Genomic DNA, 48,221 nt, shown 5'->3' with positions numbered 1-48,221 from the left:
TTGGTTTCCAACGACATGACCGTTTACGATTACGTATATTATTGCACCATCAATTTAAAGATTTAGAATTTCAAGTAGGTTAAGGGATAGGAGCACGATCTCCTACCCCAACAATTGACGTAGAACCTTTTATTTCAAACAGTAGGCTTTCTCCTATCATGCTCATAAACTGATAAAGAAGACTTAGTACTGCACGAAGAATAAGGAGGAAGATCCATGAAGATGTTTTTTATCCTGTTTTTCATAGCGTTGTTAGGACTAGGAAGCTATTCAATCAATGAAGATGTTGTTCGGGAGCCTGATCAGACAGATGGCTCGACTGACGGATCCGACGAAGATGGTTCAGAGGATCCAATCGAAAATGAGGTTTTTAAAATCGCCTCACCTCTTCCGAATCAGACGGTAAATGAAGAGTTCGTGTTCAAAGGCAAAGCGAGGGTTTTCGAGGCGAATTTCCAATATGAATTGAGGGATGGTGAAACGGTCCTCGAGAGTGATTTCATCACAGCATCTGAAGGGGCACCTGGATGGGGCGACTTCGAGCGAGTCATCGCCGTTCCTGAAACCGTCGATTCGAAATTGATTTTAAAAGTCTTTGTTTCGAGTGCAAAGGACGGTTCAGAAATCAATATTTTAGAAATCCCTTTGAAAACCGAATGATATTACCGAAGCTTTGACTGGCAATGAGGACAATGCTTTGGTGAACGACTAAGTTTAAATCCAGACGGTCTCGAACCTTTTCCACATACCTGACAATTCGAGCGACCTTGATAAGCACGCCCCATCCGGATCCGAAAAAAGAACAATAGCCCAAGAATCAAAAAGAAAATTATCCATACAAACGTAACCAACCTGAACCCCTCCACTTTCGTTTTTTATCTTGACTCGTACCCATGTATACTTCAAGGATACCAGAAATAGGAATAAAACGAAGAAATAAATAACGAGGTGAGGACTTGGAACGCTTTGAAACACGAATCACTGTCGACGAGATGGAAACATGCGAACTGCCATTTTGTGCACAAACAACCAATGAGGCACCCCTTTTCACCGCTGAAGCATACAGTAATACGGAGAAAAAAATGACCGAGGTTTCACTTGAAAAATATAAAGGTAAATGGGTGATTCTCTTTTTCTATGGAAGTGACTTCACGTTTGTTTGACCGACAGAGCTGGCGGCGGTCGCTGCCATTTTACCTAAGTTCCGTTCATTGAATGCTGAGGTTTTGGCAATCAGCACGGACAGTGTTTACGCTCATAAGGTATTTACAGAAACATCACCTTCAGCTGCCAAAGTCAATTTCCCGCTTGTCAGTGATCGGACGCAGGTGATCACCCGCGCTTACCGTGTGCTGAATGAAAAAACAGGTGCTGCGCTTCGGGCAACAGTGATCATTGATCCGGACGGGGTGATCGTTTCAAGGCTCGTCAATCCGCTGGAAGTGGGACGTAATGTCTATGAAATTTTAAGATTATTGCAAGGGATCCAATACGGTAGAAGTACTGGAGAAGGCGTCCCAGCCAACTGGCTGCCCGGCCAGCCTGGTTTAAAACGGAATCCAACCATGATCGGGAAAATATGACAGCTTGTTTAGGATGGGGCTGGGGCCAATAAGCCCTGTTTCGGGACAGCTTCTCGTGTTTTTTACCTATTCCTGGCCCATATCGCCTTGATTCGGGACAGCTTCTCGTGTTTTTCACCTACTCCTGTCCCGTATCGCTTTGTTTCAGGACAGCTTCTCGTGTTTTTCACTTGTTCCTGTCCCGTATCGCTTTGTTTCGGGACAGCTTCTCGCGTTTTTCACCTGCTCCTGTCCCGTATCGCTTTGTTTCAGGACAGCTTCTCGTGTTTTTCACTTGTTCCTGTCCCGTACCGCTTTGGTTCGGGACAGCTTCTCGTGTTTTTCCCCTGCTCCTGTTCCGTATCGCTTTGGTTCGGGACAGCTGCTCGTGTTTTCCACCTGTTCCTGTCCCGATCATCGTGGTTTCGGGACACTCTCCCGCCTTTTCCCATTGCTCCTGTCCGAATAGGATGTTCATGATACGACAAGCTGTATACGGTTTCCTGATGGATCTTCTGTATGAACAAGATGCTCCTCTTTGTCAGCCTTGTAACCTAAAGCGTGTAATCGTGTGGCCGTCTCCATTAATTGACGTTCACTTGAAAAAACGATCGTATACCATTTCATTCCGGCTTCAGTTTCTTGCGGCCGTGGTGCACCTGTTCCATTCCATGTGTTAAGGCCGACATGATGATGATAACCGCCTGAAGCAACAAATAAAGCTTGGTGGCGGAATGGCACCGTGATATCGAAACCGAGACCCTCTACATAAAATCGCTTCGCTTGTTCGAGATCGTTGACATGAAGGTGGATATGTCCGATAACAGTGTCAGCAGGCAATCCGTCCCACGTTTTCCCCGACTTCAACAAATCTTCCATATCTAGAGGATCACTGACGAATGGCAGTTCCCCTTCATTCCATGTCCATTGCTCTGCAGGACGATCTGTGTAGATTTCAATTCCATTTCCATCTGGATCAGCTAAATAAAGGGCTTCACTGAACAAGTGATCGGAACCACCGTGTAATGGATACCGTTTGTCTGCGAGTCTTTTTAAGGATGCACCGAGATCTTCTCTTGTTGGCAACAGGATTGCAAAATGATAAAGCCCTGTCGTCCTTCTCAGCTTCGGTTCGGCGTCCTTTTTTTCTTCAAGTGTAACGAGCGGAATTTTTCCATCAGTACTCAATGAGACAAATCCGTCTTTTTGTTCTAATACTGAAAACCCTAAGAGATCCGTATAAAAGTCGATTGAACGCTTTAGATCAACCACAACTAAATGGACTAGTCCGACGTAAATGTTTGAATGACGATGAAATTGCATACTAGATTCCTCCTTATGTCTTTATCACTTACTTTTTGTAAGTAGTTAACTATACTATATCATTACTTTTTAACACTTACAATAAGTAAGTTGAATTTGATTGCAAAAAAACACCGCCCCACAAATGAGACAGTGTTTTTATGTAGTACGTATTCTTACCTATTCTGCTGTTGTGATGTATCTTTCTAATGCATTCAGTGCTTCTTCTTCATCTCTTCCGTCTGTAACGATCGTCACCTTTGAACCCGATCCGACAGCTAGACTCATGATGCCCATGATGCTTTTCGCATTCACCTTTTTGCCGTCTTTTTCTAAAAATACATCTGAGGTAAAACGATTTGCTTCTTGGACGAACAATGCGGCAGGACGGGCCTGCAATCCGGTTTTCAATTCAACCGTCAATTCTTTTTCTAACAATGGATCATTCCTCCTTGTACATTCCCTATATAGATTTATATATCGACGCTCAAGAATAAATGTAAGAAATTTTTTGAAAGCGTTCTCTTAGACTCTAAAAGAAAAACGCCGGACTTACAATTGTCCCTGGCGTATTTTATTGGCCATTTCATCCAGCTTCCGTAACCGGTGATTGATTCCCGACTTACTGATTGGTCCGGAAGTGACGAGGTCTCCAAGTTCTTGTAACGTCACATCCTGATATTTCACCCGAAGCTCAGCGATTTCGCGAAGTTTGTCCGGCAGTTTCTCCAACCCGATTTCCCGCTCGATCAATCGGATATTCTCCACTTGACGCATCGATGCCCCGACGGTTTTATTCAGATTCGCTGTTTCGCAGTTCACGAGACGATTGACTGAATTCCGCATATCTTTCATGATCCGGACATCTTCAAAGTACAACAATGCATTATGAGCCCCGATCAAGGTGAGGAATTCGGAAATCTTTTCTCCCTCTTTCAAGTAGATGATGAATCCTTTTTTCCGTTCTAACATTTTAGCATTCAAATCGAAAGAATTCATCAATTCCAGTAGAGATTGTGTATGTTCTTCATACATAGAGAAGATTTCTAAATGATAGGAGGTCTCTGGATGGTTCAAGGATCCGCCAGCGAGGAAAGCACCTCTTAAATAAGACCGCTTGCAGCAGCTTTTCTTCGTGATATCCTTCGAAACGTCCCGTTTGAAGGAAAACCCTTCTCCCATTATATCCAGTTCATTCAATAACGCTCTTGAATCTTGTTTGATCCGAACGATATAGACGTTATTTTTCTTCAATCTCATTTTTTTACGGACAAGCAACTCGGCTGGATAGCCATATAACTGTTTAATCAAAGTATAAATCCTACGTGCTATCGCTGCATTCTCAGTCGGTATATCCAAAATGATTTCCTTGTTCGCTAACGAGAGCGATCCATTCATCCGGATCAATGCTGAGAGCTCAGCTTTTGAACAACACTTTTTCAGTTCTAACTTCGTCAACTCTTTCTTTGTATCTGACGCAAAGGACACCATGTACACCCCCTCTGGTTTTCCTGTTCTGGGGTTCTATTTTGAAACGACATCTAAAATGATTTCTGAAACACGTTTGGCATCATGCCTGATCAGCGAATCATTGTATTGCACTATTTTATCACTGATCACATCAAAGCCAAAGGATTTCAACCTGTCCTCATCATATTCGACAGGCTCTCCACCTTCTGCTTCATATTTCGTCAAAACATCAGCTGGCACTTTATCATTATTGACAATTATCGTATCAATTATCTGTTGACCGATGTGAGCAACGAGAATGTTCACATGATCGGAGGCGGTGAAGTGATCTGTCTCACCAGGCTGTGTCATCACATTGCATATATAGACGCTTTTCGCTTTCGATTTCTTGATCTCTTCAGTTATCCCTGGTACGAGCAAGCTCGGCAGAATGCTGGTGTAAAGGCTTCCCGGCCCTATAAGGATAAGGTCTGCATCACGGATCGCTCGTAAACTTTCATCCAGTGGTTTCACTGTATCCGGGGTCAAAAAGACACGCACAATCTTTTTCCCTGTATGTGGTATTTTTGATTCACCCGATACAATCGTTCCATCGTTCATTTCTGCATTCAAAATGACACGATGATCGGATGCCGGCAGTACCTTTCCACGTACGTTCAAAACTTTGGATAACTCCCGGATCCCTGTTACGAAGTTTCCGGTGATATCTGACATTGCAGCCAACAAAAGATTACCTAACGAGTGTCCAGACAAGCCATTTCCGTTTGTGAACCGGTGTTGGAACAATTGCTCGACAAGAGGCTCCACTTCCGAAAGTGCGGCTAGCACGTTCCGGATATCCCCTGGAGGTATGATATCAAGCTCTTCCCTTAATCTCCCTGAACTCCCGCCATCATCAGCAACCGTTACGATCGCTGTAATATCGACGGGGAATTTCTTTAACCCTCTCAACAGGACTGACAATCCCGTCCCCCCGCCGAAAACGACTATTTTAGGCCTTTGATTCAACTTCAGGTACCTTTTTATCTTTCTTGATATCACGATGGCTGCTATGGACGTGATATTCTTTTCTCAAATAATCCTTCAAGTGTTCAGCAAGGGTGACTGAACGATGCTTTCCGCCAGTACATCCGACTGCGATCACAAGCTGGCTTTTTCCTTCTCGTTTGTAATGCGGAATGATGAAGTCCAGTAATCCTGTCAGCTTTTCGATGAATTTCTGAGTTTCGGACCATTTAAGCACATAGGAGGATACCTCTTCTTCCAATCCTGTTTTTGGTCGCATATGCTCGATATAATGAGGGTTCGGTAAAAAACGCACATCGAACACAAGGTCCGCATCGATCGGCATTCCGTATTTGAAACCGAACGACAAAACATTGATCGTGAACGGATGCGATTCATTCGTTTTGTACCGTTCAATGATATTTTCACGAAGCTGCTTCGGCTTCATATCAGTCGTATCTAAAATTTTCTGTGCTCTGCCTTTAAGCTCTTCCAGCAATTCTCTTTCATTTTTGATTCCATCGAGCGGCAATCCGTCCGGCGCAAGCGGATGAGAGCGTCTTGTCTCTTTGTATCGCTGGACAAGTGTCGCATCTGCTGCATCCAAAAACAGGATATGCGGCTTTATGACTGAGGAATCGGACATTTCATCGATCGTCTCAAATAATTGATCGAAAAATTCCCGTCCTCGTAAATCCATGACGAGCGCTACTTTCGTCAGCTTTCCTGTGGAATCTTCCATCAGCTCGACGAATTTTGGCAGCAGCGCAGGAGGCAGGTTATCGACACAGAAATAGCCAAGGTCCTCGAAGCTTTGCATCGCTACAGTTTTTCCAGCACCAGACATTCCTGTGATGATGACCATTTTGAATTCTTGTTGTTCCATCTATACCCCGCCTTTCCTTTAAAATCTGTCCAAGAGTTTAATCCAGCCCTGTGTGCTGATCAAAGCCCTATATATCGTGGACAACCTTCAAGATGGATCCAATCGATAACTGAGCAGTTTGAAATCTGGTGTATACGTAAACGTTCCGATGATCATCCCGTTGCCTGTCATCATGTAATCATGAATATGATGATCGCCAGGAGCCATCGGTAAGTCTGATATCTCTTCTTTCGGTTTCCAGGCTAATTTCCCTTCCTCCGATTCGGAGAGCACTTCACCTTCATAATCAGTCGCATAGAAAGTGAACATCATCCACTCTTCTATAATCTGCTCATCTTCTTTAATGATAAAATTGAAAACACCTTTTAGTTTTGGGCTCAGTAAGTAAAGTCCGGTTTCTTCACGGTACTCTCGGATAACCGCATCCTTGATGGTCTCTTCAGACTCCATTTTTCCACCGGGGGCTACCCACCACCCACGCCGAGGTTTTTGCAGAACTAAAATTTGATTATCTTTTTCGAGTACACAATTCGTCACTCGTTGCACATGATTCACCTCTTTCCTCAATTATACTACGTTTTCAAGCACGCCAACAATTCTAATCCTAGTTTATGTAGCCAGTTAGGATTTTTAACAAACAATTGATGAATGTACAGTCCAGTATCTTTTATTTTCGATAGCACAGGCTTAATTCCTTTGAGATTCTAATATGTTTGATAGCAGGAATGGAAACCTTGACACTTCAGCTGAAAAAGCATCCGGTATTGCCGTTCGACTGTTTATATGAAGCGTTCATAGAGCAACTAACGCTGCTTTTTTGTGTTCGATTTTCCGTATGAAGCGTTTATGGAGCAACTCCCTCCGCTTTTTTGGGCGCGATTGTCCGCATGAGAATCAGAGGTACACTCCGAGAACTTGTTTTTATGTCTCTAGATAAAGCTGCTTTGCTTTTGGAAAAGCATGATAATGCGATATAAAAAACAAAAAAAGAGCACGGAACCAAAAGTCCCGTGCACAAAAATAAGAAATTTATTAAAAGGGGGTCAATTTCTTAAGTGTATAATAACCCACCAATATTTCACGGTTGTTACAAAATGGTTAAAACCGAATTACTTTTTCTGGATAAAGAAAAATTCAGCTTGTTTTTTACGAATTTACACTCAATTTTTCCATAAGTTCTTCAACATAATGCTGGGCACTTTGTGCAGCAATACTACCGTCGCCAGTTGCTGTAACGATCTGACGCAATGTTTTTTCACGGATATCTCCAGCAGCAAAAATTCCTGGAATTTTCGTTTCCATTTCTGAATTCGTTTCAACGTAACCATTTTCGTTCGTAATACCAAGGTCTTTGACTGCTTCATTCAATGGGATCATTCCGATATAGATGAAGACGCCATCCGTTTTGAATTCGCGCTCTTCACCGTCTTCAGTGCTTACTAGTGTGACACTGCCGACCTTGTTATTATCAGCATTTATCTCTTTAATAGTGTGGTTCCAGATGAAATCGATCTTCTCATTATCGAACGCACGGTCTTGTAGAATTTTCTGTGCCCGCAACTTATCACGACGGTGTACGATTGTGACTTTTGATGCAAACCGAGTCAGATAAACTCCCTCTTCAACAGCGGAGTCCCCGCCACCAACGACGACAAGTTCTTTGTTTTTGAAGAATGCACCGTCACAGACAGCGCAGTATGATACCCCGCGTCCGCTCAGTTCCTTCTCACCAGGGATGCCTAATTTTTTGTATTCTGCACCTGTACCGATGATGATCGAGCGGGCTTTGTATTCCTTACCGCCTCCAGCTTTGACCGTCTTGTATTCTTCTCCGTCGATGATTTCCTTTACGTCGCCGTATGCATATTCAGCACCGAATTTTTTAGCGTGCTCGAACATCTTATTCGACAGATCCGGACCAAGGATATGATCGTATCCAGGATAGTTCTCGACATCTTCTGTGTTTGCCATTTGGCCGCCTGGAATTCCGCGTTCAATCATCAATGTGCTCAAATTCGCACGTGAAGTATATACAGCAGCTGTAAGTCCAGCAGGACCTGCACCTGCAATGATTACGTCATAAATTTTTTCCTCAGACATGCTCTCCACTCCTTTTCCGAAAACCCATTTTACAGTTAGTTTGAACGAATAATCGCCTTCTTATTAGTAATCGTATTAAAGCAACGCCTCTACGTCTAATATAATGCTCAGAGAGGAAGACCATTCAGAAGACCGTACCTGGCACAAAAATTGAGCCTCACTCTCCCAAGGAGTTGCAGAGGGTGCCTGGCACCGAAATTGAGCTCTACTCCCCCAAAGGATCGCAGATGGTGCCTGGCACCGAAATTGTGCCTTACTCTCGCAAGGGATTGCTGATGGTGCCTGGCACCGAAATTGAGCTCTACTCTCCCAAGGGATATCAGATGGTGCCTGGCACCGAAATTGAGCTCTACTCCCCCAAGGGGTCTCAGATGGTGCCTGGCACCGCCATCGAGCATTATGGTTTCATGGTTTGGCGGTGGTGGAGGATTTTCAGTGTTTTGACGTACTTTTGAAGGGTTGAGGCTGATATCCCGAATTTCTCAGCTAGACTTTTCTGCGTTGTGGTCTTCTCTTGAAGCTGATCAGCCATATATGTCACAGCTGCTGCCCAGGCTGTCGGATTGGCGATCGACAGGGAGCCATCCCTGGCTTCATTGATCAAGAGATGCCACAGAAATGCCGTATCTGGGTCAAGTTCCTCTCGTATTCCTAAGACATTTTCAAGAATCGCTAAGCCTTTTTCCATATCCTCCGATGGCTGATCGAGTTGCTCGATACCGCTATCCTTATGAATTTGAACAGATTCATATCCACGTTCAAACAAGATTGTCGCAGCAAGCTCCTTCATGATCACCGGCTCATTCACTTCCGCACAGAATGCCTCCAGCGTCGCCGTCGTGTCTTCATCGTCCCACTTACGGATCAACAACAAATGAGACAGCTTGTTTTTATGGATCGTACTTCTAAGCTTCTTAATCCGTTCTGATAACTCATTTGGATCCTGTAGATTATTCAAGGGTATAGTATATTGGTATTCAGCTTCCTCAGAATCGAGAGTGTTATCCCGCAACTTTTCTAAATAATACGTGGCGACCGTACTGTCCGCATCCAGATCAAGAATCTTTTCCCACGCCTTTTCAGCAGATTGGACTCGTCCTGTTTTGAATGAAGCGACAGCAAGCCAATGGAAAAACGTCACATTCCAAGCGTAGCCATGAGAACGCACTGAATTCAGCCATGTGAAAGCAAGCTCGTCCTCTTCTAAAAGCGCGAACGTGCTACCAAGCTTATAGCGATGTTCCGGAATGATCGGATGGATCACCTTCAAACAATCGAGGAACCGATCAAGTTCCTTCTGCTGGTACAGTTGTTTGTAAAAAAGAGCAGCATTACAAAGCGCATGAAGATTCCCGGGATTTTTACCGAGGACATCATCAAGCACCGAGAACGCTTCGTCATATTCACCTAGATAAAAATGAGCGAGGGCCAGGTTGTTATATGCCGCCCAAAATTCCGGATGTGCGTCGACCATCTCTTTCAACAGATTCCGCGCACCAGAAAAATCACCTTTTTCAAGGCTTCGACGTGCTTTTTCATGTTTAACGATCAGCTTTTCTTCGGACGAATGTTTTTCTAAATCTTCCCCAAACTCGGTATGTATCAGATCAAGTAATTCCTCAGAATCCTCGTAGAATTCACCGTTCGGATCATTCTCCATATAGCGTACCGCTTCACTTTCAGCCTCCCGGAACATGCCGAGATGTGCGTAGTTGTTCGCCATGAAGTAGTAGCATTCCGATATGTCTGCGTCGATTTCGCTCACGATATATTCAAGCAAGTCGTTCGATTCGATGAAATCGCCAAGTTCAGCTAATGTTGCTGCAAGCTGGCACAAATAAGTCGGTTCCTTCGGCTCGACCTCGACTGCTTTTTCAAATAGCTGTTTCGCTTTGATCAAGTCTTTCTTCTGATATGCCTTAAGACCACGCTGAAAATAATACTCTCCACTTCTAGCAAAAGGAATGACATTACCCCTCGCCTTTTGTGGAGTGTTCTGGTTTACCTTCATTTAATTCAATCACCCGTTCTCTGAAACTATCCATCGAAAGTATAACACACCCTTACTCTGTCGAACACAGCAAATCAAGAGTTTTCAATAAACGGAAAATTACAGGAATTGCTTGTGTTTTACTTACGATTCCACACTTTCCAGCACTAAACCCCAATATATAGATGAATAGCTTTAACTTCTCGGTAATTCGATCATAAATATTGAAAAACGCCATCAATAAAAATTAGAGGACATCTGTTTCGCTATCTGTGACAAAAAGGGTTGATTTCAAAAATTAGAGGACAACTGTTCCGCTATGCGCGTAAAACACGGCTGATTTTTATAGATGTTAACCCAATAAGGTCTCTGGTGTCTTCTAATTTTATGAAACATAGCCGTTTCAGCAAAATAAGGTCTCTCCTGTCCGCTAAATGTATCGATCTATCAAAACCACGATCAGTAGTGCACAAAAAAACGAAAAGGAACTTATTCCTTTTCGTTCCTCTTCGTATGTCGTTCTTCCAACACGCCTAAAACCTCACGAAGCGGTAAATCCTGCTCACGGAGCAGCACCATCAGATGATAAAGTAAATCCGCTGACTCCCAGGAAAGCTCTTCCTTGTCACGGTTTTTCGCCGCGATGATCACCTCTGACGCTTCCTCCCCGACTTTTTTCAAGATTTTATCGACGCCTTCTTCAAACAGGTACGTCGTGTACGAACCTTCCGGACGAGTGCGCTCCCGTTCAGCGATCAACCGTTCAAGCTCTGAAAGGATTGCGAGCTTGTCAGCACTAACTCCATGCGCGCCACCAGTCGAGGTCCCATCCTCTCCCTCTAACAGCGAGTCGTCAAAGCAACTGAACGTCCCTTTATGACAAGCTGGTCCCTTCGGCCTTACTAACACAACCAGCGCATCCTGATCGCAATCGTAGCGGATATCGGTGATCGTCTGTGTGTTCCCTGACGTCTCACCTTTATGCCATAGCTCCTGCCTTGAACGGCTGTAGAACCAGGTCTCCTTCGTTTCAAGGGATTTTTGCAACGATTCCTCATTCATATAAGCAAGCGTCAGTACTTCCTTGCTCTCGACATCCTGGACGACTGCCGGAATCAAACCTTTTTCATCAAACCGTAATTCACTGACCTTCATCGGACATTCACCCCTTGCTGTCTCAAATGATCTTTTACTGCTGTAATTGATGTTTCTTTATAGTGGAAAATCGAAGCTGCTAAAGCTGCGTCAGCATCGGCTTCAGCAAAAACCTCATGAAAATGGTCGGCAGACCCTGCTCCACCTGAAGCGATCACCGGAATTGTAACCGCATCCCGGACAGCCTTCGTCAACTCGATATGAAAGCCGGATTTTTCACCATCACGATCCATACTTGTGAGCAACAACTCCCCGGCGCCTCGTTTCACAGCTTCCTTCGCCCAGTCGATCACTTCCCAATCCGTTGATCGCTGACCGCCATTCGTATACACACGCCATGAACCGAGCTCCTCATCATAACGAGCGTCGATCGCGACGACAATGCATTGGGAGCCGAAGTATTCCGATCCGAGCGTGATCAGGTCCGGATTTTTGACAGCTGCTGTATTCAAGGAAACCTTGTCAGCTCCGGCCCGAAGCACACTCTTGATATCTTCCAGAGAATTGATGCCGCCTCCCACTGTAAAAGGGATCGCAAGCGTCGCCGCAACCTGTTCGACAAGGTCTATGATCACGTTCCGACGTTCGTTGGAAGCAGAAATATCGAGGAAAACCAGCTCATCCGCCCCTTGCTCATCGTACGCCTTCGCAAGTTCGACAGGGTCCCCCGCATCTATGATATTCACAAACTGTATACCTTTTACGACCCGTCCATCCTTCACGTCCAGACAGGGTACAATCCGTTTCGTTAACATCTATTGACCTACCTTTTCTAGTGCTTCTGAAAGAGTGAAACGCTCCGTATACAGCGCCTTCCCTATAATCGCACCTTCAATTCCATCCTTCTTCCGTCCAGCCAAAACCTGAAGATCTTCCAGTGAGCTGACGCCACCGGAAGCAATCACCTCAGCGTCTGATTCCTTCGCAAGCTCCGTAATCGCTTCGACATTCGGGCCTTCGAGGGTTCCGTCACGTGAAATATCGGTAAAAATGAAGTGCCGAGCTCCAGCCTCAACAAGTTCCTTCGCAAGCTCGACAGCCTTCACTTCGGAGTTGTCAAGCCAGCCTTCTGTCGCCACATAACCATCGCGGGCATCGAGTCCGATCGCGATCCGCTCCCCGTATTTCTGCAGCATCTCCTTCGTGAATGCTGGATTTTTAACGGCAACACTCCCTAAAATGACCCGGTCCACACCATTTTTCAAGTAAAAATCAATATCCTCTTCTGAGCGGATACCGCCGCCGACCTGAACCTTCACATCAAGATCAGAGGCTACCTGAAGGACATGTTTATGGTTCACTTTTTCGGCAGTCTTCGCACCGTCGAGATCGACCATATGGATCCAGCTTGCACCCTGCTCTGCAAAATGCTTCGCCATTTCGAACGGGGAATCGCCATAGACGGTCTCCTGATCATAATCCCCTTGAAAAAGCCGGACGCATTTGCCTCCGCGCATATCGATTGCTGGATACAGTTCAAATCGCTTCATCCTTCTGCCTCCTCTCCACATAATCACCGAAGTTTTTCAGGATTTCCATGCCGGCATCGCTGCTCTTTTCCGGATGGAATTGCGCTCCGAAAATATGACAGCGGCCGACGACAGCCGGAACTTCTTCAAAATAATCAGCCGTCGCAAGCAACACGTCCCTGTCCTCCGTCTGAACAAGATACGAATGCACGAAATAAACGAAGTCCGTGCTGAGATTCTGCAATAAAGGAGATTCCGGCTGTTGGATGATCATCCGATTCCAGCCCATATGCGGCACCTTATATGTAGTCCCATCAGCTGTGATCCCCGGGAACCGTACAACACGACCAGGTAAAAGACTGAGTCCATCCGTCAATCCATTCTCTTCACTTTCCTCGAACAAAAGCTGCATGCCGAGACATATTCCGAAAAGCGGCTTTCCAGCTTCCACCTCATCGACGATGAACTGTGCCATCCCGTCTTTTTTCAACGCATGCATCGCGTCCTTAAAAGCGCCGACGCCCGGCAGCAACAACGCATCCGCTGTAGCCAGCTCTTCTTTTCGCTCTGATATGAAATGATCGATCTCCAGTCGTTTAAGCGCATTTTGTACTGAGTGGAGGTTTCCCATTCCGTAATCGACAATCCCGATCATTTACAGCATTCCTTTCGTTGAGGGTACGCCTTTAACCCTCGGATCGATCTGAGTCGCTTCATCCAGCGCCCGTCCAAGTGCCTTGAAGATCGCTTCGATGATATGGTGCGTGTTCGATCCGTGATGGACGATCACATGTAGGTTCATTCGCGCTTCAATCGCAAGCTTCGATAAAAACTCGTGCACAAGCTCCGTATCGAAGGTACCGAGTTTGGCAGATGGAAGATCCGCTTTCAGCTCAAGGTGCGGCCGGTTGCTCAAGTCGATGACAACTTGCGCTAACGCTTCATCCATCGGGACGATTGCATTCCCGTACCTGCGGATCCCTTTTTTATCACCTAGAGCCTCAATCAGGGCATGTCCTAAACAGATGCCGATGTCCTCTGTCGTATGATGATCGTCAATCTCCGTATCGCCTTCCGCATCGACCTTCAGATCAAATAACCCATGGCGGGTCCACAGATCGAGCATATGATTCAAAAACGGGACTGGAGACTGGATATCAGATTGCCCCTCTCCGTCGATCTGGAGGTTTAGCCTGATGTTCGTTTCATTCGTCTTACGTGAAATTTCCGCTTTTCGTCCTGTCATTTCTCACTCTTCCTCCAATCGGTAATCGATCGCTCGCGCATGGGCTTCCAACCCTTCAATACGAGCTAGTTTACTAATCTTTCGGCCATGCTCGAATAAAGCGTCGGTCCCATATGAAATGATACTTGATTTTTTCGTAAAATCATCAACACTCAACGGGCTGGAAAAACGTGCTGTTCCGCTTGTCGGGAGCACGTGGTTCGGTCCTGCAAAATAGTCCCCGATCGGCTCCGCACTGTTTTTACCAAGAAAAATCGCACCCGCATGCCTGATCTGACCGAGCAGCTCGAACGGCTCGTGCGCGACAATCTCAAGGTGTTCCGGGGCGAGCTCATTGACCGCCACGATCGCTTCTTCCTCCGTATTCGCTACATAAATGACGCCATTGCTGATCACAGACGCTTCTGCAATTGCTTTGCGCGGGAGGCTTTCAAGCTGGCGGATCACTTCCCTCGACGTCTCTTCCGCCACTTCGACCGACGTCGTCACAAGAATCGCAGAGGCCATCTGATCATGTTCCGCCTGGGACAGAAGATCTGCCGCCAGATGGGCCGGGTTCGCCGTATCATCCGCATAGATGAGGATTTCACTCGGTCCAGCAATCATATCGATGCCGACATGTCCGAATACTTCCCGCTTCGCCAAAGCGACATAGATGTTACCCGGTCCGACGATTTTATCGACAGGGACAACCGACTTTGTTCCGAACGCCAAAGCGCCGATTGCCTGGGCGCCTCCTACTTTATAAATCTCGTTGACACCACTCTCATTTGCAGCGACCAATACACTTGCCGGGAGCGTCCCATCCGGGCGCGGAGGTGTCGTCATCGCAATCCTCTCAACTCCTGCTACCTTCGCCGGAATCGCCCCCATAAGGACAGATGAAGGATATTCAGCCGTACCGCCTGGAACATAGACACCGACCGAATCCAGCGGTGTGATCTTCTGTCCAAGAACCGAGCCGTCATCGCTCGTCATCATCCATGATTCACGGATTTGCTTTTTATGATAGACTTTGATGTTCCGCGCAGCCTCCTGGATGATTTCGATGACTTCTTCATCCAGGGATTCATACGCTTTTTCGATTTCGACCTTCGTCACCTTCAACGATTCAAGCTCAGCTCCGTCAAATTTCTTCGTCAATTCGAAGAGAGCCTGATCCCCTTCTGCTTTCACCTGTTCAAGGATTCCAAGTACAGCCTGCCTTTGTTCTTCAGTCCCTTGATTCAGTTGCTTTCGAGGCACAGTCCCCTTCAATTGCTGGATTTTCATCGCGTGATCTCCTCCCCTTCAATGACCTTTTCCAACCGACTTACCATCTCATCGATCGCATCTGCTTTGATCCGGTAACTGACTGGGTTGACGATGAACCGCGATGTTATATCAAGAATCCGTTCCGTTTCAACTAGTCCATTCTCTTTCAATGTCCGGCCGGTCGAGACGATATCGACAATCCGATCTGCCAGACCGATCAGCGGGGCCAATTCAATCGACCCGTTCAGCTTGATGATCTCGACCTGCTTCCCCTGGCTTCTGAAATAATTTGAAGCAACATTCGGATATTTCGTTGCAATTTTCGGGGCGACGGTATCCAGTTCTGTATCTGGAAGTCCTGCAACCGCCAGATAACAACGGGAAATCCCTAGATCCAGCACTTCATAGACGTCCCGCTTTTCTTCAAGCATGACATCCTTCCCTGCGATTCCGACATCTGCGACACCATGCTCCACATAAGTTGGAACATCCATCGGTTTTGCCAATATAAAACGCAAATCCGCCTCTTCGATCTCAAGGATCAGTTTGCGTGAATCCTCGAACTCAGGTGGAAGAGTGTAGTCAGCTTCCCGAAGCAACTGTACAGCTTCCTCGAAAATCCGCCCTTTCGGCATCGCAATCGTCAATGTAGATGGACTCACTGCTCTCCCCCCTCTTCTTTTCCGAGATAATACGTCACATTTGAAAATTGTCCAGTAAACGCATCAAGACTCTCGATACCCTTGATGTCCTGAACCACGACGGTTTCACCCTGATCTCTCAGCTTCTTACCGAACGCATAGGCTTCCTTACGCTGGCCTTCTGAAAACACGACGCAATGCGTGAAAGCTTTCGTTTCTACCGGCCGGATTGCTTCCATCAAGTAATCAAGATGGATACCGAACCCGGTCGCCTTCGCTTCTTTATCGAATTTCGCGAGGAGCGCATCATAACGTCCCCCATTGCTGATCGGAGAACCAAGTTCTGGGGCATACCCTTCAAAAACCACACCTGTGTAGTAGGTCATGTGACTGACCAATGTGAGATCAAGCGTAGCGATGTCATTGACGCCGTAAGCTTTCAAGCAATCTCTCAAAGCATGAAGTTCTTCGATCGCCTCATAACCCCGGGTAGATGTGATCAGCTTTTCCGCATCCTCCAGCTTGTTTTCACCTCTCAGATGGAGAAAGTCGAGAAGACGCTTCTGGTCGATTGAAGACAATGGCAGCTTCTTCACATGCTGTTTGTACCCTACGTAATTCTTTTCATATAAAAAACGTTTCAGCGTTTCGACACGCTGGTCCGTTCCGAGAATCTCCTTGAATAACGCATCCACATAGCCAAGGTGACCGACAGCGACTTGAAAGTTTTCAAGGCCGACATGTTCAAGCGTCTCGATCATCAACGCGATCACTTCTCCATCGGCACTTGTCGAGCCATCTCCGATCAATTCAATACCGAATTGCTCAAACTCCGCAGGACGACCTCCCTCTTGCTGCTGGGCACGGAATACATTCGCCGAATAAGCGATACGCATCGGCTGTGATTCATTTTGCAGCGTTGATGATGCTACCCGTGCGATCGGAGCTGTCATATCCGGTCTCAAAACAAGGGTCTTCCCTTCTTGATCGAGTAATTTGAAAAGCTGCTGTTCCAGGGTCGCTGAAGCTTCCCCTACAGTATCGTAATATTCGACCGTCGGCGTCTGCATGAACCGGTATCCCCATTTCTGGACAGCTTGTTCCATCGCAGCCCGGCTCGCTGATTTGATCTCATACAGGTTTGGTAACGTATCCCGCATACCTAAAGGTTTTTCAAACACTAATGGTTTCGTCACAACACTCACTCTCCGAATCGACCTATTTAATAATGAATTGTTAGTCAGGCTATGTTTTTTTGCAACGCCTTTACGGATGGTCCAGCATTTGTTGTACCAACTCATATTAGTGGACAACAGAGACCTTAATTGCCCCATATCCTCCGTTTTAAAAAAATTAGAGGACACCAGGGACCTTACTCGCCTAAAACCAGAGGAAATCACGATCGATTTCCGCAAATAGCGGAACAGTTGTCCTCTAATTTTTGAAATCAACCCTTTTTGTCACAGATAACGGAACAGATGTCCTCTAATTTTAACAGGTTATGCACGAATGCGTTTTCCCTCGCAAACAAGCTCTTTTTCAATGAGACAGTATAAAGGGGGCAAAGGTGGTTCCACACAAATCCTTTAGTTCGCTAATTAACTAACAAGATAAAGGTATAATAAGTAGTCTAACTTTCTTACAAAAACACGTCAACCGAAAATTTTATCTTCTGACGTTTTATCTTTACCCTATTTATGCCTCTTTAAATAGTCGTAGTCCAAAAACTTGACTCTTGGTTGAGGTCCTTCTTATATTCGGGAGTAACATAAGATAAAATGAATACAATATAGCTTATAAGTTACTTTAGCTATACCCCAACTTCTTGTAAATTACATAAGGTTGATTGTCGCATTCTACATCTTTGGATATAGCCTCGCTTTCAAAGGGAAATCTGCAATATATGAACGAAAATTCGATAACGAAAGAAGGTTTCTTATGTTCAACAAAATCTTTTTCCTTGCAATCGTAATTGGTGTTCCTTTATCTGTGGCTGGTAATCTGCTTCACTGGCCGGAAGCAATCATGTTCATCGTATATTGTCTCACCATCGTTGCTCTTGCAGCATATATGGGACGTGCAACTGAAAGTCTGGCGATCCACTCTGGCCCAAGAATAGGAGGACTTTTAAATGCCACCTTCGGAAATGCTGTCGAGCTCATCATCTCGATTTTTGCCTTGAAAGCAGGATATGTCTCGATCGTGCTTGCATCCTTGACAGGTTCTGTCCTTGGGAACCTCCTGCTTGTCGGAGGACTTTCGTTTTTCGTAGGGGGCTTACGTTTTAAAAGGCAAAGGTTCAATGTCCACGATGCAAGGCATAATTCAGCCCTGCTTATGTTCGGGGTGGTCGTCGCCTTCGTTTTCCCTGAAATTTTCGCGATGAACTTGAATGATGCTGAAGCGTTGACGTTAAGCATTTGGGTTTCATGCATTTTGATCGGCCTATACCTGGCCGCGCTCTTCTTTAAACTGGTGACCCACCGTGGTGTTTATAGCAGTGAAGGCGGAGATGAGGAAGCTCATGAGGAAGAGGCTGAATGGACCGGAAAGAAAGCGTTGATCATCCTGGCGTTAGCTACTGCTGCTGTCGCGTATGTGAGTGAAGCGCTCGTCCACACATTCGAAACGGTAGGAGAACAATTCGGATGGAGCGAAGTTTTCATCGGGGTCATCATCGTTGCGATTGTCGGTAATGCAGCTGAACACGCCTCTGCAATCATCATGGCGTACAAGAACAAAATGGATATAGCGGTCGAAATTGCGGTTGGTTCGACGCTGCAAATCGCGATGTTCGTCGCACCGGTACTCGTGCTGCTCTCGCTGATTTTCCCGACACCGATGGCTCTCGTCTTTACCGTTCCAGAACTCGTCGCCATGGTTCTTGCGGTCCTGTTGACGAATACGATCGCAAACGACGGAGACACGAACTGGTTCGAAGGCGCCACCCTGCTCGCCGCCTACTTCATAATGGGCGTCGGTTTCTACCTTCTTTAGAATAGGACTGTTTTGTAAAATAACGAAACCACTGGTTCACCAGTGGTTTTTCCTTTTGAACAAGACGATAGTACCTTAACGGACACAGGAGACCTTATTTGCATCAAAACCCCCAGTTTTTCGAACCTAACGGACACCAGAGACGCTATTTCGAGAATACCAGCCCGAATCAACGTGTTTCACCTCAAATAACGGCCCTGGTGTCCGCTGAATTTCTGGAACACCCCTTTTCGACACAAATAACGGCTCCCCTGTCCGTTAGCTCCCACTGCTAAAATTTCAGCCCCCATACCAGAACAACACAAAAGGAGCCCCATTCTGAAGGAATCGCTACAAACACCAAGTCGGGTTCGGGATTCTCTCAGAATGAGGCTCGCACAATCCAATTTCAGCTTACTTATAGACGTGGTTCACATAACGATGGACGAAACGGCGTACATCCCGCTCCTGTACATGGAAATGGAACTGGCATCTATGGGCATTCTTGAAATAACTGAAGTCGGTCTGCAGATATTTTTCCAATTGTTTTCGATGAATATGGACCACCAGCTCACTTGACTGGAAAGGCACCGCAATTTTCAACATTGATATATATGGAAGCTCCTTGAACAGATAAACAAGGTTATCAAGAAGCAGTTTACCTATCTTTAATTTCGTGGAAAAATAATGATCATAATCATCCAGATATTCAGGACTGACGTGATCACTGTTTTCAAAACGGATGACTGCTTCGTTCCCATTCCAATAAGCATCGCGGATATAATCGCTGCCTCTTAGTCGGGATACGGCTGACAAAAAGAAGAACCGGTCCTGTTGCTCTGTTTCTTTTTTCGATTTCTTCTGAATCGCCGGACGAACCCAAGCATCGCTTATTTGGAACTCACCATTCATGTAGATCAACGACATTCTCTTCTTTTGTTCCATGTGACACCCACCTTTAATCTATATATCGTCAGTATCCGACATTTGTTTATGTTCGGCCATCTCGTCTTTCGTATAGATGAGCCGCATCGGATTTCCGCCTACGAATGAACCGGGTTCAACATCCCTATGTACCAATGTACCTGCTGAAACGACGGCTCCGTCACCGATCGTCACACCGGGCAGAATCGTACTGTTGGCCCCGATCATCACTTCATCTCCAATATTTACATTACCAAGACGATACTCTTTTATCAAATATTCATGCGTTAAAATTGTCGTATTATATCCGATGATGGTGTTTCGACCGACCGAAATCCGTTCAGGAAACATGATATCGACCATGACCATCAAAGCAAAAGCTGTCTGTCCGCCTACTTCCATACCTAGAAACGTGCGGTACAGCCAGTTCTTCACTGGAATGATCGGGGTATATCTCGCGAGCTGGATGACTACGAAGTTTTTCAGTACCTTGTGGAACGGCACCGTCTTGTAGATCTGCCAGAGCGCATTGCTTCCCTTAACAGGATGACGCTCAGTCTTCCGCATTATACATTCACCTCTAAGACATTTAATAGATCCGGCATTTTCTCTAGCATGTAATCCGGTTCAGATCGTTCGAGGTTTTCTCTTCCCTTGATTGTCCAGGAGACAGCAGCAGTCAGCGTACCGGCATTTTTACCTGCTTCGATATCATATCGGCTGTCCCCGACCATGATAGCAGAGGCTGTGTCGGATTGCAGCTTGTCCAACGCACGGATCACAGGTTGCGGATCAGGCTTCGCACGCTCGACGTCATCCAGTGTGACAATCGTCGTGAAATACTCGCCTAAGCCTGTGATTTCAAGGCCAAGCTCAACCGCATCCCGCATCTTCGTCGTTACGATGCCAAGTTTGAACCCTTTTTCGTGCAAAGTTTTTACCGTATAGGCAACCCCTTCGAAAGCGTGCACGTACTCTTCATGATGGGCAAGATTATGTTCTTTATACGTACGCACCATTTCGGCAACCGACGTTTCATCAACTCTCTTGAAAGAATCGACCAACGGCTCACCGATGAAGGAAATGATGTCATCACGAGAATATTGCTGTGGCTTGAACTGCTCCAAAGTATGTGTAAAAGAAGATATGATCAAATCGTTTGTATTGATCAACGTACCATCCAAATCAAACAGAATCGTATCAATTTTCATAGTTGGCTTCCTTTCGATGTCTGTATACGTTTTTTGCTTCCACCCGGTTCCAGATGAATGCCACCACCATCGTCAAAATGATGGCAACGACAAGCCGGATGATGAGCAATGGCCACACCGGTATACCGAGCGGGATGAAAATCAAGGTATCTTCAATGACAGCATGACAGGATACGAGAAAAATGAATGCTAGATAAAGGTCCTTCTTTTCCACGCCGTCCTCTTTGACCGCCTGCATCATCACACCAGCACCAAATGCAAGGCCGAAAAAGATCCCCGCTGCTAGAGTCGTAGATGTGTTCGGTTTCATTCCTAACGCTTTTGTAATCGGGGCCATCCAACGTGAAAACACCGTCAGCCAATTCAAGTCTTTCATCACCTGGATGAAGATCATGAGCGGGATGACCACCGCCGCCAGCTGGAGAATACCGATGAATCCTTTTTCCAATCCGTGCCATAAAATGTTCCAAAAACCGTTGACCTGTTCTTCTGAGCCTGAAATGAATCCATAAACGGCTTGTTCTGAACCGCCTTTCCACACGATTGAGATGAAGAACGCAGAAATCAACGCAAGCCCGATCCGCACAACCATCACGATCCACATTTTGATTCCGACCTTGGCCGCAACTGACGACTCGATCAGTAGATTGTGTGAAAACGAGAGCATGACAGCGAGGATGAACACTTCCTTCACGGTCAGATCAAGGCTTAGGATCGCGCCGATACCCGCATACAGGTTTAAAAAGTTTCCGATGACGAGCGGCAGAGCGGCCTCACCTGAAAGACCGATCCATTTCATCAATGGCTCTGCAAGCCTGACGAGCCAATCCATCAAAGGGGTTTGTCCAAGAATTGTAACGATCAGAGTGATTGGGAAGATGATTTTACCTAGTGTCCATGTTGTATTCAGGCCAACTTTCAGGCCGTTTTTCAATGTGTTCATCATTCACTGCTTCCCCTTTCTCTAGCTGCTACAATTCGTTATACCGTTTATTCGCTAATCCAGTTTTCCTGCGATAGATGATGATACCGACACTGATGACGATCAGCACAATCGATATCACCTGGGCGATCCGCAATGTGTCTGTCAGCATCAAGCTGTCCGTCCGTAAGCCTTCGACAAAGAACCTGCCGATTGAGTAATAGATGACATAGGTCAAGAACAATTCACCGCGTCGTAGGTTAATACGCCGCAGACCGATCAACAGTGCGAATCCGATGATGTTCCAAATCGATTCATACAGGAACGTCGGATGATAGTACGCCCCTTCTATGTACATCTGATTGATGATCCAATCCGGAAGATATAAGCCTTCTAAAAATTCACGCGTCACTTCGCCGCCATGGGCTTCCTGATTCATGAAGTTGCCCCAGCGGCCGATCGCTTGCCCGAGGATGATGCTCGGAGCTGCAATATCCGTAAGCTTCCAGAAGGATAAATCTTTTACTTTTGAAAACACGTAAGCTGTCAAAAACGAACCGATCAGCGCACCATGGATCGCGATGCCGCCTTCCCAGATCTTGATGATTTCACCTAAGTGGTCCTTGTAATAATGCCACTCGAACGCGACATAATAGATCCGTGCACTAATGATGGCCACCGGAACGGCGATCATGACGAGATCGACGAACGTTTCCGAATTGATGCCTAAGCGTTTTGACTCCCTGACCGCGATATAAAGTCCGAGCAGAGCTCCAAATCCTATAATAATCCCATACCAGTATATGGTCAATGGACCGATTTCAAGTGCGACCCGGTCCAACGGCTGGATGTTTGCAACCATTTCCCCTTACCTCCTAAAAGTCATCGTAATCTGGTGTATCGATGACATTGTTCAGCTTTTCCGAAAACTGTTGTGCTGCATTGACCCCCATCCTCTTCAGACGGAAGTTCATAGCAGCGACCTCGATGATGACAGCAAGGTTTCGCCCAGGACGGACCGGTACAGTCAACCTTGGCAGTTCGACATCGATGATTTTCATCGTTTCTTCATCAAGACCGAGCCTGTCATAGGTTTTTTGCTGATTCCAGGTTTCGAGGTTGATCACCAAAGCGATCTTTTTAAAATTACGGATCGCCCCTGCTCCGAACAATGTCATGACATTAATGATCCCAAGCCCACGGATCTCCAACAGATGCTGGATGAGCTCCGGTGAACTTCCGACTAGCGTCTTTTCGTCTTCCTGACGGATTTCCACCGAATCATCGGCGACCAATCTGTGGCCCCTTTTTACAAGCTCGAGTGCACTTTCACTTTTTCCGACACCACTAGACCCTGTAATGAGGACACCGATTCCGTAAATATCAACGAGCACACCGTGTACCGCTGTCGTTGGTGCCAATTTACTCTCTAAAAAGTTCGTCAGCCGGCTGCTGAGACGTGTCGTCGTCAATTGTGACCGTAAAATCGGGATGCCTTTTTCTTCCGCAGCCTCACCTAATTCCGGGGGCACGTCCCATCCTCTCGAAATGACGATGCCTGGAGTTTCATCTCTACAAAGCTTGCGGAGACGTTCCCTGCGAATCCGGTCATCCAGTCCATTGACAAAGGACAGCTCCGTCTTGCCTAACAGTTGCAGGCGCTCTGCCGGGTAATACGCAAAATAACCCGCCATTTCAAGGCCAGGTCGAGAAATATCACTTGTCGTAATTGTCCGATGGATGCCGCTCTCGCCATGGACAAGCTCCAGCTGGAACTCATCGATCAGATCTTTTATATGTATGTTCGCCATCTTGAAAGTCACTCCCACTTCCTAGCTTTTCTACCACCCTATATTTTAGCATTCTTTTTCAAATCATGCCGACTCTACACCTAGTTTTCCAAAAATAGGTTGTAAATTATGAGTGACTATCGGGAAATCAACGATATATTTGGGTTTTATAACGATAATTTTGAAGTTTGCTCCAATAAATTTGAGAATTGCACCGATATTTTTCAAATTTTCTCCCATAAATTTGAAGTTTGCACCGAAAAGAATTTGATTCTGGTTCTTTAAGCGTAACTCATTCAATTTTACGATATTCCGCCTATAAAAGAATCCATCCAAACGCTCAAAAATTGTGGGGAAACCCTTTACGGATACTGGATTGGAGAAGAGCCTGGTAGGTAATCGCTTACATGCGCGAAGGTAACCAATTCTGCAACAGTTGGATAACGTTCATCCCTACAGTTTATGGTAGTAAAAAAGTACCGAGCGGCCGTATTAAGAGAGGTTTTGGCCGTATTCAGGATCAATTCGGCCGGATTCCTACATAAATCCGCCGGAATAAGTTGCAAAGCCGCCGAATTATCCTATGAACCCGCCGGATTGACTCCCAAATTAGCAGTTGACAGGAAATCCACAAAAAAAACTGACCTGGATTTCATCTTTCTCCAGGTCAGTCCTTCAATTTTTATCGATCTTTAAACGGTTTGACGATCAGGTTATTGATCAACAGGTTCAAAACCGAGATAATGATCGCCGCAACCAGCGCCATGCCGAATCCGGAAATCATGAATGCGTCCCCCATTAAAGCTTGTGTAAGCATCAGGGTGATTGCATTGATTACGAACAAGAACAGTCCAAGGCTCAAAATCGTGACAGGTAAGGTCAAAATCACCAAAATGGGTTTGACGATCACATTCATGATTGCTAACAGAATACTCGCGATGATTGCTGCTCCGATTCCAGACAAATAGAAAGATTCACTGAAAAATCCGGAGACGACCATCAACACAATTGTATTGACAATTAAAGAAACAATCCATCCTCTCAAAACACTACCTCCTTACCGCTTTGCAATTGAAATCGAACCGGTCTTCGCCACCGCCTCAATTTCATAGGTTGTCGGTGCTTCTTCATTCGCGATGAATTCCATCCTCTTCAGCACCACATCTTTTGTCTCTTTCTTAATATCAACTTTATCAAGAAAACAATTCAAACTGCCAATCGTAGCTTTCATGTTTCCATCAACCCGCAAACTGTCAGGCACAAGGATTTCAATTTTACCAGCGACCGTTTTAAAAGAAGCTTTTCCCGGCATGGCATCTTCTAATGTGAAATTGATCGAACCATTCAAGGTTTCTGCTTCGACGTCTTCATACTTGCCGTTCAAACGGATTGCCCCATTCAGCGTCTCAAGGTCAAGTTTTTTCCAATTACTCTGGTCCAATCTGATCTTTCCATTGGAGGTCGAGGCATTCAATGAACCGCCGTCCACACGGTTCAGCGTTACTGCTCCGTTCGTTGTACGCACAATCATCCGGTCCGTCTGCAATTCATCGAGGGTAATCGCACCGTTTGCTGTCCTAAGCTGGATTTGCTCATACATTTTAGTCGGTACGTACATGTGCGCTTGTACTTTCAGGCGGTTTTCATCGACCAGGAATTGGAGCTCTCCTGATTCCGTCGCGAAATGTGCATTTTTCAAAAAGTACGCTTTCGCTTCTTCAGTCGACTGCGTCCGGTATACTGAAACATGACACTCGACGCGGACACTCTGCTCCTCCCATGGATGCAACTGGATCCCTCCATTGGTCACATGGACCTTCAGACGGTTGAAATCAACATCGTTTTCCTGAAATACATGATCGATTTCAACTGCCTGACCGAAGTTGAAATCAAAATCAGTGTCTTTCAATTTCGTCACTACCCGGTCGATCAAACTTGAAAACTTGCTGATCGTCGATTGTTCGGACTTTTTCTCATACGTATGGGTGTTATGGGTTTTTTGCTGCTGATTTGTGCTTCCGGTTTTCTGTTCATTTGTTTGTTCCTTTTGCCCAGAATAATTGACTTTCGCTGTTCTGACAGGCTGCTTTTCTTCACCAATATCGTTTTCTCCGACTGCTTTTAAGAGTTCAACCGCTTCTGCTGATGAAATTTTTCCCTCATCTAGCATTTTCAAAATCATCTTCCGCTCTTCCATTCTAAAAATCCCCCTTCAGATTCTTAAAAATAATTCAAGCTGCGTGATTGTTCCTCATACACTTTTATTCAGGAAACCTATTTTTCCTGTAATACATGTATACCCTTCATGATATTCCATATAGCAGCGGTCACTGCAGCACCCCCGAAAATGATCATGCTGATGACGGTGAAATGGTTTATGATCTGTCCTGATTCGAAAAATAAGATTGATAATATTGCCAGGGCGAGGACAGGAATCAAATGAGAAATGTAGGCAAGACGTGCATGCTGCCTGACATCCCGATCGTCAATGAGTAGAAAGATGACTGCTGGTACGATAAAAGGTGCGAAAAACACACTCATGTAGCTTAATGATTTGATCAACTTACCCGATGAAGACAACCCCGTTCTCCTCCATTCAAACAAAACTATGAAATTTTTCGAGCACTTATTATATGTATGTGACCCGCCCAGGTCTCATGCGGCACTCTATTGATTCGACACAAAAAAGAAAAAGCCTCCTAAGGTGATTCATCTTAGAAGACTTTACGTGTTCTATTTTGCTAAGGTTTCAGTTTTCTTGATTTTCGATTCCATCCGTTTCCGGTCCCGCTTCAAAATCGGCGCCAAGTACTTGCCTGTGTAGGATGCCTCGTTTTCAGCAATTTCCTCAGGCGTCCCCGTTCCCACAATCATACCGCCTTTGTCTCCGCCTTCAGGGCCAAGGTCGATGATATGATCGACCGCCTTGATGACATCAAGGTTATGCTCGATGACAAGAACCGAATCTCCGTTATCGACGAGCCGTTGGAGGACTGTTAACAGGCGTGAGATGTCATGGACGTGAAGCCCTGTCGTCGGCTCATCTAAAATATAAAGCGTCTTCCCGGTTGAACGCTTATGCAGTTGGGATGCCAACTTCACACGCTGCGCTTCCCCTCCGGAAATCGTCGTCGAGGACTGACCGAGCTTGATATATCCAAGACCAACGTCCATCATCGTTTGCACCTTCCGTTTGATCTTAGGGATATTCGCGAAAAATTCCACCGCTTCTTCAACCGTCATGTCCAGGATGTCCGCAATGTTCTTTCCTTTGTATTTCACTTCGAGCGTTTCACGGTTATAACGCTTCCCGTGACACACTTCACACGGTACATACACATCGGGAAGGAAATGCATTTCGATTTTGATGATTCCGTCACCGCGGCATGCTTCACAACGCCCGCCTTTGACGTTGAATGAGAACCTTCCTTTCTTGTACCCTCTCACCTTCGCTTCATTTGTCTGTGCGAATACGTCACGGATATCATCAAAGACCCCGATATACGTTGCTGGGTTCGAACGCGGTGTACGTCCGATCGGTGACTGGTCGATATCGATGACTTTATCGATATGATCAAGCCCGTTAATCTTCTTGTGTTCACCCGGCTTCTCTTTTGCACGATGCAGCTTTTGCGCCAGGGATTTATAAAGGATCTCATTGATCAGCGTACTTTTACCGGATCCAGACACACCTGTCACACCAGTAAATACACCGAGGGGGATATCGACGTTCACCTTTTTCAGGTTGTTTTCGGTCGCTTCTTTGATCGTCAGCTTCCGTCCGTTCGACTTCCTTCTCTTCTTCGGAAGAGGGATGAATTTTTTACCGGACAAATAATTACCCGTCAATGAACACTCATCATCCATGATTTCCTGTGGTGAGCCTTGAGCGGTGATCTTTCCGCCATGCGCCCCTGCCCCAGGTCCGATATCGATGATGTAATCGGCTGCAAGCATCGTATCCTCATCATGTTCGACGACAATCAACGTATTCCCGAGAGCACGCATCTCTTCCAGCGTATTGATCAATCTGTCGTTATCACGTTGATGCAACCCGATCGACGGTTCATCAAGGATATAAAGGACACCCGTCAAACGTGAACCAACCTGGGTTGCCAGACGGATCCGCTGTGCTTCCCCACCTGATAAGGTGCCGGCGGAACGACTCAACGTCAGGTAATCGAGTCCGACATTCACAAGGAACCCTAACCGGTCATTGATTTCGCGTAAGATCAAACGCCCGATCTGTTCTTCTTTTTTCGTCAGTTCAAGTCCACGGAAAAACTTATCCGCATCCTTTACCGACATATCAGTAATATTGCCGATATGGTGATCACGGATCTGGACCGCCCGTGCCTCCGGCTTCAACCGGTGGCCGTCACAGCTTGGACAAGGCTTTTGAGCCATATAGCCTTCCATCTGTTCCCTGATATAATCAGAACTTGTTTCATGATAACGACGTTTGATGTTGTTCACGACACCTTCGAAGAGAATCTTGTTTTCCCTCACCTGGCCGAAATCATTTTCATAGCGGAAATAGATTTTATCCCTGCCGCTGCCGTACAAGACTTTGTCCAGTTGTGTCTTGTTCAGTTTTTTAACCGGTACATCCATATCGATGCCATAATGGTCACATACACTCTTTAAAAGCTGCGGGTAGTATAGGGAGCTTTGGGGTTCCCATGGTGCAATCGCGTTGTCCCGCAACGTCCGATCCCAATCTGGAATGATCAGATCAAGATCGACTTCAAGCTTCGTACCCAGACCATCACATGAGGAACAAGCACCGAAAGGACTGTTGAACGAGAAAAGCCGAGGCTCAAGTTCGCCGATTGAAAATCCACAGTAAGGACACGCATGATGCTGACTGAACAACAGTTCTTCCTCACCGATGACATCGACGATCACCTTTCCATCCGCGATGTTCAAAGCCGTTTCAAGTGAATCTGCCAGCCGGGTTTCTACACCGTCTTTGACAACGATACGGTCAACGACGATTTCAATCGAATGCTTCTTGTTCTTTTCAAGCTTGATTTCTTCACTTACGTCGGTGATTTCACCATCCACCCGAACACGTACGTAACCTTCCTTCTTGATGTCCTCAAGGACCTTCACGTGCTCCCCTTTACGCCCGGAAACGACTGGAGCAAGGATTTGCAGCTTCGTCCGTTCTGGATATTCAATGATCCGGTCGACCATCTGCTGGATTGTTTGTGAGGTGATCGGCACGTCGTGATTCGGGCAGATAGGCATCCCGATCCGAGCAAACAAAAGACGCAAGTAGTCATAGATTTCCGTCACCGTTCCCACCGTCGAACGCGGGTTTTTACTTGTCGTCTTCTGATCGATCGAAATCGCTGGAGAAAGCCCCTCGATCGAATCGACATCCGGCTTGTCCATTTGTCCTAAAAATTGCCGCGCATACGCAGAAAGTGACTCTACGTAACGGCGCTGACCTTCTGCATAAATTGTATCGAAAGCTAAGGAGGACTTACCTGAACCGGATAAGCCTGTCATCACGACCAGCTTATTTCGTGGAATCGTGACGTCGATCCCTTTCAGGTTATGCTCCCTCGCTCCTTTTATCGTTATATGTTCATTTGCCATTGGAGTCATCCTTCCGCTTTAAGCTCTAGTACCATGTCACGAAGCTCTGCTGCACGCTCGAAATCGAGATCTTTCGCAGCCTGCTTCATTTCTTTTTCCATCCGCTCGATCACTTTCTCGCGTTCCTTCTTATCCATCTTCTGTAGAGCTTTCGCTTGTCCGGCTGCCGGTTGATCCTCAGATGCGACAGTCGCACGGATCAATTCAGGAATCGCCTTCTGGATCGTCTGCGGTGTAATTCCGTGTTTTTCATTAAAGGCAATCTGCTTCGTACGACGACGATCTGTCTCATCAATCGCAATCCGCATCGAATTCGTTATTTTATCAGCATACATGATGACGTGTCCGTTCGCGTTACGAGCCGCCCGCCCGATCGTCTGGATCAAAGAACGCTCAGCTCTCAGGAACCCTTCCTTATCGGCATCCAAAATCGCAACGAGTGAAACCTCAGGGATATCAAGTCCCTCACGAAGGAGGTTGATCCCGACAAGAACATCGAATACACCTCTTCGAAGATCCCGGATGATCTCGATCCGCTCAAGCGTTTTGATTTCAGAGTGCAGATAACGGACTTTCACACCGTTTTCATGTAAGTAATCGGTAAGGTCTTCTGACATCTTCTTCGTCAATGTCGTGACGAGGACACGTTCTTTCTTTTTCACCCGTTCCTGAATCTGATCCATCAAGTCATCGATCTGACCTTCGATCGGTTTCACCTCGATCGTCGGATCAAGAAGTCCAGTCGGACGGATGATCTGCTCGACCATTTCCGGTGAATGCTCAAGTTCGTAAGGTCCAGGGGTTGCGGAAACATAGACAGCCTGGCTCACTTTCTTTTCGAACTCTTCAAACATGAGCGGACGGTTGTCTTTCGCTGATGGCAAGCGGAATCCATGCTCGACAAGAACCTGTTTCCTCGCCTGATCCCCGTTATACATGCCACGGACCTGCGGAAGCGATACATGCGACTCATCGACCATCAACAGGAAGTCCTTCGGGAAGTAATCCATCAACGTATAAGGCGTTGAACCTGCTGGACGCAGCGTCAAATGTCGGGAGTAGTTCTCGATCCCTGAACAGAAACCCATCTCCTGCATCATTTCGATATCGTAACGCGTGCGCTGTTCGATTCGCTGCGCTTCCAGGAGCTTATCTTGTTCCTTCAGCTCTTTGAGTCGTTCCTCAAGCTCAACCTGGATCCGTTCGATTGCGATCTTCATCTTCTCCTCACGGGTTACGAAGTGGGAAGCCGGGAAAATCGCAACATGACTACGTTCCCCAAGAATCTCACCTGTGAGCGCATCCACCTCGGTGATCCGGTCGATCTCGTCACCGAAAAATTCAACCCGGATACAGTGTTCATCACGTGATGCCGGGAAAATCTCCACAACATCTCCGCGGACACGGAACGTACCGCGTGTGAAGTTCACATCATTCCGCGCATATTGGATATCGACAAGGTCGCGCAACAATTGATCGCGATCCTTTTCCATATCTGTCCGTAACGAAACGACGAGTTCACGATATTCTTCAGGATTACCCAAACCATAGATGCACGATACGCTGGCAACGATGATGACATCATTCCGTTCAAAAAGGGCTGATGTCGCTGAGTGGCGCAGCTTATCGATTTCATCATTGATGCTCGCATCTTTTTCAATGAATGTATCGGATTGAGGTATGTACGCCTCAGGTTGATAATAGTCGTAGTAGCTGACGAAATACTCAACCGCATTGTTCGGGAAGAGTTCCTTGAATTCACTGTACAGCTGACCAGCCAGCGTCTTGTTGTGGGCAATCACAAGCGTCGGTTTATTGACCTGCTTAATCACATTAGACATCGTAAACGTCTTCCCGGTACCCGTAGCCCCAAGCAAAGTCTGATGTCTTTTACCAGCGTTGATGCCTTCGACCAATTTTTTGACTGCGTTGGGCTGATCCCCTTCAGGCTGGTATTTCGACACTAATTCGAACTGCTTCTCACTCATGCGGCGAACCCCTCCGTTTCTTAAATCTCACTATCAAACATTATAGCACAGGATCAGGAAAAAATAACAAGAAAAACGAACTTACATTCGCCTTTTTTGTCACTGGTAATTTTTTCTCACCCATTCTCATAAATAATGAAACAGTAGACATGCTTTTCCCGTCTATACATTTAAGGAAACTTTAATTATTGTATTGATGTTCTGGAGGTAAACACTATGAAAAGATGGTTCTATGGAGCTATATCGATTGTTTGCATGTTTCTTTTTGTCAATCTTGCTATCATCCCGAACCTGCCGGGCAATGCCAGCAGTATCCCTGATCAGCCTGGGAACGGTACCATGCCTGAAGAGGATTTATGGGAACAATCGATTATCGGCCATATTGTTGATAAAAAAAATGAACGCATTCTTGTTTTAGAAGGTATCGAAAAAGAGGAACTTGAGGGCTTCGATTCGAAAAATATCCATGATTACCCGAGCGGCGGCGCCTACTGGTTCAAGGTTGATTCTGTGGATGCTTATAAAATTCGGCAAAAAGTCGAGGTCTGGCCCAAAGGCGCAATTGCTGAGTCCTACCCTGCCCAGGGGACTGCCGGGAAAATCAATATTTTAGAAGAGACAGATTAAAAGGAACTCGGTGCCGGGATGGCGAATTGAACGGATAGACTATGAAAAATGCAGGTGATAGAAATGTCGAAATATTCAATTGAAGAGTTTGTCAGACAAACCTCCCAGGAGGATAAAGGCGAAGGGCTATTCGAGCTTGAAACTCCGCGGATCCTTGAAATCAACTTGGACGGAAATGTTTGGGCGAAGATGGGGTCGATGGTCACCTACCACGGGAACATCAAATTTGTACGCGAAGGAATCCTCGAACACGGCATCGGTAAAATGTTCAAAAAAGCACTGACCGGTGAAGGTGCAGCACTAATGAAGGCAAACGGATCAGGGAAGCTCTACCTTGCAGATCAAGGTAAGAAAATCACGATCCTCCAGCTACAGAACGATTCGATTTATGTGAACGGGAATGACCTTCTCGCATTCGAGCCCTCGATCGACTGGGATATCAAATTGATGAGGCGTATCACCGGAATGATGGCCGGCGGACTATTCAACGTCCATTGTCAGGGAACGGGGATGATTGCGATCACCTCCCACTATGAACCGTTGACGATTCAGGTAACCCCGGGCCGTCCAGTGTTCACAGATCCGAATGCGACCGTCGCCTGGTCAGGCTCGCTTTCGCCAGACTTCCAGACTGATGTATCTTTGAAAACCTTCTTCGGAAGAGGAAGCGGAGAATCCATACAGATGAAATTCGAAGGCAGCGGGTTCGTTGTCGTACAACCATACGAAGAAATTTATATGCAGCAAAGTCAATCCTGAATAGAAAAACGGCCTGGGGCCGTTTTTTTCGTTGTTGAAATGGTGATATAAATTTAGCGGTCAGGAGAGACCTTATTTAGCTACGCCTATGTTTCATAAATTTAGAGGACACCAGAGACCTTATTGGGTTAAAATCTATAAAAATCAGCCGTGTTTTACGCGAATAGCGGAACAGTTGTCCTCTAATTTTTAGAACACCTGCTTTTTTACATATATTACGTCCTGTATGACCGTTATTTTCATATTCCTTAAATGAGGTGGAACTCTTAAGTGGTATACTGTAACATAGACAGAGTGGAAATTGTTTTTTTAAGAAGGAGAACTTATGGAATTACTATATATCATTCTAGGTTTTGCGATTGGCATCTTGTCAGGTTATTTTGGAATCGGCGGCGGATTCATCTTGACACCCGTCCTGATGCTGATCGGTTATGCCCCGGTTGTTGCGATCACAACCAGCTTGTTATACGCAATCGGCTCTTCGATCTCAGGAGTCTGGGCACACTTTAAAATGAACAACGTCGTTTGGAAGACAGCTTTATTACTTGGGATCAGCGGTGTGGCTGCGACTCAACTCGCAAAGCCCTTCGTACTCTGGCTGGACAAAAACGGATACGATGTAACAGTCATCCCGGTCCTCTACGCAGTGATCATCGGCTATTTCGCGTACTCGCTTTTGAAGAAGACACCCAAAGCAAAAACAGTCAAAATAGAAAAGCCAGGTCTCATCATGACCTTGATCATCGGTTTCATCGGCGGTTTGATGTCGGCAACTTTAGGAGTAGGAGGCGGATTTGTCATGGTACCGCTCATGATCTCCATCATGAAATTCGAATCAAGGAAAGCCGTCGGCACAAGTCTCGTCAGCGTCTTGATGATCGTCACCGCAGGGTTCATTTCTTATGCGGTCACAATTGAAATCGACTATATACTCGGATTAATACTGGTTGCTGGAGCCTTATTCGGAAGCCAGGTCGGAGCAAAACTGACTTCGTTTTACTCGAACGATCAGATCAAGAAATATTTCGGGCTCCTCTACATCACGACGCTCGTCAGCATCCTCTTCGAACTTTTCAATCTTGATATCGCCGGCATTTCCGTATTAGGACTCTATATGATTGTCCTGCTTGGAAAATTCACCAAAGACCTGTTACACCGCAGGCATAAAGAATCGGTATCTTGAGAATGAAAAATCAGGAATTAAAAGAAGGACTGTCCTAATGAAAAGTGGCACACACTTTTGGGACAGCCCCTTTTTTTCCTTCTGATGTTTGTTAAACTTCCTCACCACACTATACAAAAAGACTGCCGAACCGGCAGCCTTCCCGCAAATTATTCTGTACTGTTCATCGATAATTGTTGTGTCTCGGTTGAAACAGATTTTCTTGTGTATCCCTCACATCAGAAAAACATTCTACATTGTAATGACCATCCAGGATTACGTTGTGGTGATCGATGATTTGTTCTGCAGATAAATTTACCGAATCGGTTGTTGAATGTCCATCCCGTACCAATGTCACATCAAAATCGTTGACAGTCGCCGTCCGTACGGCTGTGTCGATACAGTGTTCTGTTTTACACCCCATTATGACGAGGTGTCCAACTTCCTTTTCCTTCAAATAGTTCAGTAATGGTGTTCCATGAAACGAATTGGTCGCAGCCTTATCAAAGATTTGCACATCAGCCGGCACATTGATTTTATCGTGAATTTGAAACCCGGTTCCTTTACCTTCAGCTACATCAAGGTCTCTCACAAAAACGATCAACGAATCGGATTGTTTTGCTTTGTTGATCACGAGATTGATATTCGCCAACAATTCTTCCTTTTTAAAAACAGCTTCCTCTTTTTCATTTCCATCAATCAATTCTTGTTGCGTATCAATTACCAGCAAAGCTTGCTTCAATCACAGCACTCCTTTTTAATTAAAATCCGGCACTACTTCTACTATATAAACGTTCATTTTTAATCATCATCATAAAAAACCGCCCCCTTTAAGAATCACCTTTACCTATTTCGCTCTCAAAACTCCTTCTCCTGCTCTCGACATCAAAGTCTTCCAATCTAAAGAAAACTTGGTAAAGCTAAGCCTTAGGCGTAGGCTTGGCCATTAGTTGCGCTTATATTGAAGAAAGTCTCTTTATACTTTCTTCAAGTACAAAAAGAAAAAACCCATTTGAAATGAGTTTTTCCATCTACCTTTATAAATTGAACAGGTTCGGAATCCACAACACCGCGTCTTCCCAAAAGGTAATCACGAACAAAATCAATATTCCCATCACGAGGAAGGGCATGGTCGCTCTTACCAATCTCTCGAATTTCACATCAGCAATTGAGGATACGATGAAGAGCCCTGTGCCTACCGGTGGTGTCAACAAGCCGATCGTAAGGTTGATACAGATGATCACCCCGAAATGGATCGGATCGATTTGGAACGCGGTCAATAGCGGCATGAAAACCGGTACCAGGATGATCAAAGCAGCTATTCCATCCAGCACTGCTCCCAGCAACAACAGAAAAAGATTGACGAGGAGCAGGAACACGATCGGGCTGTCAGACAATGTGAGCATCGAATTCAACAGCAGCTGAGGGATCTGCTCGAATGCGATCATCCAGCCGAAGATATTCGCCATTGCGATCAAGAACGTAACTGTCGCAGTACTGATCACTGTGTTCAATAGGATTTTCGGGAGCTTTTTCACCTTTAGCTCCATGTAGAAGAATGTCCCGACAAGGTAGGCAATCAAGCAAGCGATTGCCGCTGATTCTGTTGCCGTGAACGCCCCGCTCAATATTCCGAAAATGATGATGAACGGTACAAGCAATGCGGGCAGGACATTCAATGTATTTTTTACAATTTCTGCACCGGACGCTCTTTCGTGCTTCGGAAAATTGTATTTGAAACCAAGGAACGCAATCAGTGAGATAAAGCCGATTCCATATAGAATTCCTGGGATGATGCCTGCCATGAACAATCCACCGATCGAAGTTCCTGACAAGGTACCGTAGATGATGAAAATCATACTCGGCGGAATGATCGGGGCTACGATTGACGAAGCCAACGTAAGCGCAGATGAAAACTCCTTCTTATACCCCTCCTGTTCCATTTCCGGAACCATGACCTTGCTCATCATCGCTGCCTGTGCGTTTGCAGACCCGAGTATTGATGCCAAAAACATGTTCGCGACGACTGTCACGTAAGCGAGGCCTCCTCTGACATGTCCAAACAGCACTTTTGCAAAACGTACAAGACGAGAGGTGATCCCACCGCCGTTCATCAGCTCACCCGCGAGCATGAACAACGGAATCGCCAGCAAACCGAAATTATCGAGTCCGGAAAAGAGCCGCATTGGCGTCGATTCCAGCAGCATCGTGTTGCCCACCGTGAAAAAGTACAGAATCGTCGTCATACCGAGGACCAGTGAAATCGGGATGCCCATGAAAAGGAACAGGAAAAACATCAGGATGACAAGAACCGTCATTGTGCACCATCCTCTCTTATCGCCTCGATCATGTTAGCAACCAGATGGATGGCCGCGAATGTCAGTCCTACAGGTACAGCCAAATAAGGGATCCACATCGGCAGTAAAAGCGACGTTGATTTTTGAAACGCTACACTCGGTGAAAGAATCCATTGATAACTGTAAAAAAGGATGAGCCCTAAAAAGATGAGCATGAACACGTGCCCGATCACGAGGACTGCTTTTTTTATCTTAGGCGGCAAATACTCGAGTACAATCGAAACAGCGGCCTGGGACCGATACTTCAACCCCAGACTGCCGCCAATGAAACTTACCCAGATCAATAGAAAGATAGAGACTTCACCAGCCCATGATAATGGTGAATTGAATACATATCTGAATGCGACAGCAAGTGTGACGATCACTGCCATCGAAAACATCAGAACAATGGATATATATTTTTCAATCGTCGAGATGCCATTGCTCAAAGCTTTCATGTGTGAAACCCCCTTTGGATTAATCAGTCACGGAAGGTGTCGATGAATTCTTGAATGAGAGGGTCTTGTTTTCCGTACTTTTCATCAAATTGTTGTTTATACGGATCAAAGAGCGCCGGATCGATTTCATAGATATCCATACCTTCATCCTTAAGGGTCTGTTTGAACTCTTCTTCCTGATCCGCTCTTGTCATCGCAGAATATTCAGCAGCTGCTGCGATCGCCTCGCGGATGATTTTCTGGTCCGCTTCAGGCATTCCTTCAAACGTCTTCTTGTTCACGATAGCAACCGCAGGCCAGACCATGTGATTCGATACAAGTCCATAGTCGACGACTTCATAGTATTTGTTCGTGATGGTTGCATCGAGGTCCATGTCCATTCCATCGATGACACCTGTTTGCGCAGCAGAATAGACTTCAGGAAGAGGGAGACCTTCTGTTGAAGCTCCAGTTGATGTATAGAAATCCTGCATTGGAGGACTTGGTGTCACTCGTAGCTTGAGACCTTTCATGTCCTCAGGCTTTTCTACCTTCTTATCCTTGAACAACATGACACGTTGCCCTGCAAAGAAGTAATCCAATCCGACCATACCTTGCTCGTCTAATGTACCGAGGATTTTCTTCGCAACTTCACTATCACGTGCATCATTCGCTTCGTGCAGATCTTCGAAAGCATACGGGGTGAACCATGCTGCGAAGGATGGGGAACGCGAACTCATATAAGCAGCTGTAATGAACCCGAAATCAACCGAGCCTGCAGAGATTTGTTCGACCATATCCGCTTCCGTCCCCAACTGACTGGATGGATAGATTTCAAGCTGCATCCTGCCATCAGACCGCTTATCCAATTCTTCCGCGAACTTTTCAGCAGCTTTGTGCCACATGTGACTTGGCGGTGTGATGTGGGCCAGCTTGAACTGATACGTTTGATCCGATTCACCGCTCGCCGAATTAACTGTCCCATCGCTCCCCTTATTACATGCAGCTGTGAAAACCAGCAATACCGCCATTGCAAAAAACGAGATACCTTTCATGAACTTCCTCATTGATACCCCTCCATTTTTAAAAGTCAAAAATCGTTACCAACACATTATGTATATCTAAGGAGCAGTCATCTGTTTTCGAGCTTTTCATCCGCTTTCGATACACCGCCGGCAGCCCAATTTTCATCCGGGATTTCGTAAAGGAGAACCCGGATGCGGTCATGATCGGCCCCGGTGCTGCGGTGGATCGCTTCTGTCACTTCTTTTATCAGCGAACACTTCTGTTCTCTGGTGCGCCCTTCAATAATGTGGATTTGTGCGATCGGCATTTATCGTTCCTCCTCCAGCTCATCCTTCGACACGCAGATTCAATGCCCCCAACTGATCATAGCGAACTTCAATATGGTCGCCATCACTGACATCCACCGCCTCTGTAAAACCCCCGACAAGGATGACCTGACCGGGTTTGATCGACTGCCCCTCGCGGCTGAGCATTTTCGCTAGCATCGCGACAGACCTGACTGGATGCCCGAGTACCGCTGCGCCCGTCCCTGAGTGGAGCAATTCGCCATTCCGGAACATCGCGACCCCCATTTCATCCCAGGCCGTGTGATACGGTGAAAAAGCCTGGTCGCCAAGAATGAACTTCGTTGACGATGCATTATCCGCAATAACATCAACAAGCGTGAACGAAAAATTCTTATAGCGGCTGTCAATCACTTCGATTGCTGGAAAGATGCATTCTGTCGCCATCCATACATCACGTGGGGTCATATCTTCGCCGCTTAATTCTTTTTTCAAAACGAACGCGATTTCCGGCTCGACACGCGGGTGGATCAAGTTTTCAAGAGGCAGTACCGGATCGGATAACTCCATCGATTGCGTCAATCGACCGTAAATCGGTTCATCCACACCGACTGAAACCTGCTTCGCCTTGCTCGTGAGCCCCATCTTCCAGCCGATCATCCGATCTCCGCGCTCTTCCTTGTAATTGATGCACATTTTCTGGATTTCATACGCCTCTTCTACAGTAAGAGAAGGATTCTCGATCGTCACTTTATCCATATCCTGACCCGTCGTCTGATGAGACTCGATTTTTTCAGCCAGGTGTTTCAAATCTGCTTGTTTCACTTCCATTTGTATCTCCTCCTTATCCGACTGGGGATTTTTTCTTCGCTAGTTCACTAGCTACATCAATGATCATATCCTCTTGGCCGCCAACAACACGCCGATTCCCGAGTTCGACGAGGATATCACGCGCATCGATCCCGAACTTTTCTGCAGCTCGATTCGCATGTAATAGGAAACTCGAATAGATACCTGCATAGCCTAGCACCAAGCTGCCTTTCGTAATTTCCTGTGGCTGTGGTAAAATCGGGGCTACCGTATCTTCTGCCAGATCCATCATTTTATAAAGTTCGATCCCGGTTTCAATTCCAAGTCGATCGAGCACAGCCGCGAGTACTTCCGTCTGCGTGTTACCAGCACCCGCCCCAAGACAACGGACGCTGCCGTCGACCCAGGTTGCGCCTTCTTCAATCGCGACGATCGAATTCGCCATCGCTAAGGAAAGATTGTTATGCCCATGGAACCCGATGTTGATCGATAATCGGCCCTTCAACGCGCGTATCCGCTCCTTGACCTGGTGTGGAAGCAACGCCCCAGCTGAATCGACGACATACACCGTATCCGCACCATAGTTTTCCATCAGTTGTGCTTGCTCGACGAGTTTTTCGACCGGGACCATATGCGCCATCATCAAAAACCCTACCGTTTCCAGCCCGAGCTCTTTTGCAAGTTTGATATGCTGGCGTGATACATCCGCTTCCGTCACATGGGTTGCGACCCGTACCATTCGCGCCCCTAAGTTGGCTGCCTCTTTCAGTTCAGTCACGGTTCCGATTCCTGGTAAAAGGAGTACCCCGATTTTCGCCTGTTTGCAAACGGAGACAGCCGCTTCGATCAGTTCCATCTCATTCGTTGCGGATCGGCCATATTGCAGTGAAGAACCGCCAATGCCATCCCCATGTGAAACCTCGATATACGGAACATTCGCCTCATCAAGCTTTCTGGCGACTGCTTTCACTTGATCGACCGTAAACTGATGGCCGATCGCATGACTTCCATCTCTCAAAGCCACTTCCACTATCGTTACATCCCGCTTTGTCATCCTACTACTCCTTTCTTATGCATTCTGGACGAGCCGATTCTTCGCTAACTCTTCCGCTACCTTGACCGCAGATGCTGTCATGATATCGAGGTTACCAGAGTAGTTTGGAAGATAATCACCCGCTCCTTCCACCTCAAGGAAAACCGTCACTTGATTGCCGTCGAAAATCGGTTCTGTCCGGACCCTGTAACCAGGAACATACGCTTGTACAGTTTTGACCATGTCCATGATCGAGGATGTGAGTTCCTCTTGATCACACTCACCCTCCTTGACGAGGCAATAGACGGTGTTCCGCATAAGGATCGGTGGTTCAGCAGGGTTTAGGATGATGATCGCTTTTCCTTTGTCCGCGCCACCGATTTCCTCGATCCCCTTTGCGGTCGTATACGTAAATTCATCGATGTTCGCTCTAGTTCCAGGTCCTGCACTTTTACTGGCGATTGTCGCGACAATTTCGGCATACGCCACATCAGCCACTTTGTTGACTGCGTGGACGATCGGAATGGTAGCCTGGCCGCCGCACGTGATCATGTTCACATCAGGTTCATCAAGATGGGCACCCAGATTCACCGGTGGTACGACGAAAGGTCCGATAGCCGCAGGTGTCAAGTCGAGAACCTGCTTGCCGGCCGATTTTAAAAATTCCGAATGGCGCTGGTGAGCTTTAGCGGAAGTCGCATCGAAAAGGATATCTGCAAGTTCCGGCTTTTCCATGAATCCATCTATGCCGTTATCGATGACTTCATAGCCGAACTTCCGTGCCATCCTCATCCCGTCTGAATTTGCATCGATACCGATCATCGTCGTCATTTCAAGTGTCTTTGAACGCCGAAGCTTCAACATAAGATCCGTACCGATGTTCCCCGAGCCGATAATTCCTACTTTTATCTTGGACATCTCATCACTTCCTTTCTTTTTGATCTTTCTGCTTCAACTTTTGAACCGGACCGTCACATCCCCCAATGCGTCGAATGTCGCTCGGAATGTATCTCCTGGTTTCGCATCGACTGCCGCTGAAAGAGCGCCTGACAAAATGACCTCCCCGGCTTTAAGGGAAACCCCATAATCTGAAAGCTTGTTTGCAAGCCAGGCGACGCAATTAGCCGGGTTTTCAAGAACTGCTGCCCCCGTTCCCGAATTGACATGTTCCTCATTTTTGTAAAGATCCATTTTTATTGCGGGCAGATCGACAGCACGGATCGGCACCTTATTTTCGCCAAGAACGTACAGTCCGGATGACGCGTTATCCGCAATCGTATCTGGAAGCTTGATCTTCCAATCTGCGACACGGCTGTCGACGATTTCAAGAGCCGGCACAACATAAGCCGTCGCTTCATACACATCATCAGCTGTTACATTCGGACCGTGAAGATCTTTCCTTAAAACAAAGGCGATTTCCGCTTCCACTTTTGGCTGAAGAACCTTGTCAGCTGGAATCTCGCCGCCGTTATCGATCACCATATCATCAAGCAGATGCCCGTAATCCGGTTCACCAACCCCAAGAAGATCCTGCATCGCTTTTGATGTCAGTCCGATCTTTTTCCCAACGATCCTTTGACCGGATTCGGTTTTGCGTTTAATCGTGGAAAGCTGGACTTGATAGGCTTCATCTATACTCAAATCAGGGTAAACCTCAGTGAGCGGTTGGACCCCTTTACGATTTTGTACTGCCGTCACTAAATGCTCGGATAGCTCCTTCACTCTCTCTGTCATCAAATATGCCTCCTGGTTTTTCATCTCATAGTTTGATCGTTATGTTGGATAGTTCACTATAAAAATCAAAGCTGTGCATGCCGCCTTCACGGCCGATCCCGCTTTGCTTCATGCCTCCGAACGGTGTGCGAAGATCGCGTAGATACCACGTATTCACCCAGATGATCCCTGCCTCGATCTGATGCGCGACACGGTGTGCGCGACGCAGATCATTCGTCCAGATCGTCGTCCCCAATCCATAATGGGTATCATTCGCCTGCTCAATGACCTCCTCTTCCGAATCGAAAGGCAAAACGGTCACGACTGGTCCGAAAATCTCTTCCTTAACGCACCGGGCATGAGGACCGAGTCCCGAAATGATCGTAGGTAAAATGTAAAAGCCTTTTTCAACACCTTCTGGCCGGGTTCCGCCTGTCAGGATGTGACCGCCTTCTTCTTTCGCAAGCTCGATATAACCATTGACGCGGGTGTAGTGCTCCTTACTGATGACAGCACCAACCTTCGTCCCTTCTTCAAACGGATCGCCGACTTGAAGCTTGTTCGTTTCAGCGACGAATTTTTCGAGGAATGCATCATACGCCTGACGCTCGACATAGATCCGCGAACCGCATAGGCAGACTTCGCCCTGATTCATGAAACTCGACTTCAGCGTCGTTTCGATCACTTCATCAAGGTCCGAATCCGCGAATATGATATTCGGGTTTTTCCCACCGAGCTCATACGATAACTTTTTCAAAGTAGGAGCCGCCGCTTTCATGATCGCAGACCCTGTCTTCGTCTCACCGGTGAACGTGACCGCATCGACATCCGGGTGCTCTGTAATCGCAGAACCTGCAGAATCCGGACCGAATCCGTGAACAAGATTGATGACGCCGTCCGGTACACCTGCTTCCTTACAGATTTCTGCCAGGACTGTTGCTGTCATCGGTGTCCATTCCGCCGGTTTCATGACCGCCGTATTCCCTGCCGCAAGACATGGTGCCAACTTCCACGTCAACAACAACAATGGTAGATTCCAGGGGTTGATCATGCCGACGACCCCGACCGGCCTCCGGATCGAATAATGGAGAGCCGCCTGGTCCTGTTGGTAGGCTTCCGTTCCCATCGACGTCAAGTAATCCGCGAAAAAGTGGAAATTATACGCAGCCCGAGGGATATCGATTTCAAGTGCCATTTGATATGGCTTTCCGGTGTCCATCGATTCAAGAGCTGCCAATTCTTCGACTCTATCAAGAATCAGGTCGCCGATCTTGCGCAGGATGCTCGACCGCTCCCGTGCGGATAGATCTTTCCATGGACCTTTCAACGCTTTTTTCGCAGCTGCAACAGCGAGATCGACCTCTTCCTTCCCGCCTTCCGCTACCTGTCCCATGACTTCTTCTGTTGCAGGATTGATATTGTCAAAGGTTTTCAGATTGATAGAATCTGCATATTGACCGTCGATAAAATGACGGCAGTTGATCGGTTGGATTTTTTGTAGGATTTTCTCTGTTACTTGCACTTCCTCAACCTCCTATCCAGGGTGATTTGTGTTTAGCTGTGGTATTGTGAATCTCCAGCACACTACTCGTGAGTTCGGACAGCTGCTCACATTTTTCTACTCTTCCTGTCCGAAGCTGACCCGGGTTCGGACAGTTTCTTGCCTTTTTCTTCTGTGCCTGTCCGAAGTTTTGACCGCTCAGGACCGATGCCACACTTTTAATAGGAAATGGTGACACGATGGCCACCATTCTCATTTGTTCAATCTTTTACTTCTACGATCATCTCGATTTCAACCGCCGTATTATTCGGCAGCTGAGCCATGCCCAGCGCAGAGCGCGCGTGTATGCCACGGTCTCCGAACACTTCGACTAGAAGATCGGAGGCTCCGTTCATCACTTTTGGCTGATCGGTGAAATCCTCTGTAGAATTCACGAATCCTAACAGTTTTACGATGCGTTTCACTCTGCTCAGATCACCCAACTCATATTTGAGGACACTGAGCAGATTCAACATCGATTGCCGGGCAGCGGTATAGCCTTCCTCAAGCGTAAGCTCTCTGCCAAGCTTCCCATGATATTCATCGACACCTTGTCCCGCGGTAAAAATCAGATTTCCGACACGGACATGGCTCACATAATTTCCTGCAGACGGCCGGACTTCTTTAAGTCGAAGCCCCAGACTTTGCAGCTTCTCCTCTGGTGTTATCACTTTCTGCTCCATGCGTCCGCCCCTTTTCTTTTACATTTAAAAATCGCAATGCGTTTTCTCCAAGAATCATTTCTTTCTGTACTTCCGAAAGATCGACCGCATGATCAATCACTTTTCCTGGCGGGATTTCCCTCAAAAGGAACGGATAATCGGATCCCATCATCACCCGCTCATGGCCGAAACGATCGATCAGGTACTTCACGTTCAAAGGATCATAGTTCAACGAATCGAAATAGAAGTTTTTCACATAATGACTTGGCAGATTCGTCGTCAAACGCAAGTGCGGCCATACATTCCATCCCTGATCCAGTCTCGGCAGGATATATGGGAACGATCCTCCACCATGCGCAAAACAGATCTTCAATCCTGGGAACTTTTCAATCACACCACTCCAGACAAGACTCGCAGCTGCAAGCGCTGTCTCACTCGGCATCCCGATCGTGTACATGAAATTATGTCTAGGTGTCCGATCTTTCGCTAGGGTCTCCCATGGATGGATGAACAACGGGACATTCCATTCCTCAGCCATGCGGAAGAACTCGAGAAACTCCGGCGCATCCAGATTTTCACCATTCACGTTCGTCCCGATTTCAATTCCGTATAAATTCAACTCTGTGATGCAACGCTCCATTTCCTTGATCGCGGCAGCACAATCCTGCATCGGTACTGTTCCCAGTCCGATGAAACGATCCGGACGTTCTTTTACCGTGGCCGAAATGAAATCGTTCTGAATCCGTGCCATATCAATCGCCGCTTCAACCGGAGCCCAATAGGAAAACGTCACCGGAATCGGGGAGAGCACCTGGATATCCACACCCTCCCGATCCATGTCCTGGATCCGCTTTTCAGCACTCCAAACCTGGTCCGTCACTTCACGGAACACTTTCCCACCAACCATGATGTTCGCTCCGCATGCACAAGTCTGTTGAAGAATCGGCCAGCGTTCCTGACCATATTTTTCAGTAAAATCAGGCAGGTCATGCGGAATGATGTGTGTATGGAAATCTACCCTCATTTCCACTCATCTGCTTCTTCAGGCATCATGTGCCCACAGTTGTCACACTTCCTCAACTCAGGGCTGCTGTTGAACTGTTCAATCGCACCTTTCACCTGTGTTTCGATATTCGTCAACTGGACCGTCACGCGGTGCATTTCATGGTCGCACTTATCACAGAACCAGACGAAATCCTCCAGCTCACCTTCGCCACGTTTCCGTTCGAGAACGATTCCGTATGAGTTTGCAGTCCGATGCGGGGAATGAGGCACCATCGCCGGAAGCATGAAGATATCCCCTTCACCGACCGTCACAACTTCCCGCTCGCCTTTATCGTTTATACATTCGACATAACAGTTTCCCTTGACTTGATAAAAGAACTCATCCGACGGATCAACGTGGAAATCACGTCGCTTGTTCGGTCCACCGATCAGCATCGCAATAAATTCTGAATCCTCCCAAAGGACTTTGTTGTTGACCGGCGGCTTTAGAAGATCTTTATTGTCCTCAATGATTTTCATAAGATTTCCGACTCTATCATTCAATAAGGTTGTACCAGATTTGATCGCCATGGTATTCCTCCTCATATTTTTAAATTGCTTACTCATGTAAGCGCTATCATAAAACGTTGATATAACCCAATTCATTCGAAATTGACTGTGCTGTCCGCACGACACTTTGGATGATGGTTCTGCTTTCGCTTCCTTGCATATAAGAAATCGGTCCGACCATATTGAGCGCAGCAACTGTCTGGCCCGTATACGTCTGGATTGGAGCAGCCACCGCATACATTCCATGTTCATTCTCGTTATTGGAAATCGAATAGCCCTGATTCCGAATCTGCTTCAGCTCAAGCATCAGCTTATCCACACAAGTGATCGTATTCGGAGCCCGTTGTAGTAATCCTTTTGAGATCGTCGGTTGGATGAACGAAGGATTGTACGCAAGCAACACCTTCCCTGAACTCGTACAATACGCCGGCTGTTTTGCCCCGACATAGGTTGGCACCGAGATCGAATCTTTGGCAGCTACTTTCAACACGAACCTGACCTCGCCAGCATCGAACATTCCGATATGGACCGTCCCCTGGTATTTCCGTATCAGATTCTCTACGATCGGGATCGCTTCGTTATAAATATCCTGTTGATACATGACGTGATTACTCCACTCTAATAACTTCCATCCAAGGCGATACTTCTTCCGACTATCCTGAATGAGAATCCCTTCCTGGCACAACGTCCGGATGAGGTGATGCGTCGTACTCGGATTCATCCCCAGCTTTTTCGAGATTTCCAGATTGCCAAGGGCCGGTTCTTCATTCGTGAAACAATTTAGAATTTTCGTAATTTTATTGATAGACGAAATCACATGCCCACTCTCCTTTAATATCACACTTAGAAATTCGAGTGAGTGATCGGCAAAAATCACTCCAGATAGAGTATTAGATAAGTGGTAGTCGTTTCCTTTATTATTTTTATATTACTAGTTTTAATTCTTAATCAACTGCTTCTTATGCATATCAGAAGCCCCATCCAACGCATCCTTCACCATTGCGAAGTCGTGCTTGCGTTTGAATCCGTCATAGAACCAGCCCAATCTTCTTAGTGGATCTCCTGAATAATAGCGCTCGTATTGCAGCAAACGCTGTCCGAATGCTTCTCCCGATAGATCCCATGCGAGCTTGAACAGTTGGACACGATCTTCAGAAGACACACCCTCACGTCCAACATAATACTTGTCGACGATTGGCTTCAGTTCTGGATTATCAAAGTCCGCTCCCATCGGTGACATCAACAAGCCACCCGCTCCAATCGTCTGGATGATTTCAATCGCACGCGGATACAGCTTCGGCAGCATTCCCCTGATTGTTTCAAGCGGTGCTGAACCTGGACGTAATTCTCCTTGTGGCGTCGTTTCATATTCATACTCGGAAACTCTCAACAGGGCTCTGATCGCTTCAACCGATTGGATGAGCTCGCCCAATTGGGTTTTAACGTTCAGGTACCCGTCCACACCGATAGAATCTGCTAGTTTACAAGCGACTTCCATCGCAAATGATAGTTTCACAAGGCCTCTGACTCCGGATTGATGCGCCGGCTGGATCCCGATTCCTGTTTTCGGATATAGAAGGTTCGCCGCTTCCACATTCTGATTGATGAAAACACGGTTCCACGGAACGAACACATCTTCAAAGACGAGAAGCGCATCCATTTCCTCGAATCTTGATGCAAGCGGATGATCAAACAACGAACGCTTTCCGTCCTGCGCTGGTTCACGGCACATGATTTTAAGACCAGGCGTATCGATCGGCAACGCGAACGCGATCGCATGCTTTTCGTCTCCAGGCTGGAATCCAGGGAATGAGTAGATGATGACCTCGTCAGTGATCGGTGCGAGCGTCGCAAGCATCTTCGCTCCACGAACGACCAATCCGTCTGGCTTTTCCTCCACGACTCCCAGGTGAGTAAACGCATCTTCCTGCTCATGGGAGGCCTTGCTCCTGTCGTTTTGCGGATTGATGATCGCATGGGTCAAAAAGACATCGTTATCACGGACATGCTGGAAGTAATTGATCATATTTTCGCCCCATTGCGGGTCGTATTGATTCAAAAACCACGTGTTGCTTGCCATTGAGGTGATCGTTACATTCAAGAAATCAGGTGTGCGTCCCATCGTTCCGAACGTCGCTTTCGACCAGATTTCAAACAGATCGCTCCTCGCTTTCAAGTCCTCGAATTTCCTCGGAACAAGGAACGAGTTGTTTACGCGCTCACCCGTTTCTTCACAAATGTGCGTGATCCGCTCCTGGTACTCCGGGTCATGCTGCATGTCATAAAGCTTCGCGATTTCATGGATCGGCTGTCTGAATACATCTTCCGTATAGACGTCATCAATTTTACGACCGCCCAACCATACCTCTGGCTTTCTCGATCGTAGCCCTTTGATATACTGCTCACCTGTTCTGATCCCCATTGAATCTCCTCCTTTTTATGCTTTACTTTTTCAAATAGTTGTCGATTTCTTTCGTTTGGGAGAACTTCCCCTGGTAAAAAACGAGTGCATCTCCGTCCGTGTAAGAAAAATCTTGTATTTTTCCGAGGTATAAAATATGGTCACCACCGTCATATTCTTTCCATGGCGAACACTCGAATGTTGCAAGCGTGTCCTTGATTTTCGGTCCAAGGAACGTTTCCTCCCATTCGATTTCCAGTCCTTGCTGCTCCTTACCGGCAAATTGCCAGGCGATCGCCTCTTGACCTGAAGCGAGGATATTCACGACAAAAGATTGATTCTTCAACCCGGCGCACGCTTTCGCCTTTTTATCAATTGA

General features: G+C 46.5%; 51 protein-coding genes (1 of these 51 only partly in view). 6 read left to right on the top strand and 45 right to left on the bottom strand.

Annotation, left to right across the window (positions count from 1 at the left end):
• Window positions 1–216 precede the first annotated feature (216 nt).
• Both N8M93_RS11630 and N8M93_RS11625 read left to right on the top strand, forming a co-directional pair.
• On the top strand, window positions 217–660 hold the full coding sequence (locus N8M93_RS11630; protein ID WP_261131967.1) for a Gmad2 immunoglobulin-like domain-containing protein: 444 nt from the start codon (window positions 217–219) through the stop codon (window positions 658–660).
• Window positions 661–992: 332 nt separating this feature from the next.
• A complete protein-coding gene (locus tag N8M93_RS11625; RefSeq protein ID WP_261132011.1) occupies window positions 993–1,583 on the top strand; it encodes a peroxiredoxin in 591 nt (196 codons plus the stop codon).
• A 166-nt stretch (window positions 1,584–1,749) separates the two neighbouring features.
• Here N8M93_RS11625 and N8M93_RS11620 read toward each other — a convergent pair whose 3' ends face one another.
• The 17 genes from N8M93_RS11620 to N8M93_RS11540 form a co-directional block, all read right to left on the bottom strand.
• Window positions 1,750–2,040, bottom strand: a complete 291-nt coding sequence (locus tag N8M93_RS11620; RefSeq protein ID WP_261131965.1) for a hypothetical protein — start codon at window positions 2,038–2,040, stop codon at window positions 1,750–1,752.
• The gene (locus N8M93_RS11615) at window positions 2,037–2,885 is read right to left on the bottom strand and encodes a VOC family protein (RefSeq protein WP_261131962.1); all 849 of its coding nucleotides are present in this window, start codon (window positions 2,883–2,885) and stop codon (window positions 2,037–2,039) included. The genes N8M93_RS11620 and N8M93_RS11615 overlap by 4 nt, the downstream gene beginning before the upstream one ends.
• A 159-nt stretch (window positions 2,886–3,044) precedes the next feature.
• Window positions 3,045–3,302, bottom strand: a complete 258-nt coding sequence (locus tag N8M93_RS11610) for an HPr family phosphocarrier protein (protein WP_261131960.1) — start codon at window positions 3,300–3,302, stop codon at window positions 3,045–3,047.
• A 114-nt stretch (window positions 3,303–3,416) separates the two neighbouring features.
• A complete protein-coding gene (gene whiA / locus N8M93_RS11605; RefSeq protein ID WP_261132009.1) occupies window positions 3,417–4,352 on the bottom strand; it encodes a DNA-binding protein WhiA in 936 nt (311 codons plus the stop codon).
• A gap of 36 nt (window positions 4,353–4,388) precedes the next feature.
• Window positions 4,389–5,342 carry a YvcK family protein gene (yvcK, locus tag N8M93_RS11600; RefSeq protein WP_261131959.1) on the bottom strand — a complete coding sequence of 318 codons (954 nt, stop codon included), beginning with the start codon at window positions 5,340–5,342 and terminating at the stop codon, window positions 4,389–4,391.
• On the bottom strand, window positions 5,326–6,225 hold the full coding sequence (rapZ, locus tag N8M93_RS11595) for an RNase adapter RapZ (protein ID WP_261131957.1): 900 nt from the start codon (window positions 6,223–6,225) through the stop codon (window positions 5,326–5,328). The genes yvcK and rapZ overlap by 17 nt, the downstream gene beginning before the upstream one ends.
• An 87-nt stretch (window positions 6,226–6,312) precedes the next feature.
• The gene (locus tag N8M93_RS11590; RefSeq protein ID WP_261131955.1) at window positions 6,313–6,771 is read right to left on the bottom strand and encodes an 8-oxo-dGTP diphosphatase; all 459 of its coding nucleotides are present in this window, start codon (window positions 6,769–6,771) and stop codon (window positions 6,313–6,315) included.
• Window positions 6,772–7,371: 600 nt separating this feature from the next.
• Window positions 7,372–8,325: a thioredoxin-disulfide reductase gene (gene trxB / locus N8M93_RS11585; RefSeq protein WP_261131952.1), complete on the bottom strand. Its 954-nt coding sequence runs from the start codon at window positions 8,323–8,325 to the stop codon at window positions 7,372–7,374.
• Window positions 8,326–8,722: 397 nt separating this feature from the next.
• Window positions 8,723–10,336, bottom strand: a complete 1,614-nt coding sequence (locus N8M93_RS11580; protein ID WP_261131950.1) for a lipopolysaccharide assembly protein LapB — start codon at window positions 10,334–10,336, stop codon at window positions 8,723–8,725.
• 468 nt (window positions 10,337–10,804) lie between these two features.
• The gene (gene hisIE / locus N8M93_RS11575; protein ID WP_261131948.1) at window positions 10,805–11,470 is read right to left on the bottom strand and encodes a bifunctional phosphoribosyl-AMP cyclohydrolase/phosphoribosyl-ATP diphosphatase HisIE; all 666 of its coding nucleotides are present in this window, start codon (window positions 11,468–11,470) and stop codon (window positions 10,805–10,807) included.
• Window positions 11,467–12,225, bottom strand: a complete 759-nt coding sequence (gene hisF, locus N8M93_RS11570) for an imidazole glycerol phosphate synthase subunit HisF (protein WP_261131947.1) — start codon at window positions 12,223–12,225, stop codon at window positions 11,467–11,469. The genes hisIE and hisF overlap by 4 nt, the downstream gene beginning before the upstream one ends.
• Window positions 12,226–12,960 carry a 1-(5-phosphoribosyl)-5-[(5-phosphoribosylamino)methylideneamino]imidazole-4-carboxamide isomerase gene (hisA, locus tag N8M93_RS11565; RefSeq protein WP_261131946.1) on the bottom strand — a complete coding sequence of 245 codons (735 nt, stop codon included), beginning with the start codon at window positions 12,958–12,960 and terminating at the stop codon, window positions 12,226–12,228.
• Window positions 12,947–13,594: an imidazole glycerol phosphate synthase subunit HisH gene (hisH, locus tag N8M93_RS11560; protein ID WP_261131945.1), complete on the bottom strand. Its 648-nt coding sequence runs from the start codon at window positions 13,592–13,594 to the stop codon at window positions 12,947–12,949. Before hisH ends, hisA begins: the two co-directional genes overlap by 14 nt.
• Window positions 13,595–14,185 carry an imidazoleglycerol-phosphate dehydratase HisB gene (hisB, locus tag N8M93_RS11555; protein WP_261131943.1) on the bottom strand — a complete coding sequence of 197 codons (591 nt, stop codon included), beginning with the start codon at window positions 14,183–14,185 and terminating at the stop codon, window positions 13,595–13,597.
• Window positions 14,186–14,188: 3 nt separating this feature from the next.
• The gene (gene hisD, locus N8M93_RS11550; protein WP_261131941.1) at window positions 14,189–15,457 is read right to left on the bottom strand and encodes a histidinol dehydrogenase; all 1,269 of its coding nucleotides are present in this window, start codon (window positions 15,455–15,457) and stop codon (window positions 14,189–14,191) included.
• Window positions 15,454–16,074 (bottom strand): ATP phosphoribosyltransferase, encoded by a 621-nt coding sequence (gene hisG, locus N8M93_RS11545; RefSeq protein ID WP_261132007.1) that lies wholly within the window; start codon window positions 16,072–16,074, stop codon window positions 15,454–15,456. The genes hisD and hisG overlap by 4 nt, the downstream gene beginning before the upstream one ends.
• 23 nt (window positions 16,075–16,097) lie before the next feature.
• Window positions 16,098–17,276 carry an ATP phosphoribosyltransferase regulatory subunit gene (locus N8M93_RS11540; protein ID WP_261131940.1) on the bottom strand — a complete coding sequence of 393 codons (1,179 nt, stop codon included), beginning with the start codon at window positions 17,274–17,276 and terminating at the stop codon, window positions 16,098–16,100.
• A gap of 742 nt (window positions 17,277–18,018) precedes the next feature.
• Here N8M93_RS11540 and cax point away from each other — a divergent pair.
• Window positions 18,019–19,077, top strand: a complete 1,059-nt coding sequence (gene cax, locus N8M93_RS11535; RefSeq protein WP_261131939.1) for a calcium/proton exchanger — start codon at window positions 18,019–18,021, stop codon at window positions 19,075–19,077.
• A gap of 393 nt (window positions 19,078–19,470) precedes the next feature.
• Here cax and N8M93_RS11530 read toward each other — a convergent pair whose 3' ends face one another.
• The 12 genes from N8M93_RS11530 to uvrB all read right to left on the bottom strand — a co-directional run bounded on the left by N8M93_RS11530 (window position 19,471) and on the right by uvrB (window position 31,498).
• Window positions 19,471–20,001, bottom strand: coding sequence for a hypothetical protein (locus tag N8M93_RS11530; RefSeq protein WP_261131937.1), 531 nt, complete (start codon window positions 19,999–20,001; stop codon window positions 19,471–19,473).
• Window positions 20,002–20,019: 18 nt separating this feature from the next.
• A complete protein-coding gene (locus N8M93_RS11525) occupies window positions 20,020–20,547 on the bottom strand; it encodes a DapH/DapD/GlmU-related protein (RefSeq protein WP_261131935.1) in 528 nt (175 codons plus the stop codon).
• Complete coding sequence (gene ppaX / locus N8M93_RS11520; protein ID WP_261131933.1) at window positions 20,547–21,191, bottom strand: pyrophosphatase PpaX; 645 nt, start codon at window positions 21,189–21,191, stop codon at window positions 20,547–20,549. Before ppaX ends, N8M93_RS11525 begins: the two co-directional genes overlap by 1 nt.
• The gene (locus N8M93_RS11515; RefSeq protein WP_261132006.1) at window positions 21,181–22,134 is read right to left on the bottom strand and encodes a nucleoside recognition domain-containing protein; all 954 of its coding nucleotides are present in this window, start codon (window positions 22,132–22,134) and stop codon (window positions 21,181–21,183) included. Before N8M93_RS11515 ends, ppaX begins: the two co-directional genes overlap by 11 nt.
• Before the next feature lie 28 nt (window positions 22,135–22,162).
• Window positions 22,163–22,975: a prolipoprotein diacylglyceryl transferase gene (lgt, locus tag N8M93_RS11510; RefSeq protein ID WP_261131930.1), complete on the bottom strand. Its 813-nt coding sequence runs from the start codon at window positions 22,973–22,975 to the stop codon at window positions 22,163–22,165.
• 13 nt (window positions 22,976–22,988) lie between these two features.
• On the bottom strand, window positions 22,989–23,924 hold the full coding sequence (gene hprK, locus N8M93_RS11505; protein WP_261131927.1) for an HPr(Ser) kinase/phosphatase: 936 nt from the start codon (window positions 23,922–23,924) through the stop codon (window positions 22,989–22,991).
• 63 nt (window positions 23,925–23,987) lie between these two features.
• The gene (locus tag N8M93_RS11500; protein ID WP_261131925.1) at window positions 23,988–24,203 is read right to left on the bottom strand and encodes a hypothetical protein; all 216 of its coding nucleotides are present in this window, start codon (window positions 24,201–24,203) and stop codon (window positions 23,988–23,990) included.
• A 382-nt stretch (window positions 24,204–24,585) separates the two neighbouring features.
• Window positions 24,586–24,948 (bottom strand): phage holin family protein, encoded by a 363-nt coding sequence (locus N8M93_RS11495; protein WP_261131922.1) that lies wholly within the window; start codon window positions 24,946–24,948, stop codon window positions 24,586–24,588.
• A gap of 12 nt (window positions 24,949–24,960) precedes the next feature.
• On the bottom strand, window positions 24,961–26,100 hold the full coding sequence (locus N8M93_RS11490) for a DUF4097 domain-containing protein (RefSeq protein ID WP_261131920.1): 1,140 nt from the start codon (window positions 26,098–26,100) through the stop codon (window positions 24,961–24,963).
• A 77-nt stretch (window positions 26,101–26,177) separates the two neighbouring features.
• A complete protein-coding gene (locus tag N8M93_RS11485; RefSeq protein ID WP_261131918.1) occupies window positions 26,178–26,483 on the bottom strand; it encodes a hypothetical protein in 306 nt (101 codons plus the stop codon).
• Window positions 26,484–26,636: 153 nt separating this feature from the next.
• On the bottom strand, window positions 26,637–29,510 hold the full coding sequence (gene uvrA, locus N8M93_RS11480) for an excinuclease ABC subunit UvrA (protein WP_261131916.1): 2,874 nt from the start codon (window positions 29,508–29,510) through the stop codon (window positions 26,637–26,639).
• A gap of 5 nt (window positions 29,511–29,515) precedes the next feature.
• On the bottom strand, window positions 29,516–31,498 hold the full coding sequence (uvrB, locus tag N8M93_RS11475; protein WP_261131914.1) for an excinuclease ABC subunit UvrB: 1,983 nt from the start codon (window positions 31,496–31,498) through the stop codon (window positions 29,516–29,518).
• Window positions 31,499–31,714: 216 nt separating this feature from the next.
• Between uvrB and N8M93_RS11470 the strand changes: the two genes are divergently transcribed.
• The 3 genes from N8M93_RS11470 to N8M93_RS11460 all read left to right on the top strand — a co-directional run bounded on the left by N8M93_RS11470 (window position 31,715) and on the right by N8M93_RS11460 (window position 34,067).
• Window positions 31,715–32,125 carry a YobA family protein gene (locus tag N8M93_RS11470; RefSeq protein WP_261131912.1) on the top strand — a complete coding sequence of 137 codons (411 nt, stop codon included), beginning with the start codon at window positions 31,715–31,717 and terminating at the stop codon, window positions 32,123–32,125.
• 63 nt (window positions 32,126–32,188) lie between these two features.
• Complete coding sequence (locus N8M93_RS11465) at window positions 32,189–32,884, top strand: AIM24 family protein (protein WP_261131910.1); 696 nt, start codon at window positions 32,189–32,191, stop codon at window positions 32,882–32,884.
• Between the two features lie 325 nt (window positions 32,885–33,209).
• On the top strand, window positions 33,210–34,067 hold the full coding sequence (locus N8M93_RS11460; protein ID WP_261131908.1) for a sulfite exporter TauE/SafE family protein: 858 nt from the start codon (window positions 33,210–33,212) through the stop codon (window positions 34,065–34,067).
• Between the two features lie 163 nt (window positions 34,068–34,230).
• Here N8M93_RS11460 and N8M93_RS11455 read toward each other — a convergent pair whose 3' ends face one another.
• The 16 genes from N8M93_RS11455 to N8M93_RS11380 form a co-directional block, all read right to left on the bottom strand.
• Window positions 34,231–34,788, bottom strand: a complete 558-nt coding sequence (locus tag N8M93_RS11455) for a cysteine hydrolase family protein (protein ID WP_261131906.1) — start codon at window positions 34,786–34,788, stop codon at window positions 34,231–34,233.
• Window positions 34,789–35,083: 295 nt separating this feature from the next.
• Window positions 35,084–36,364, bottom strand: coding sequence for a TRAP transporter large permease (locus N8M93_RS11450; RefSeq protein ID WP_261131905.1), 1,281 nt, complete (start codon window positions 36,362–36,364; stop codon window positions 35,084–35,086).
• Entirely contained in the window at window positions 36,361–36,840 is a 480-nt protein-coding gene (locus N8M93_RS11445) for a TRAP transporter small permease (protein ID WP_261131903.1), read from the bottom strand. Before N8M93_RS11445 ends, N8M93_RS11450 begins: the two co-directional genes overlap by 4 nt.
• 23 nt (window positions 36,841–36,863) lie before the next feature.
• Window positions 36,864–37,886, bottom strand: coding sequence for a TRAP transporter substrate-binding protein (locus N8M93_RS11440; protein WP_261131901.1), 1,023 nt, complete (start codon window positions 37,884–37,886; stop codon window positions 36,864–36,866).
• Window positions 37,887–37,951: 65 nt separating this feature from the next.
• Window positions 37,952–38,152, bottom strand: a complete 201-nt coding sequence (locus N8M93_RS11435) for a 2-hydroxymuconate tautomerase (RefSeq protein WP_261131899.1) — start codon at window positions 38,150–38,152, stop codon at window positions 37,952–37,954.
• Window positions 38,153–38,171: 19 nt separating this feature from the next.
• Complete coding sequence (locus N8M93_RS11430) at window positions 38,172–38,960, bottom strand: 2-keto-4-pentenoate hydratase (RefSeq protein WP_261131896.1); 789 nt, start codon at window positions 38,958–38,960, stop codon at window positions 38,172–38,174.
• A 13-nt stretch (window positions 38,961–38,973) separates the two neighbouring features.
• Window positions 38,974–39,993, bottom strand: coding sequence for a 4-hydroxy-2-oxovalerate aldolase (gene dmpG / locus N8M93_RS11425; protein WP_261131894.1), 1,020 nt, complete (start codon window positions 39,991–39,993; stop codon window positions 38,974–38,976).
• 15 nt (window positions 39,994–40,008) lie between these two features.
• Window positions 40,009–40,890, bottom strand: coding sequence for an acetaldehyde dehydrogenase (acetylating) (locus N8M93_RS11420; RefSeq protein WP_261131892.1), 882 nt, complete (start codon window positions 40,888–40,890; stop codon window positions 40,009–40,011).
• 33 nt (window positions 40,891–40,923) lie between these two features.
• Complete coding sequence (locus N8M93_RS11415) at window positions 40,924–41,706, bottom strand: 2-keto-4-pentenoate hydratase (RefSeq protein WP_261131891.1); 783 nt, start codon at window positions 41,704–41,706, stop codon at window positions 40,924–40,926.
• Between the two features lie 25 nt (window positions 41,707–41,731).
• Window positions 41,732–43,207, bottom strand: a complete 1,476-nt coding sequence (locus N8M93_RS11410; protein WP_261131889.1) for an aldehyde dehydrogenase — start codon at window positions 43,205–43,207, stop codon at window positions 41,732–41,734.
• 239 nt (window positions 43,208–43,446) lie between these two features.
• Window positions 43,447–43,908, bottom strand: a complete 462-nt coding sequence (locus N8M93_RS11405) for a RidA family protein (protein ID WP_261131888.1) — start codon at window positions 43,906–43,908, stop codon at window positions 43,447–43,449.
• On the bottom strand, window positions 43,850–44,911 hold the full coding sequence (locus N8M93_RS11400; RefSeq protein WP_261131886.1) for an amidohydrolase family protein: 1,062 nt from the start codon (window positions 44,909–44,911) through the stop codon (window positions 43,850–43,852). Before N8M93_RS11400 ends, N8M93_RS11405 begins: the two co-directional genes overlap by 59 nt.
• The gene (locus N8M93_RS11395; protein ID WP_261131884.1) at window positions 44,908–45,462 is read right to left on the bottom strand and encodes a 3-hydroxyanthranilate 3,4-dioxygenase; all 555 of its coding nucleotides are present in this window, start codon (window positions 45,460–45,462) and stop codon (window positions 44,908–44,910) included. The genes N8M93_RS11400 and N8M93_RS11395 overlap by 4 nt, the downstream gene beginning before the upstream one ends.
• 46 nt (window positions 45,463–45,508) lie before the next feature.
• On the bottom strand, window positions 45,509–46,258 hold the full coding sequence (locus tag N8M93_RS11390) for an IclR family transcriptional regulator (RefSeq protein WP_261131881.1): 750 nt from the start codon (window positions 46,256–46,258) through the stop codon (window positions 45,509–45,511).
• A gap of 120 nt (window positions 46,259–46,378) precedes the next feature.
• The gene (locus tag N8M93_RS11385; protein ID WP_261131880.1) at window positions 46,379–47,863 is read right to left on the bottom strand and encodes a 4-hydroxyphenylacetate 3-hydroxylase family protein; all 1,485 of its coding nucleotides are present in this window, start codon (window positions 47,861–47,863) and stop codon (window positions 46,379–46,381) included.
• Between the two features lie 22 nt (window positions 47,864–47,885).
• Window positions 47,886–48,221, bottom strand: the 3' portion of a protein-coding gene (locus N8M93_RS11380; RefSeq protein ID WP_261131879.1) for a flavin reductase family protein. 147 nt of this gene lie beyond the right edge of the window; only the last 336 of its 483 coding nucleotides appear in the window; the start codon falls outside the window, past its right edge — the gene reads right to left on this strand; the stop codon is at window positions 47,886–47,888.

It is taken from the genome of Bacillus sp. Marseille-Q3570 (genome assembly GCF_946151055.1).
In the GTDB taxonomy this organism is placed as follows: Bacteria; Bacillota; Bacilli; order Bacillales; family Fictibacillaceae; genus Pseudalkalibacillus.
This window is presented reverse-complemented; position numbering and strand designations above follow the sequence as displayed.

Bases quoted from the DNA above. Each gene is read 5' to 3' on its own strand.
- N8M93_RS11630 (WP_261131967.1), top strand. From the start codon at position 217: ATGAAGATGTTTTTTATCCTGTTTTTCATAGCGTTGTTAGGACTAGGA.
- N8M93_RS11620 (WP_261131965.1), bottom strand. From the start codon at position 2,040: ATGAACATCCTATTCGGACAGGAGCAATGGGAAAAGGCGGGAGAGTGT.
- N8M93_RS11615 (WP_261131962.1), bottom strand. From the start codon at position 2,885: ATGCAATTTCATCGTCATTCAAACATTTACGTCGGACTAGTCCATTTA.
- rapZ (WP_261131957.1), bottom strand. From the start codon at position 6,225: ATGGAACAACAAGAATTCAAAATGGTCATCATCACAGGAATGTCTGGT.
- trxB (WP_261131952.1), bottom strand. From the start codon at position 8,325: ATGTCTGAGGAAAAAATTTATGACGTAATCATTGCAGGTGCAGGTCCT.
- N8M93_RS11580 (WP_261131950.1), bottom strand. From the start codon at position 10,336: ATGAAGGTAAACCAGAACACTCCACAAAAGGCGAGGGGTAATGTCATT.
- hisIE (WP_261131948.1), bottom strand. From the start codon at position 11,470: ATGAAGGTCAGTGAATTACGGTTTGATGAAAAAGGTTTGATTCCGGCA.
- hisF (WP_261131947.1), bottom strand. From the start codon at position 12,225: ATGTTAACGAAACGGATTGTACCCTGTCTGGACGTGAAGGATGGACGG.
- hisA (WP_261131946.1), bottom strand. From the start codon at position 12,960: ATGAAGCGATTTGAACTGTATCCAGCAATCGATATGCGCGGAGGCAAA.
- hisH (WP_261131945.1), bottom strand. From the start codon at position 13,594: ATGATCGGGATTGTCGATTACGGAATGGGAAACCTCCACTCAGTACAA.
- hisB (WP_261131943.1), bottom strand. From the start codon at position 14,185: ATGACAGGACGAAAAGCGGAAATTTCACGTAAGACGAATGAAACGAAC.
- hisD (WP_261131941.1), bottom strand. From the start codon at position 15,457: ATGAAAATCCAGCAATTGAAGGGGACTGTGCCTCGAAAGCAACTGAAT.
- hisG (WP_261132007.1), bottom strand. From the start codon at position 16,074: ATGCCGAAAGGGCGGATTTTCGAGGAAGCTGTACAGTTGCTTCGGGAA.
- cax (WP_261131939.1), top strand. From the start codon at position 18,019: ATGTTCAACAAAATCTTTTTCCTTGCAATCGTAATTGGTGTTCCTTTA.
- N8M93_RS11530 (WP_261131937.1), bottom strand. From the start codon at position 20,001: ATGGAACAAAAGAAGAGAATGTCGTTGATCTACATGAATGGTGAGTTC.
- N8M93_RS11525 (WP_261131935.1), bottom strand. From the start codon at position 20,547: ATGCGGAAGACTGAGCGTCATCCTGTTAAGGGAAGCAATGCGCTCTGG.
- ppaX (WP_261131933.1), bottom strand. From the start codon at position 21,191: ATGAAAATTGATACGATTCTGTTTGATTTGGATGGTACGTTGATCAAT.
- N8M93_RS11515 (WP_261132006.1), bottom strand. From the start codon at position 22,134: ATGAACACATTGAAAAACGGCCTGAAAGTTGGCCTGAATACAACATGG.
- lgt (WP_261131930.1), bottom strand. From the start codon at position 22,975: ATGGTTGCAAACATCCAGCCGTTGGACCGGGTCGCACTTGAAATCGGT.
- hprK (WP_261131927.1), bottom strand. From the start codon at position 23,924: ATGGCGAACATACATATAAAAGATCTGATCGATGAGTTCCAGCTGGAG.
- N8M93_RS11490 (WP_261131920.1), bottom strand. From the start codon at position 26,100: ATGGAAGAGCGGAAGATGATTTTGAAAATGCTAGATGAGGGAAAAATT.
- uvrA (WP_261131916.1), bottom strand. From the start codon at position 29,510: ATGGCAAATGAACATATAACGATAAAAGGAGCGAGGGAGCATAACCTG.
- uvrB (WP_261131914.1), bottom strand. From the start codon at position 31,498: ATGAGTGAGAAGCAGTTCGAATTAGTGTCGAAATACCAGCCTGAAGGG.
- N8M93_RS11470 (WP_261131912.1), top strand. From the start codon at position 31,715: ATGAAAAGATGGTTCTATGGAGCTATATCGATTGTTTGCATGTTTCTT.
- N8M93_RS11465 (WP_261131910.1), top strand. From the start codon at position 32,189: ATGTCGAAATATTCAATTGAAGAGTTTGTCAGACAAACCTCCCAGGAG.
- N8M93_RS11460 (WP_261131908.1), top strand. From the start codon at position 33,210: ATGGAATTACTATATATCATTCTAGGTTTTGCGATTGGCATCTTGTCA.
- N8M93_RS11450 (WP_261131905.1), bottom strand. From the start codon at position 36,364: ATGACGGTTCTTGTCATCCTGATGTTTTTCCTGTTCCTTTTCATGGGC.
- N8M93_RS11445 (WP_261131903.1), bottom strand. From the start codon at position 36,840: ATGAAAGCTTTGAGCAATGGCATCTCGACGATTGAAAAATATATATCC.
- N8M93_RS11440 (WP_261131901.1), bottom strand. From the start codon at position 37,886: ATGAGGAAGTTCATGAAAGGTATCTCGTTTTTTGCAATGGCGGTATTG.
- N8M93_RS11435 (WP_261131899.1), bottom strand. From the start codon at position 38,152: ATGCCGATCGCACAAATCCACATTATTGAAGGGCGCACCAGAGAACAG.
- N8M93_RS11430 (WP_261131896.1), bottom strand. From the start codon at position 38,960: ATGGAAGTGAAACAAGCAGATTTGAAACACCTGGCTGAAAAAATCGAG.
- dmpG (WP_261131894.1), bottom strand. From the start codon at position 39,993: ATGACAAAGCGGGATGTAACGATAGTGGAAGTGGCTTTGAGAGATGGA.
- N8M93_RS11420 (WP_261131892.1), bottom strand. From the start codon at position 40,890: ATGTCCAAGATAAAAGTAGGAATTATCGGCTCGGGGAACATCGGTACG.
- N8M93_RS11415 (WP_261131891.1), bottom strand. From the start codon at position 41,706: ATGACAGAGAGAGTGAAGGAGCTATCCGAGCATTTAGTGACGGCAGTA.
- N8M93_RS11405 (WP_261131888.1), bottom strand. From the start codon at position 43,908: ATGGAGCAGAAAGTGATAACACCAGAGGAGAAGCTGCAAAGTCTGGGG.
- N8M93_RS11400 (WP_261131886.1), bottom strand. From the start codon at position 44,911: ATGAGGGTAGATTTCCATACACACATCATTCCGCATGACCTGCCTGAT.
- N8M93_RS11395 (WP_261131884.1), bottom strand. From the start codon at position 45,462: ATGGCGATCAAATCTGGTACAACCTTATTGAATGATAGAGTCGGAAAT.
- N8M93_RS11385 (WP_261131880.1), bottom strand. From the start codon at position 47,863: ATGGGGATCAGAACAGGTGAGCAGTATATCAAAGGGCTACGATCGAGA.